The organism is Nitrospira sp. Nam80 (assembly GCF_965152575.1).
On record NZ_OZ224216.1, the window covers coordinates 459563 to 517233 of the forward strand.

Annotated in this window: 50 protein-coding genes (2 of these 50 running past the window's edge); 35 read left to right on the forward strand and 15 right to left on the reverse strand. The window is 54.2% G+C overall.

Going from position 1 to position 57671, the window contains the following annotated elements; translation table 11 throughout:
- The 7 genes from ACWGXE_RS02180 to ACWGXE_RS02210 all read left to right on the forward strand — a co-directional run.
- Positions 1 to 271: the end of a PhoH family protein gene (locus tag ACWGXE_RS02180; RefSeq protein ID WP_447600978.1), read on the forward strand. The gene continues 806 nt to the left of window position 1, outside the view; 271 of the gene's 1077 nt are visible here — the last part of the coding sequence; its start codon lies beyond the left edge, outside the window; the stop codon is at positions 269 to 271.
- Positions 271 to 732, forward strand: coding sequence for an rRNA maturation RNase YbeY (gene ybeY, locus ACWGXE_RS02185; protein WP_447600979.1), 462 nt, complete (start codon positions 271 to 273; stop codon positions 730 to 732). Before ACWGXE_RS02180 ends, ybeY begins: the two co-directional genes overlap by 1 nt.
- A gap of 56 nt (positions 733 to 788) precedes the next feature.
- Positions 789 to 1703, forward strand: coding sequence for a signal recognition particle-docking protein FtsY (gene ftsY / locus ACWGXE_RS02190; protein WP_447600980.1), 915 nt, complete (start codon positions 789 to 791; stop codon positions 1701 to 1703).
- Positions 1704 to 1857: 154 nt separating this feature from the next.
- Positions 1858 to 2637, forward strand: a complete 780-nt coding sequence (locus ACWGXE_RS02195) for a response regulator (RefSeq protein WP_447600981.1) — start codon at positions 1858 to 1860, stop codon at positions 2635 to 2637.
- A gap of 99 nt (positions 2638 to 2736) precedes the next feature.
- Positions 2737 to 4833, forward strand: a complete 2097-nt coding sequence (locus ACWGXE_RS02200) for a M1 family metallopeptidase (protein WP_447600982.1) — start codon at positions 2737 to 2739, stop codon at positions 4831 to 4833.
- Positions 4834 to 4930: 97 nt separating this feature from the next.
- The gene (locus tag ACWGXE_RS02205) at positions 4931 to 5959 is read left to right on the forward strand and encodes a TolB family protein (protein ID WP_447600983.1); all 1029 of its coding nucleotides are present in this window, start codon (positions 4931 to 4933) and stop codon (positions 5957 to 5959) included.
- Positions 5956 to 7035 carry a phosphatase PAP2 family protein gene (locus tag ACWGXE_RS02210; protein ID WP_447600985.1) on the forward strand — a complete coding sequence of 360 codons (1080 nt, stop codon included), beginning with the start codon at positions 5956 to 5958 and terminating at the stop codon, positions 7033 to 7035. Before ACWGXE_RS02205 ends, ACWGXE_RS02210 begins: the two co-directional genes overlap by 4 nt.
- 29 nt (positions 7036 to 7064) lie before the next feature.
- On the opposite strand, the gene ACWGXE_RS02215 is transcribed toward ACWGXE_RS02210, so the two are convergent.
- The 4 genes from ACWGXE_RS02215 to ACWGXE_RS02230 form a co-directional block, all read right to left on the reverse strand.
- Positions 7065 to 8882 carry an ArnT family glycosyltransferase gene (locus ACWGXE_RS02215; RefSeq protein ID WP_447600986.1) on the reverse strand — a complete coding sequence of 606 codons (1818 nt, stop codon included), beginning with the start codon at positions 8880 to 8882 and terminating at the stop codon, positions 7065 to 7067.
- The gene (locus ACWGXE_RS02220; RefSeq protein WP_447600988.1) at positions 8882 to 9190 is read right to left on the reverse strand and encodes a lipid-A-disaccharide synthase N-terminal domain-containing protein; all 309 of its coding nucleotides are present in this window, start codon (positions 9188 to 9190) and stop codon (positions 8882 to 8884) included. The genes ACWGXE_RS02215 and ACWGXE_RS02220 overlap by 1 nt, the downstream gene beginning before the upstream one ends.
- 24 nt (positions 9191 to 9214) lie before the next feature.
- Positions 9215 to 9961, reverse strand: a complete 747-nt coding sequence (locus tag ACWGXE_RS02225) for a glycosyltransferase family 2 protein (protein ID WP_447600990.1) — start codon at positions 9959 to 9961, stop codon at positions 9215 to 9217.
- A gap of 179 nt (positions 9962 to 10140) precedes the next feature.
- Positions 10141 to 10770: a hypothetical protein gene (locus ACWGXE_RS02230; RefSeq protein WP_447600991.1), complete on the reverse strand. Its 630-nt coding sequence runs from the start codon at positions 10768 to 10770 to the stop codon at positions 10141 to 10143.
- A 107-nt stretch (positions 10771 to 10877) separates the two neighbouring features.
- Here ACWGXE_RS02230 and ACWGXE_RS02235 point away from each other — a divergent pair, with 107 nt between their 5' ends.
- The 5 genes from ACWGXE_RS02235 (at position 10878) to ACWGXE_RS02255 (ending at position 15647) form a co-directional block, all read left to right on the forward strand.
- The gene (locus ACWGXE_RS02235) at positions 10878 to 12344 is read left to right on the forward strand and encodes an SAM-dependent methyltransferase (RefSeq protein ID WP_447600993.1); all 1467 of its coding nucleotides are present in this window, start codon (positions 10878 to 10880) and stop codon (positions 12342 to 12344) included.
- Positions 12345 to 12604: 260 nt separating this feature from the next.
- Complete coding sequence (gene tatA, locus ACWGXE_RS02240) at positions 12605 to 12895, forward strand: twin-arginine translocase TatA/TatE family subunit (RefSeq protein WP_447600995.1); 291 nt, start codon at positions 12605 to 12607, stop codon at positions 12893 to 12895.
- Positions 12896 to 12942: 47 nt separating this feature from the next.
- Positions 12943 to 13242, forward strand: coding sequence for a twin-arginine translocase TatA/TatE family subunit (tatA, locus tag ACWGXE_RS02245; protein ID WP_447600997.1), 300 nt, complete (start codon positions 12943 to 12945; stop codon positions 13240 to 13242).
- A 247-nt stretch (positions 13243 to 13489) separates the two neighbouring features.
- Entirely contained in the window at positions 13490 to 15163 is a 1674-nt protein-coding gene (locus ACWGXE_RS02250) for an alginate export family protein (protein ID WP_447600999.1), read from the forward strand.
- A 52-nt stretch (positions 15164 to 15215) separates the two neighbouring features.
- The gene (locus ACWGXE_RS02255) at positions 15216 to 15647 is read left to right on the forward strand and encodes a hypothetical protein (RefSeq protein WP_447601000.1); all 432 of its coding nucleotides are present in this window, start codon (positions 15216 to 15218) and stop codon (positions 15645 to 15647) included.
- 134 nt (positions 15648 to 15781) lie between these two features.
- Here ACWGXE_RS02255 and thrH read toward each other — a convergent pair whose 3' ends face one another.
- Together thrH and ACWGXE_RS02265 are read right to left on the reverse strand one after the other, a co-directional pair.
- Complete coding sequence (gene thrH, locus ACWGXE_RS02260) at positions 15782 to 16402, reverse strand: bifunctional phosphoserine phosphatase/homoserine phosphotransferase ThrH (RefSeq protein ID WP_447601002.1); 621 nt, start codon at positions 16400 to 16402, stop codon at positions 15782 to 15784.
- Positions 16403 to 16440: 38 nt separating this feature from the next.
- Entirely contained in the window at positions 16441 to 17295 is an 855-nt protein-coding gene (locus tag ACWGXE_RS02265) for a YkgJ family cysteine cluster protein (protein WP_447601003.1), read from the reverse strand.
- A 204-nt stretch (positions 17296 to 17499) separates the two neighbouring features.
- On the opposite strand from ACWGXE_RS02265, the gene ACWGXE_RS02270 reads away from it, so the two are divergent.
- On the forward strand, positions 17500 to 17826 hold the full coding sequence (locus ACWGXE_RS02270; protein WP_447601004.1) for a hypothetical protein: 327 nt from the start codon (positions 17500 to 17502) through the stop codon (positions 17824 to 17826).
- 43 nt (positions 17827 to 17869) lie between these two features.
- Here the strand turns inward: ACWGXE_RS02270 and ACWGXE_RS02275 are convergent, their stop codons facing one another.
- Positions 17870 to 18682 (reverse strand): YdcF family protein, encoded by an 813-nt coding sequence (locus ACWGXE_RS02275; protein ID WP_447601005.1) that lies wholly within the window; start codon positions 18680 to 18682, stop codon positions 17870 to 17872.
- An 81-nt stretch (positions 18683 to 18763) separates the two neighbouring features.
- On the opposite strand from ACWGXE_RS02275, the gene ACWGXE_RS02280 reads away from it, so the two are divergent.
- A complete protein-coding gene (locus ACWGXE_RS02280) occupies positions 18764 to 19258 on the forward strand; it encodes an EVE domain-containing protein (protein WP_447601006.1) in 495 nt (164 codons plus the stop codon).
- A 1-nt stretch (position 19259) separates the two neighbouring features.
- Here ACWGXE_RS02280 and ACWGXE_RS02285 read toward each other — a convergent pair whose 3' ends face one another.
- Entirely contained in the window at positions 19260 to 19508 is a 249-nt protein-coding gene (locus ACWGXE_RS02285; protein WP_447601007.1) for an ImmA/IrrE family metallo-endopeptidase, read from the reverse strand.
- Between the two features lie 279 nt (positions 19509 to 19787).
- Between ACWGXE_RS02285 and ricT the strand changes: the two genes are divergently transcribed.
- The 5 genes from ricT (at position 19788) to ACWGXE_RS02310 (ending at position 25103) form a co-directional block, all read left to right on the forward strand.
- Positions 19788 to 20519 carry a regulatory iron-sulfur-containing complex subunit RicT gene (gene ricT / locus ACWGXE_RS02290; protein ID WP_447601008.1) on the forward strand — a complete coding sequence of 244 codons (732 nt, stop codon included), beginning with the start codon at positions 19788 to 19790 and terminating at the stop codon, positions 20517 to 20519.
- Positions 20520 to 20654: 135 nt separating this feature from the next.
- A complete protein-coding gene (locus tag ACWGXE_RS02295) occupies positions 20655 to 21743 on the forward strand; it encodes a saccharopine dehydrogenase family protein (protein WP_447601009.1) in 1089 nt (362 codons plus the stop codon).
- Between the two features lie 10 nt (positions 21744 to 21753).
- On the forward strand, positions 21754 to 23313 hold the full coding sequence (amaB, locus tag ACWGXE_RS02300) for an L-piperidine-6-carboxylate dehydrogenase (RefSeq protein WP_447601010.1): 1560 nt from the start codon (positions 21754 to 21756) through the stop codon (positions 23311 to 23313).
- The gene (locus ACWGXE_RS02305; protein ID WP_447601011.1) at positions 23297 to 23896 is read left to right on the forward strand and encodes a VOC family protein; all 600 of its coding nucleotides are present in this window, start codon (positions 23297 to 23299) and stop codon (positions 23894 to 23896) included. Before amaB ends, ACWGXE_RS02305 begins: the two co-directional genes overlap by 17 nt.
- A 133-nt stretch (positions 23897 to 24029) precedes the next feature.
- Positions 24030 to 25103 (forward strand): cytochrome-c peroxidase, encoded by a 1074-nt coding sequence (locus ACWGXE_RS02310; protein ID WP_447601012.1) that lies wholly within the window; start codon positions 24030 to 24032, stop codon positions 25101 to 25103.
- 29 nt (positions 25104 to 25132) lie between these two features.
- On the opposite strand, the gene ACWGXE_RS02315 is transcribed toward ACWGXE_RS02310, so the two are convergent.
- Positions 25133 to 25510: a PilZ domain-containing protein gene (locus ACWGXE_RS02315; RefSeq protein ID WP_447601013.1), complete on the reverse strand. Its 378-nt coding sequence runs from the start codon at positions 25508 to 25510 to the stop codon at positions 25133 to 25135.
- Between the two features lie 2092 nt (positions 25511 to 27602).
- Here ACWGXE_RS02315 and ACWGXE_RS02320 point away from each other — a divergent pair.
- The 6 genes from ACWGXE_RS02320 (at position 27603) to ACWGXE_RS02345 (ending at position 38151) form a co-directional block, all read left to right on the forward strand.
- Positions 27603 to 29726, forward strand: coding sequence for a type I secretion system permease/ATPase (locus ACWGXE_RS02320; protein WP_447601014.1), 2124 nt, complete (start codon positions 27603 to 27605; stop codon positions 29724 to 29726).
- The gene (locus ACWGXE_RS02325; RefSeq protein WP_447601015.1) at positions 29723 to 31126 is read left to right on the forward strand and encodes an HlyD family type I secretion periplasmic adaptor subunit; all 1404 of its coding nucleotides are present in this window, start codon (positions 29723 to 29725) and stop codon (positions 31124 to 31126) included. Before ACWGXE_RS02320 ends, ACWGXE_RS02325 begins: the two co-directional genes overlap by 4 nt.
- Positions 31127 to 32599: 1473 nt before the next feature.
- The gene (locus ACWGXE_RS02330; protein ID WP_447601016.1) at positions 32600 to 33475 is read left to right on the forward strand and encodes a formate/nitrite transporter family protein; all 876 of its coding nucleotides are present in this window, start codon (positions 32600 to 32602) and stop codon (positions 33473 to 33475) included.
- Positions 33476 to 33495: 20 nt separating this feature from the next.
- Positions 33496 to 35094, forward strand: coding sequence for a DHA2 family efflux MFS transporter permease subunit (locus ACWGXE_RS02335; RefSeq protein ID WP_447601017.1), 1599 nt, complete (start codon positions 33496 to 33498; stop codon positions 35092 to 35094).
- Positions 35091 to 36599: an efflux transporter outer membrane subunit gene (locus ACWGXE_RS02340; RefSeq protein WP_447601018.1), complete on the forward strand. Its 1509-nt coding sequence runs from the start codon at positions 35091 to 35093 to the stop codon at positions 36597 to 36599. Before ACWGXE_RS02335 ends, ACWGXE_RS02340 begins: the two co-directional genes overlap by 4 nt.
- Before the next feature lie 4 nt (positions 36600 to 36603).
- Positions 36604 to 38151, forward strand: a complete 1548-nt coding sequence (locus ACWGXE_RS02345; protein ID WP_447601019.1) for an efflux RND transporter periplasmic adaptor subunit — start codon at positions 36604 to 36606, stop codon at positions 38149 to 38151.
- Between the two features lie 460 nt (positions 38152 to 38611).
- Here ACWGXE_RS02345 and ACWGXE_RS02350 read toward each other — a convergent pair whose 3' ends face one another.
- Together ACWGXE_RS02350 and ACWGXE_RS02355 are read right to left on the reverse strand one after the other, a co-directional pair.
- Complete coding sequence (locus ACWGXE_RS02350) at positions 38612 to 38941, reverse strand: PilZ domain-containing protein (RefSeq protein ID WP_447601020.1); 330 nt, start codon at positions 38939 to 38941, stop codon at positions 38612 to 38614.
- Between the two features lie 243 nt (positions 38942 to 39184).
- Positions 39185 to 39568, reverse strand: coding sequence for a response regulator (locus ACWGXE_RS02355; RefSeq protein ID WP_447601022.1), 384 nt, complete (start codon positions 39566 to 39568; stop codon positions 39185 to 39187).
- A gap of 358 nt (positions 39569 to 39926) precedes the next feature.
- Here ACWGXE_RS02355 and ACWGXE_RS02360 point away from each other — a divergent pair, with 358 nt between their 5' ends.
- The 5 genes from ACWGXE_RS02360 (at position 39927) to ACWGXE_RS02380 (ending at position 44193) form a co-directional block, all read left to right on the forward strand.
- A complete protein-coding gene (locus ACWGXE_RS02360) occupies positions 39927 to 40424 on the forward strand; it encodes a hypothetical protein (protein ID WP_447601024.1) in 498 nt (165 codons plus the stop codon).
- Between the two features lie 440 nt (positions 40425 to 40864).
- Positions 40865 to 41041, forward strand: coding sequence for a DUF6496 domain-containing protein (locus tag ACWGXE_RS02365; protein ID WP_447601025.1), 177 nt, complete (start codon positions 40865 to 40867; stop codon positions 41039 to 41041).
- Positions 41042 to 41346: 305 nt separating this feature from the next.
- Entirely contained in the window at positions 41347 to 42300 is a 954-nt protein-coding gene (gene ligD / locus ACWGXE_RS02370; protein ID WP_447601026.1) for a non-homologous end-joining DNA ligase, read from the forward strand.
- The gene (locus tag ACWGXE_RS02375; RefSeq protein WP_447601027.1) at positions 42236 to 43255 is read left to right on the forward strand and encodes an ATP-dependent DNA ligase; all 1020 of its coding nucleotides are present in this window, start codon (positions 42236 to 42238) and stop codon (positions 43253 to 43255) included. Before ligD ends, ACWGXE_RS02375 begins: the two co-directional genes overlap by 65 nt.
- Positions 43256 to 43842: 587 nt before the next feature.
- Positions 43843 to 44193, forward strand: coding sequence for a Fic family protein (locus tag ACWGXE_RS02380; protein WP_447603848.1), 351 nt, complete (start codon positions 43843 to 43845; stop codon positions 44191 to 44193).
- A gap of 135 nt (positions 44194 to 44328) precedes the next feature.
- Here ACWGXE_RS02380 and ACWGXE_RS02385 read toward each other — a convergent pair whose 3' ends face one another.
- From ACWGXE_RS02385 to ACWGXE_RS02395, 3 genes are read right to left on the reverse strand one after another with little or no spacing between them, the layout of a single operon-like run.
- On the reverse strand, positions 44329 to 46614 hold the full coding sequence (locus tag ACWGXE_RS02385; protein WP_447601029.1) for a response regulator: 2286 nt from the start codon (positions 46612 to 46614) through the stop codon (positions 44329 to 44331).
- 42 nt (positions 46615 to 46656) lie between these two features.
- Positions 46657 to 47322, reverse strand: coding sequence for an MEDS domain-containing protein (locus ACWGXE_RS02390; RefSeq protein ID WP_447601031.1), 666 nt, complete (start codon positions 47320 to 47322; stop codon positions 46657 to 46659).
- 28 nt (positions 47323 to 47350) lie between these two features.
- Positions 47351 to 48196, reverse strand: coding sequence for a GAF domain-containing protein (locus ACWGXE_RS02395; protein WP_447601032.1), 846 nt, complete (start codon positions 48194 to 48196; stop codon positions 47351 to 47353).
- 462 nt (positions 48197 to 48658) lie between these two features.
- Here ACWGXE_RS02395 and ACWGXE_RS02400 point away from each other — a divergent pair, with 462 nt between their 5' ends.
- Positions 48659 to 48841 (forward strand): ATP-binding protein, encoded by a 183-nt coding sequence (locus tag ACWGXE_RS02400; protein ID WP_447603850.1) that lies wholly within the window; start codon positions 48659 to 48661, stop codon positions 48839 to 48841.
- Between the two features lie 672 nt (positions 48842 to 49513).
- Positions 49514 to 50068 (forward strand): GIY-YIG nuclease family protein, encoded by a 555-nt coding sequence (locus ACWGXE_RS02405; protein WP_447603852.1) that lies wholly within the window; start codon positions 49514 to 49516, stop codon positions 50066 to 50068.
- 73 nt (positions 50069 to 50141) lie between these two features.
- On the opposite strand, the gene avs2 is transcribed toward ACWGXE_RS02405, so the two are convergent.
- Positions 50142 to 54671, reverse strand: a complete 4530-nt coding sequence (gene avs2, locus ACWGXE_RS02410; RefSeq protein WP_447601033.1) for an AVAST type 2 anti-phage system protein Avs2 — start codon at positions 54669 to 54671, stop codon at positions 50142 to 50144.
- Between the two features lie 1076 nt (positions 54672 to 55747).
- Between avs2 and ACWGXE_RS02415 the strand changes: the two genes are divergently transcribed.
- The 3 genes from ACWGXE_RS02415 to ACWGXE_RS02425 all read left to right on the forward strand — a co-directional run.
- A complete protein-coding gene (locus tag ACWGXE_RS02415; RefSeq protein WP_447601034.1) occupies positions 55748 to 55930 on the forward strand; it encodes a helix-turn-helix domain-containing protein in 183 nt (60 codons plus the stop codon).
- A gap of 500 nt (positions 55931 to 56430) precedes the next feature.
- Complete coding sequence (locus tag ACWGXE_RS02420) at positions 56431 to 56817, forward strand: helix-turn-helix domain-containing protein (RefSeq protein ID WP_447601036.1); 387 nt, start codon at positions 56431 to 56433, stop codon at positions 56815 to 56817.
- On the forward strand, positions 56804 to 57671 hold the 5' portion of the coding sequence (locus ACWGXE_RS02425) for a tyrosine-type recombinase/integrase (RefSeq protein WP_447601037.1). Its footprint extends 200 nt past the window's final position; 868 of the gene's 1068 nt are visible here — the first part of the coding sequence; it begins with the start codon at positions 56804 to 56806; the stop codon falls past the right edge of the window. Before ACWGXE_RS02420 ends, ACWGXE_RS02425 begins: the two co-directional genes overlap by 14 nt.

Sequence of the window (57671 nt, forward strand, 5' to 3'; positions counted from 1 at the left end):
TGTTTCCGGCCTGATCCAGATCCGGAATATATTACAGAACATCAGCGGGATCGAATTCGTATATTTCGACGATCGAGATGTGGTTCGCCATCGTCTCGTTCAGGAAATCATCAAGGCCTACGACCGCCACAGCGCCGCACAAGACTCAGGACATTCAGGTAAAATGGAATCACCGCCCCATTCTCCTTCATCATCCGGCATGCGATCACAGCATTCCACCCGTTCAGTCCGGCCATCCAAAGGCTCGTGGAATAAGGGCCAGTCCCATTAATGCCCATCGAGCTGCGTATTCGGCTTCGTAACAAGAAGCGGGTGCACCGGCGTGCCGTCACAAAGTTGGCCGAGACGCTTCTCGATGCGGTCGGAGAGTCCCGGTCTGAACTCGGCATTGAGTTGGTGAATGATCGCCGTATGCGGGGGTTGAATCGGCAATATCGTGCAAAGGATTCTTCCACAGATGTGTTGGCTTTCTCGATAAGAGAGGCTCCTGGCCCTGTCTCATTGCTTCTTGGGGACGTGGTCATCTCGATTCCAGCCGTGGCTCGACAAGCCAAGACCAGCCGACATTCAACAGATAAGGAATTCACGATTCTTTTGATTCACGGCATCCTTCATCTCTGCGGCTACGATCATGAGCGAGGACAACGAGAGGCCAAGCTAATGCATCGCAGGGAGCGCAGCTTGCTCAACCGAGTGCGTCCTTTACCGTGTCTCTTGAGCCGCCGGCAGTGAGAATATGGCGGCGGAGGAGGTGCTGTGGCCGGTAGACGGAAAGAGAGTTGTTAGCAATGGGATGGTTTCAACGGCTTAGTGACGGCCTGGCTAAAACGCGAACCACTGTCAAGGGACAGTTTGATCGTTGGCTGGGCCGCGCGCCGGATCAAGAATTATTGGATGATTTGGAAATGGCGTTGATCGGCGCTGATCTGGGAGTGGGGGTGGTGGACCGATTAATGACTCAGGTGAAGGCGGAGGCCCGGGGAGCAGAGGCAGCCACTTCGGAGGGAGTCCGTAATATATTGCGGCGGACGGTGTTGGATATCTTGAGGCCGGTCCAATCCCGCCCACTTGCCGAACTGGTTGACGGGGTCGCCAAGCCGTTCGTCATTCTGGCCGTAGGAGTCAACGGGGTAGGCAAGACCACCACAATCGCGAAGCTGGCCCAGCGTTTGTCCCTGGAAGGCAAGCTTCCTCTGCTTGTAGCCGCAGATACGTTCCGTGCCGCCGCCATCGATCAGCTTCAGATCTGGGCAGACCGCATAGGGGTCGGAATCATTCGGCATAGGCCGGGCGCCGACCCGGCCGCGGTGGCATTCGATGGTATTACTGCGGCGAAGGCGCGGGGCGCTGATGTGCTGTTGATTGATACGGCGGGCCGGCTCCATACCAAAGTCAACCTCATGGACGAACTACGGAAAGTGCAGCGTGTCCTGGCGCAAGAGATGCCGGGCGCGCCGCACGAAGTTTTACTGGTGCTGGATGCGACTCTGGGTCAGAACGCCCTTTCTCAAGCCAAGCAGTTCCATGAAGCTGTCGGAGTCACGGGGCTGGCGCTGACCAAACTAGACGGAACCGCGCGAGGCGGCATTGTCGTGGCCATTGCGGATGCCCTGAAGATTCCGGTGAGATTGGTAGGCGTGGGCGAGGCGGCCGAAGATTTACAGGACTTCAACGCACAGGCCTTTGTCGAGGCGTTGTTTTAGCCGATCCGTTCAAACGTCCTTCTGATCCTTATCCAGCGCTTTTTGTTGAATTCCTTCCTCTATTTCAAACCTCCGTGCTAGCCTGTTTCCATCGGCGGATGCTGCGCCCTCCACTGAGGCGTTGTTCCCATAATCATTCATATTACAAGGTCATATGAACACACTGTTGGTTATCGACGATGACCGCCTCAACTGCGACATGCTTGCGGCTGTCTTCTCGCGGCAAGGCTATCATGTTGTGGCCGCCACCAGCGGCCAAGAAGGATTGGTGCTCTTTCATCAGCGCCGTCCCCGTGTGACCCTGCTGGACCTGCGTATGCCGGGGATGGATGGGCTGACAGTTTTGAAGGAAATTCGCGCGCACGATCCGGCGGCCGGCGTGATTATTCTTGGCGGAGGCGCGACCGAGGATCAAGAGAGTCAGGCGCGGCAACTGCGGGTCACGGATTTCTTTCGCAAAGGCCTCTCGCTGGATATGTTGATCGCAGTTGTGGATCAAGTGGCGCGGCAAGGCACGCCTGAGAAAGTCGGATCGGAACTTCTCTCCACGGAGGGTCCGCCGCTGAACGAAACCATCTTGGTTGTGGACGATGAGCCACTCGTTCGAGACTTGCTGATGCGGTTTCTTAACTTACGCGGATACCACGTGTTGACCGCCAAAGAGGGAGCCGATGCATTGGCTCTTGCTGCGGAATGCAAACCGGATTTGATACTCCTCGATCTGGTTATGCCCGGGATGAGCGCGCTAGAGGTCCTCCGTTCATTAAGAGAAAAAGAGTATACCGGCGGCGTCATTCTTCTCACCAGTAATCAACGTGAAGGTCTTCTAGCGGATGCATGGGCGATGGGGCCGCAGGAAGTGCTCGTCAAGCCCGTTGATCTCGGACGCCTGCTTACCGCGGTTCAACTTGTGATGGTGTGTCGAGAATGTTAAGCTCCATCCCTTTCCGATCTAATGCGGTGACCGTTGAGCGCCTCTCGTTTGATAATCGCTGTCATATGTTTTGCCGCCGGATTTTGTACCGTTCCGGATATGGTCCGGTCTGCCGTTCAGGAACCAACATTTTCCCGCCATGAACTGTCTGTCGAACTCCGGCCTGATTCTCATGAACTGATTGCTACCGATCGGTTGATCGTCCAGAATCCGGATAGCCGCCAGGCTATAAGCTTCTCCCTCGCTTCTTCGCTTCAGATAGACGGAATTACAGCCACACCTCTCGCTGATCTCTCCGCCGGGGCCGGGCAGGCGATTCCATTTCGACGCGACGTGCCGAAGGGTGACCATGTGACGATCCAATTGCCGGAGTCTCGCGCCGAGTGGGTGCTCGAATGTCGTTATCGTGGCACGATCAACGATCCTCCTCGGGAGCCGCGCCATCTTCGTTTTGTCACGCCGAGCGAGACCGCCGGTCACATCGGCCCGGAAGGCGTCTATCTGAGCAGTGAGAGCAAATGGTATCCCGATCTGCCCGGTTCGCTGGCGTCGTATGAATTGGACGTTACCGCTCCGGCCGGCTGGGTGGCCATCAGTCAAGGCGCTGGGTCTGACGATGGCGGCCGCTGGAGTGTCACGGTTCAAAGTGAAGCGCTGACGCTGGTGGCCAATCGATTCACGGTGAGCACCCGTGATTGGCAGGCGTCCAATGGCCGGACGATCCGTCTTTCGACCTATTTGTTTCCGGAAGACGCGCACCTTGCCCAGGAATACTTGGACGCGAGCGAGCGATACTTGGAGGCCTATATCCCGCTGTTGGGACCCTACCCCTTTCCCAAATTCGCCGTCGTCGAGAACTTCTTCTCATCAGGTCTCGGAATGCCTTCTTTTACCTTGCTCGGCGCCGCCGTCATCAAGCGGCATTACACGCAGCCCTATGCTCTGGGGCATGAAATCGTACATTCATGGATAGGCAACGGCGTCTATAACCGTACAAATCAAGGGAACTGGGTGGAGGGGCTGACCACGTATTTAGCCAACTACTATTATCACGAACTCCTCGGCGATGAAGCCCGGGCACGAGAACAGCGTCGCCTGATGTTATTCGGGTATGCCGTGTACGTGCCGCCGGGTCGCGACTATCCCGTTGCCCGGTTCTCGCAAAAAACCGATGAAAGGGATAACGCGATTGGGTACCAGAAGACGGCCATGGTTTTTCACATGTTGCGTAGAGAACTGGGGGATGCCGCATTCTGGTCGAGCCTCAAGGCTCTGATTGCCGAGCACATGGGGGCCTACGCCGACTGGAACGATATTGAACGAGCGTTCGGCATAAGGAACGGCCGCGACTTGCGATGGTTCTTTGAACAGTGGGTGGAAAGGCCCGGCGCGCCAAGAGTCGTTATTGCGGAAGCTAAATTGCGGAAACAAGACGACTCGGTATCGCCGCCCGGAAGGTTCCTGCTCTCCGCCACGCTCGTGCAGCAAGGCGTGCCCTATCGGATTCCGGTTGATTTGCAAGTGAACATGGTCTCACAGGCTCCCGCGATGAAGAGGGTCGAGATATCGGATGCCTGGCAGACCTTCACGATTCCGGTCGCAATACCGGCGCACGATGTTATTCTCGATCCTGATTTTCATCTCTTTCGACGCCTTGAGCGCCATGAACTTCCGGCAATGCTTAACCTATTTGTGACCGATCCGGCGCGAACGATAAAAGCGGCGACAACGATGAATGGCGAGAACGCCACTCCATTTTCCGGCATCATCCAGCGTGTACGGAGTCAGGAAGGCACTAAACCGGAACCGGAACGGACCAGGATCGCAGATAGCTCCGGAAAGGAAACGAGGGACCATCCCGGATCCATCTTGCTGCTGGGATACGACGACGATGAAGCTAAACTGTTAGTCCGGGAGAGTTGCGGCGATCGATTTGAGGCGACTCCGGCAGGGTTCAAAGTTGCCGGAACGGCATATGAAGGGCTCAGCGCGGCTCTATTGATCTCGTGCCCGCGGCGTGGAGCGCCTGGGAGCGTCGTCTCGCTGCTCCATGGCATGACGCCCGAAGCCGTGTCAAAGGTGGCCCGACTTTTATTCTTTTACGGTTGGAACAGCTATGTGATCTTCAAGGATGGAATTGTTATGGCGAGAGGAGATTGGGACATGGATATGAAACGCGAGGTCGACATTGAATAGGAGGATCGCAGCATTCCTGAGGGGAATCATTTTGATGATCGCTCTTTCCTCGACATCATTCATTCTCGCGAGTCAGGATACGGAGAATAAGTCCGAGATGCCGACGGCTGGCGTCAAGTCGGAGCGGCATTTGCGCAACATCAGGCAGTTGACGTTCGGGCGGCAGAACGCCGAAGCCTACTTCTCGTTCGACGGCGGCAAGCTCATTTTTCAGTCAACGAATAATTGGGCGAAGGACACGTTTGCGGAAGCGCTGTCGCCGGCCGAGATGCCGCTGGGTTGCTATCAAATGTACGTCATGGACCTCGAAGGTGAGAAGGTCAGGATGGTCAGCACCGGCGTCGGGGCGACGACGTGTGGATATTTTTTTCCGGGGGACCGCCGGGTATTGTTTTCGTCCACGCATTTGAAAGGGCCGAACTGTCCGCCCAAGCCGAAGCGAGACGGGGTGTACCGATGGGCCCTTGATGATTACGATATTTTCTCGGTCAAGATCGACGGCCAAGGCATGCAAAGGTTGACCGCTACGCCCGGCTATGATGCCGAGGCCACGATTTCGCCGGATGGGAAGACGGTTGTCTGGACATCCGTCCGGGACGGCGATTTGGACATCTATGCCATGAATCTTGACGGGACGCACGTACGTCGCCTGACCGATGCGCTGGGGTATGACGGCGGGCCATTTTTTTCGCCGGACAGTAAACGGATCGTCTACCGGGCCCAGCATCCGAAGACTCCGGAAGAGATCGATCAATATAAAGCTCTCCTGGCGCAGGGCCTTGTTGAGCCGGGACAATTGGAAATTTTCGTCATGAATGCGGACGGTTCAAGCAAGCGCCAGATTACCAGTAATGGAGCGTCCAATTTCTCACCCTTTTTCCATCCCGACGGGACACGCATCATCTTCTCCTCCAATACTGAAACACGACATGAGCAAGGCCGGCCGGCGTTTCATCTCTACATGATCGGCGATGACGGCGCCGGGACTGAGCGGGTGACGTACGAAGGGCACTTTAACAGCTTCCCTATGTTTTCGCCCGACGGTAAACGACTCGTCTGGGTTTCTGATCGCGGCGCGCGCGCACCGGGAGAGTTCAACGTTTTCCTTGCCGACTGGGTGCCATGAGTGAACCGGGCGCCGGCCTCCCTCTGCACGATGCCGGTCCGCTGTCGTCCGCTCCTCCCGCCGGCACGTCCCGTCTTGCGGCTGCATTGTCCTTTCTGACGGTCGGCGCCTGTTGTGCGGCGTTGATGCAACTCGATGTCCCCCTCCTGCGGTTCTTTCGGTCTCTGGATCTTTCGTCGGTGCAACGCCTGGGAGACCTCGGGGAGAAAGTGGGAAACGGCGCCTCGTTGGTGGGGGTGAGCCTATGCCTGCTAGCGGTCGGATGGGTGGCCCGCAGGAAGCAATGGATGCTGGCCGGGATAGAAAGCCTTCTTGCGCATGGCTGTGTGGCGCTTGTGGTCAACGGCCTCAAGCATTTGATCGGTCGTCCGCGGCCGCGTCTGACGCATTCCGGCGGGTGGCAGTGGTGGCCGTCCTTTGAGTCGGGATTGGATTCATTCCCGTCCGGGCATACCTCTGCGACCTTTGCGGTGGCGACGGTGCTTGCGCGGCACTGGCCTGGGATTGGCTGGGTGGGGTACGGCCTCGCCGCATGGGTGGCGATGAGCCGGGTCTGGCGCGGATCACATTTCGCCACGGATGTCGTCGCCGGGATGGTCACCGGCGTCGTCGTCGGGACCGTCTTTGCCGCTCCGTTGCGCGAGTGGCGGAAGACATTATTGCAAGCGATGGTGCGTGTCACACCGATCGCGGTGATAATTACCTCAGCCCTATGGCTGGTTCTGCGCCGGGTGGATCACGTCTGGATGGACCTTCTCTTATCGGTCGGGGGGAGCTGTCTCATCGCGGCGGGTCTCTTGATTCGGTTCCGGATGGATCGCGCTCTAGAATCGGCCTGGAGTCCGGTGACGTATCGTGCGAGCACGGTATTGATTAGCTTGGGGCTGGCTTGCACGACCGGATCGCTTGTTCTTGTAAGCCTCGCAGGACTGGCCGCGTCGGCCTGGTGGTTGCAGGCCGTAACACTTCATGCCGCCGCTTCCCGGTTGCCACCTTGGAAAGCGCTCCATGTGTTGGGCATCACATTGGCCGCCCTGCTGATTCTGCAGCTCAAAGGCATCATTCCGATTCGGTAATTGTTCGACAGGCGGCCGGATCGCCGGCTTTAGTGCCCGGGAATGCGGACGGGCGGAGTATCGGGTTCGCTGGGAGGAGGAATATGAACCATGGATTGGCTCGCCAAGAGGATGTAGCCATAGCGCTGGAGGATGACGGGATAGTCGGCCGTTTCGACCGGGAGTTTCGACCTCAATGCCTGCGGGAGCAAAATCATGGTCCGTCCTGGTTGCGTGAGGTACTGGGCGATGTTGCGTTCCTCGTTAAGAGGAACCATGATGGCTTTGCGACGCGCATAGAATACGAGTGACGGCCGGGGTTGTCCATAGACAATGAGGCGATCTTGTGGCCCTAAATTCAGGCCCGCAACCTCCGCGAGCTTCTGCGGCGGTTCGATGAAATAATGATTGATGAGCGGCAAAGTGAATTGCGAGGCGACTAAAGTCATCATGGCGAGGGATGCGCCTGCGATCCAGAAGGCGGCTGGTCGCCGCGTCCGGCTGAGTCCGAAATAACTGACCAACGCCATGCCGAGCAGGAGAATCAACGAGATGATATAGGGGCCACTCCCGAGATGGATCTGCGCGGCGACAGGGAATTCATTGGTTATTTTTGCCGATAATCGGTCATACACACCCGGGAGGGCGGCAAACCCGAGTGCCAAGAGATAGCCGACACCGGTCATGGTGTGTATGGCTGCGCGAATGCCGGGCGTCTTTTGGTCGGTCAGGCTGCGTTGCCAGAAGGATGCGGTCAAGATCGCCGCGGCGGGAAACAGCGGAGCGATGTAGTGAGGAAGGCGGGTGGACGAAAAACTGAAAAAGAGGAATCCGGCAAAGAGCCAGATAGCCGCGAACCAGTCGAGCTGGTCGGCGCCCGCTTGATTGTGGTTCCAGGCCAAGCCGTTGGAACCGGTGTCAGGACTGGCCGCATCACGTCGCCGAGCGGCGCGCCAGCTGGTAAAGGCTTGGTACCAGGCAAACGGCAGCCATCCGCTCCACGGAAAGAATCCGAAGAGCAGAATCGGGATGTAGAAAAGAAGCGTGCCTCCATGACCCTCCATTGCGCCGAAAAACCGCCCCACCGTATCGGCACGCGCGGAGATGGTGTAGTGATCGCCATGAATCATCAGCATGGCGGCGTACCATGGCGCAGCCATGAGAAAGAACACCACCAGCCCAGTGAGCGGAAAGCCTCGCTGCCAAAAGCGGCCCCACCCGCGTACAAGCCAGAGGTACCCTGCCACGGTGATCAGCGGAATCAAGACCCCGACCGGTCCTTTTGTCAGGGTGGCGAGTGCCATGCCACCGTAGAACAGCCAGAGCCAGTGACGGGATGCGCCTTCGCCATGATAGCCGAGCCAGAATCCAAACAGCGCCAGCGTGACGAAAAGATTCAAGACGCTATCGGTCAAGGCCAGGCGCCCGAGGCCCAGAATCTCTATATTCAAGAGCAGCATCGCGGCTCCGAATAGGGCGACGACCGGCCCTCTACATCTGGCCAAGAACACGTACTGCAGCAGGATGAGGGCGGTCCCGGCGACAGCGGACGGAAGACGGGCCGCAAACTCGCTGACCCCGAACAGGTGATAGGACAGGCTCATCAGCCAGTAGAGGAACACCGGTTTTGCGAAGCGGGGTTCATAGTTGAAGGTGGGACTGATCCATTGCCCCTGTTCATACATCTCCCGACCCGCTTCCGCATTGCGGCCCTCATCGCGATCTGTCAGGCCGGTCGAGCCGAGGCCGAGAAAGAAAAGAGTTCCGGCAAGGAGCAGCAACAGCAGCAATTGTATCGGTTGCAGCGAACGAGCCTCCTTGGCGGGGGTAGCGGAAGAAGTTGCGGGGCCGATGCCGAGCGAGTTCATCAGGACTTTGAAAGGTGCGAGGGAGTCGTGGTGGGGCTGCTGGCCTGGCTGGGCTTGTAGATCAACATGAGGTTCCGAAGGTAGACCAATGCGCCGATGCTTTGGCCGGCGATGAAGACCGGATCCTTACGATAAATGGCATAGGCCAACGTAATGAGCCCGCCGATCAAACTCATGTACCAGAACGCGATCGGTACGCGACTTTGAGCGCTTCGCTCGGATGCGACCCACTGGATCACCCACCGCATGAAAAAGACGCCTTGGCCCAAGAATCCGATCGCCAACCAGATTGTTTCGGTCATGGTCATTGAGAAAGATCCGGAATCGCCGCGCTAGGTAGAACTCTTCGGCGTGCGGAGTCGGTATCGCAGACAGCGATGCTGCATCCAACGAACGGCGAGGAGATCGTAGAGTCCCTTGAAGAGCCGATTTCCCACGCCATATTTGGAGATGCCGTGCGTACGGGGATAATGCCGCACCGGCACTTCGGTCACGGTAAACCCATGCATGAGCGCGAGAGCCGGGAAAAAGCGATGCATGCCTTCAAACATCTGCAGTCTTGCCACGACGGCCTGCCGGAATATTTTCAATGAACAGCCCGTGTCGTGCACCCGGTCTCCGGTGATCGCGCTTCGAACCGCGTTCGCGATACGGGAAGAAATCTTTCGGACCGGGCTGTCGTGGCGGTTTGTTCGCCATCCGCACACCAGATCAAAATCCTTGACGTAGGCCAGCAAGGTTCCGATATCAGCCGGATCATTCTGCAGATCGCCGTCCATGGTGATCACCAGTTCGCCGGTCGATTGCTTGAAGCCGGCGTCGAATGCGGAGGACTGGCCGTAGTTCCGGTCAAAATGAATCACGCTCACCTCGGGATGCCGCGCAGCCAATTGATCAAGCGCCTCCCCGCTGCCGTCGGTGCTGCCATCGTCGATAAAGACAATTTCGAAGGGAGCCGATCGGGACTCATCCCGTGATGTAAGAGCCTTCAGTAGCTGCTCCGTCAGCGGAATCAGATTCTCTCGCTCATCCTTGATGGGGATGACGACAGAGGCCCATGGGCGGGAAACTCCAGTCATGGAGAAAGACGGCTTTCTCGACAATCTTGCGCGGACACGTCGCGCATTCTACAGAAGGCTCAAACAAGGGTCAAACTCCTGGGCGTGCGATCGAGATCTTCACTTGAGTCTCGAGCGGGCATCCATTGCCGAAGCTCGAAATAGCCGGATAAAGCGACGATATGAATCGGCACAGGAGATTAGGGCCCCGGCACCAGAGAAGAGGCGGAAGGTGTCGGCATCCCGGCTATCGTAAACCGCATCGTGCCCATCAGCGTCATCTCATTCACCTGTTCGCCGGCATGAATCAGAATCTTATAGCGACCCGGTTTCCATCCTTCCTGGGGAGCTAACAATTTCAAGTACCCTGTATCATCTTCCAACGCCACATACATCGCATCCTGACTCACAAGGGTGTCCCGATCCAATCCGGACACGTCCTCCGGATAGCAAAGCCCGAACAACTGAAAAGATTGGTAGTGCTGATGCAATTTGAACACGATAAAAACAGGAGCCGAATCGGAGTGGAACTGTTCCGTGGGTCTGACCGGGACGATTTCATGAGTCCGCTGGGAGCCCAGCTCCTCCTCAAAGGATTCCGACAGAACAATGGAGCGAAACATCCCTTCAGGGGGAGCGTCGAAGTCGTACTGGTGCATGTCTTGCGTGCGATTTTGATACTCAGGAATCGGCACGTTGCGGGTGAGCGGCAATTCCTCAGCCCACACGAGCGCGGCATTAAATGCGAACACGCAGGCCACGAATAGCGATGTGAGCGGCCGGCGCAGGACGTCCGGAAGGCAGATCATTCCCATAATGACGTGGTACACCGGCTTCCCCGACGCTGTCAAGAAAGCCGGCGCCCTTCCACCGGCTCAGGTTGCAGCTAAAAATCTCTTCCTGTTAAAATCCGCCTTTCTTTTACGGACGAATGAAAATGGAACAACAGATCGCCGGACAATTACAAGACCTGGACGCGCTGCCGCAACCGCTCGGAGATTATCGTGCGGTAGATCTTTGGCAAGCCCACATCAATTACCTGTTTTACCGTCTCAGAGGAAAACAGCTTCACGCCTATTCGCAGACCTTTGCATCCGGAGATTTTCGGCTCGGCCACGCGTTGGCCATCGATTACTACGAAAAGGCCTTGCAGCGGGACGGCGTTGCCGCAAAGGGAAGCCTGAAGCAGGCCAACTCTTCACAGCCTGCCGCCATCCCGTTGACTATCATGGAATGGGGGCCGGGTAATGGCAACCTGGCCGCCTGTTTTCTGACGCATCTGAGAACGCTGGATGAAGAGGGACGGCTCTATCCCCGCGTGCGATATCTTTTGATCGATTCTCATCCTGAGACGTTGGACGCTGCGCGGGCTCACCCGGATTTGTCGTCTCATCTGAACCAAATAGAGGTGCTCTGCGCAGATGTTCAGCAACTGCAATCCGTTCGAGACCACTCGGTCGACCGGATTTTCTGCAACGAGTTGTGGAACGATCTGCCGACCAAACTGCTCGTGAAAAAAGATGGCGAGGTTGAGGAAGAACATCTCAGGCCGAATTTGAGCGAGGAAAAGACAGCCGCCATATCGAATTGGTCGGAATTCATTCGCCTGTTTGCCGACAAAGACGTCCGGGCGCTGCAAGCATTTCCGCCGTTTTTCGATGACATTATCTGGGAAAAGGAGTATCACAAAATCGAATGGAAGGACGTCCTATTCCGGAAGACCATCAGCGAATTTCTCAAGCTCATTGATGAGCAGGTGCTGGTGCCGGTGAATCTGGGCGCTTCTGCCACAATCCGGGAAGCGAAGCGTCTCCTCGCTCCTGATGCCATAGGTTTCAGCAGCTTCGATGCGGGCACGTCCGACATGGCCGTGCTCAACGACCCGGAGAAGCCCTGCTACGGTCAATTCGGCGGTCAGTACAGTTTTATGGTCAACTTTGCACTCCTTGGAATGGTGGCCAAACATCTAAACGTATCTGCCGTCATGACAGAGCCCCAGCGGGAATTTGTAGGGAGCCGGCTATGCACGAACGTCATCACGTTGATGGATCTGCTCGCCTGCCACCCGCTTGCAGGAACCAAGGCCGAGCCATGGCAACTGGATCGCCTGACCATTCGCACGATTCATGCTCTGAATGCCGTCTACGAGAGCCCGTATGAACGGACTTTGGATTTTCCATTGCGCAGCGAAATGCCTTCCCAGGAACGGGACGCACTGCAAGCCACATTGGCTTCACTGAAACGACAGGGTGTTCCGGACACGGTCGCATACCTCACAGAAGAGGAACTCTTGCGCGCGCAGAGCGAGCTCCAAGACATCGGGTACGATCGAGAATCAATCCAAATGGTGCTTGGGGCGCCCCCCGCGCCGATTGATTACTGTCATTTCTTTTTTCGTCCCTGACATTGCTGAACTTTTCCTTGGACCGTTTGGTCGAAGCCTTGAAGTTTCCAAGAGAATCTGCTTGACTATTTGAGGGAAGTTCTATAGCCTCTCCCGCAATTTTGATGAGGACGCCTGCCGTGCGGGAGCAGGTCACTATTCGTAAAGGTCGAGTCCGCAGATCGCGCATCGCAAGATCGACCGGCTGGGCGTCCCAATGTTGCTCCCTTCCGGGACCCTGTTTATTGGGCGGGAGCCGCCATTAAGGAGCTTGTCACACCATGTTTGGCTCATTTGGATGGATGGAGTTGCTCTTGATCTTGATCATCGTCCTGATTATTTTTGGGGCGGGAAAGATTCCGCAGCTCGGAGAAGGTCTCGGAAAAGCGATCAAAGGATTCAAGAAATCCGTCAATGAAGCAGACGCCATCGATGTCACGGCATCGACGTCGGAACCGCAGCAGCCCGCTGCGCCACCTGCCCAAATCCAGCAACCAACGCAATCCGCTGCTCCGCCGCCCGCTCAACCGGCGGCGACGACGGCGCCACAGCAACGTGCGACGCAGGGATGATGACGGCCAGGAGAGCCCAGAACATTCGGCTTGTGAGCGGATGAATTATGTTTGGTCTCGGTGCCGGAGAAATCCTCATCATTCTCATCATCGCGTTTCTTCTGTTCGGCCCCAAGCAACTGCCCGAAATCGGTCGTCAAGTCGGGAAAGCTGTCAAAGGGTTCAAGGAAACCGCCGACGATCTCAAGAAGACCGTTGAACCTGAACTGAATATGATTCAGCAGGAAGTTAAAATGGTCGAGCAAGACTTCCAGGCGTCGATGAAAGAAGCCGAAGACGAGATCAATACAGCGACCAGCGGAGTCGAGCGGGCGGCAGAAGAGTCGGGTCTGCCGAAACAACTGTAACCCTACGCAGGGCGATTCTTAATGAAAGGGGGTGGCTGGCGTCATCGCAATTCGACATTGGTCTGTGCCAGTGTCCGGTCGCGGAGAGCGCATATGACAGGCCGGAGAAGGGGGCACTTCAGTCTCCGGAAAAATTTGAGTCGCACATAAGAAGTTGCTTCATAGTGCAACAGCGGTTGGATGTTCGAGTCGGCAGCCGGCGTGGGTGGGACATTAAGGCTGCCATCCAATTCACAGGAGGAACGCTATGAGAAGCATCCAAGGATGGAAAAGGTGGGCCCGTTGGGCCACCATGGTTGGAGCTGCGGCGGTGGCCGTTTTGCAGCTCATGACAGTACCTGCCTTTGCCGGGTTCGAATTACCGCCCGGAGAACGAATCACGAATCTGCCAGCAATTCCCCGCAACATGCCTCAAAAAGAGGCCTATGAATTGTACGATCCAGTCATTGGACGAAACTTCGATATCAAGAATCTTTGGATGAGAGCCGACCTGCGCGTCAGGCCGGAAATGCGAAACAACACCTGTTTCGGCGGGGCGATTCTCGCCGGAGGCGCCTGTAACACGTTCGGCGGCGCCAATGCCCGAGGCGCGGCGCCGAACTCGGGCGCGACCGCGGGGAATAAAGGCAACGACTTCTTTGTGCAACAGTGGATCAGGCTTGGTATCGGCTACGATTTGTCGCCGGATGTGAACTTCTACATGGAAATCATCGACTCGGCGACATGGGGCGGCAATGGCAACGCGCTGAATGCCGGAAACGGGGGCGACCCGCTGAACCACAACTGTTCGTCTACTGCGAACGGAGCCTGCCGGCTCGGCGTGCGTGCGGCCTACATGTTGGTCAGGAATCTGGCCGGCGTTCAAGGCCTGAGCATGAAGGTCGGTCGGCAGTATGTGATTTTCGGCAATCACTCGCTGTTCGGCCACTTTGACTGGGCGAATACCGGTTATTCGCATGACGGTGTCATGTTCGCCTATCAGACGAAGACATTCGACAGCTATTTCGGTTGGTTCCGCAATTCGGAGACAGACATTGCACAGGCAGCGCCGGTCGGAAGCGGCGGGCCGAATATCGCCGGCACGAGCGGAAGAGACGCGAATCGCGATGCGGATATGTTTATCTTTTATAATCAGTACAAGGCCATTCCCGGGTTCGTGATCGAACCGTACTATGTTTACTATAAGAACAATCTCGGCTCTGCGGACAATGCGGCTCAAGGACTTGGTACCGCGAAGCATTCGAACCAGACGCGGCACATGGTCGGCGGCCGGGTGGAAATGCGAAAAGGCGGGTGGGACTTCTCGAGCGAGACGGCCTGGCAATTCGGTCAAATGGGACAGGTCGGAGCTTGTAGCGGCGAGCAAAAATGCTTGCACATCAACGCCTGGGCCACCAGAAACTGGGTCGGCTACACGGCCTACGACTGGAAGTGGAAACCTCGCCTGGCATTTAACTTCGACTACGCCTCCGGCGATAGCCGGAACAATACCTGCGGCGCGACTCCCGGTTCTTGTTCGACCGCCAATACGTTTGAAAACTTTTTCCCGACCAACCATATCCATATGGGATACATGGACGTCCAAGCCTGGAAAAATATGTTGTCCCCATCGGTGAATTTCCAGGCTCGTCCGTCGGCGAGAGACCATATCGAAATCTGGTATACGAACCTGAATCTCGCCAACTCGAAAGATTGTTGGTATCGGGGCGCTCAAGGATGCTATGTGTTTTCGAATGCCACCAACACCAAGAAGCATGTCGGCGACGAAATCGACGTGACATGGACCAGAATGTTTGCCGATGGCAAAGTGGCCCTTCAGGCCACCTATGGCACATTGTTCGCGGGAGGCTATCTGACCAGCACCTTGAATCAACAAGTCAACCAACATTGGGCCTATGTCTCACTTTGGATGAACTTCTAGTTGAGGCCGGAGCAGCAAGCAGACGGCTGCTCAAGCGACACAAAGGAGATGTATGATGAAAAGACTCATATTTGTGGCAGTGGGAGTGGCGGTGCTGGTTTTGGCCGGCATGCCGATGGCTGCACAGGCCCAACTGGCCGATGCTATTCAATTGACGAATGATGCCATTGCTGAATTGAGCGATCCCCCGGGACTTGGGAAGCGCACCACCGTGGACCCGCTCAAGCGGTGGGGATCCGACGTTGGCGTCATCAAGAGTGCCACGGCAAAGTTGCAGGACGCATTAAGTAAGGCGCAGTCGGCGGGAGCCGGGAAACATTCTCTCCATCAACTGGAAATGGCGTCCGAATACGGCCGATCGGCTCAACATAAAGAGGCTCGGTTATCGGCGCAGGGAGCTTTGTTTCATCTTTGCCAGGCTAACAATGGGCAGGGGCCGGGGTGCGATACGGTTCCGAAATACGGGAGTTACGTCGCACCATAACCGGGCATTGAGGTTATTGTAGCCGGTCGTGTGTTTGATGCGGAGAGGCCCCGCCGAGACATATCGTCTCGGCGGGGCCTCTTTCTTGTTCGAGGGCAACCGGAAAAGCGGCGGGCGTGTCCTGATCGAACCCGTTAGAATTCCAGCGGGCCGGCTCGGCGAAGGTGCTCTTTTAATTCCGCATACGTGTATGTCACGGGAAACTGCGGAAACTGGCCGGCCACCTGCTCCGGCGGGCAAAAGAAAAATCCGGCGTGAGCTTCTCCGAGCATCGCTGTATCGTTATAGGCGTCTCCCGAAGCCAATATACGGAAATTGAGAGACTTGAGCGCCGCGACGGCATGTTTCTTCTGGTTGGGTTGTCGAAGGTGATAGTTGCGGATCCGGCCGTCTCGATCGATTTCAAGTTGATTGCAGAAGAGTGTAGGATTTTCCAGTTGTTGCATTAAGGGACGCGCGAACTCGTAAAAGGTATCGGAAAGGATAATGAGTTGACAGCGCTCTCGGATCCATCCCACAAAATCAGCGGCGCCGTTCAGTGGCCCCATGCCGGCGATGACGGCCTGAATGTCAGCCAGCTTCAATTTATGTTCATCCAGGATGGCCAGCCGTCGCTTCATCAGCGCGTCATAATCTGGGACTTCTCGGGTCGTGACTTTCAATTCTTCGATGCCCGTCTTGATTGCGACATTGATCCATATTTCCGGCACAAGCACCCCTTCAAGATCAAGACAGACTATGATCGGATGCTCCATTCAATCCTCTCTTTTCGGCATGTCTGAAGCCGCCGGTTTTAATCCTCTGCGGACCTGCGCGATTCGAATTCCTGGCTGAGATACCGCCAGAGTTTGTCGAGCGCTTTATCGAATAGGTCGGTTCCCGGCCAAGCGCGCTCTCGGTCCGCACGATGGCGTGTCGCCCAGTCAATCGCCACGGGAAGGGGTACAAGGCGGGGGGGCGTGCCGGTCAGTTCAGCCCACAAGAGGCCAAGGGCGGTGCTGATTCGCAATGCAAGGGGAATAGGCCGGATGCGCGTATCCGTCAAATCCTGGCAGAGTTCCGCCGGTGAGGTCACCAGCAGTTCCCGGCAGGCGGCCGGCCGGTCTTCATAAATGCCGCACTGTTCCTCCTCCAAGAACGGGCAAGGCATCCGTAGAGCGTAGTACTCTTGATTGAGCGGTTCAAGCGTTTCGTCGGTCGGCGACGTCACTGATTCCGAAACCGCCTGCAGCCGGTCCCATAGATCGCTGTTCTGTAGCCGGTCCTTGGCAACCTTAAGGCGCGCGTGGATATGAAGCCGCTGATCTTCGGGAAGTCGCTCAATCGAGGCCTCTAAGGCAAAGGCTTCCGGGACCGACAATGGCACGAGCATGCGACAACAAGCGGCACAGCCCTTCCGGCATGAAACCGATTCTCCCTTTTCCCTCGCGCGATCTTCTTCCAATTGCTGCGCTTGCGAGCCGAGTGATCGTAGCAATGGTACAATCGCTGTGACAGGAACGAACTGCGTCGGGACGGAGACTTCGGTCGTAATTTGCCCCGCCGGGGTCAGAAGCGAGACATGGAAGCGTTCGGCAGCAGAGGTGTTGGTCATGACGATGGGAAGCAGGTCACTGGTCGATAGTCCTGCTTCAAATGCGGACATCATAGTGAACCGCCGAGCGAGCGGTCAACTGGGTTGTGGCTGTGGCGCTTCCAGTAAACAGAAAGAGCGTGTGATCTGTCACTGAATCAATCAACAGATCAACGTTCGATCTGAAATCGGCGCCGCTTGCGCGGTGGAGAATGATGATCGATAATGCGCCATTCTATGCGATTTTCTGGACACATCATTGGCCTGTTGAAGGAGTATATGGGTGATTTAGTCGAGCAGGCCCATCAGGAAACCGTGGAAAAGGCGACCTTTGGCTTCTCGACCAGCGCCTATCATCCGGATCAGGCCATTTCCGATCTCCTCGCGATTCTAGATGATCGTATTGAATCGGAAGGCGTCCAGATGGGTTTGCCACAGGATTTTCTGCACGCCATGTGGACGGTATGTGACCAAGCCCGTGATTTTATAGAAGAAGAGGTTTGGCTCCAGCAAAACATTGACCCGTCCGCTTCCAAGGCACTGACGAGAGAACGAACCTATCGAGCGCTCCTTGGGTTCATTGAGAGAGACGGTTCCATGGAATAGCGATTTGAAAGGCGGCGAGACGACCGGAAATGAGACGTGTCTTTTACAGCGCGCCGGTCATCCAATACACCACGATCCCCGCCAGCTCGTCGACGGCATGGGTCGCGGTTTCCAACGCATGGTAGGAAGGTAAGAGGTCGGTGACATTGATTTGATCCAACCCCTCTCCCGGGCGATCCCTTGTCTCATACCCGCACGGGGCTGGTGTCACATGGAATCCCTGCTTGGCGAATATTGGGACAGCTCGCGGAAGGTGGTACGCCGATGTGACTAAGAGGATCGATCCATGGTTCACGAGCCGCCTGACATTGACGGCGTTCTCATATGTATTGCGTGACTGTTCTTCCGTGATAATGGCCGTGTCCATGACGCCGAGCCGGTTTGCAAACCGTTTCATTTCGCTGGCTTCCGATGGACCTCGCCCAAACACGGACGCATCACCTCCGACCAGAATCAATTTTGGAGCGACGCTCTGGTGGAATAAATCGGCTCCACAAGCGGTTCGATGACGGGACTGCTCGGATAGTTCGTGTTCCGGTCTCAATGTTCCTTGCGGGTAGATTCCTCCAGCCAATACGACGATAGCATCAAATTTTGTCGCGGCCGATGGCTGAAAAGGTGGATACCACGCTTCCAGTACAGCCAGGAGGGTCCTGCCTGGAATTGGTGTTGCCAGAAGGAACGTCAAGATCGTTGAGAAAAGAAGCAGCAACCGGATGAATCGGAACCGCTGCGGAGAGTAAGGAAGGAGCGCAATGCCGGTGGCCAATACCAGGGGGGCGACGATCCATGAAACCGGATACAGGAAATATTTTAGCATTTTGTATCCGGCGAACAGGATGGGGGGAAATTCCATATTCCACTCCGTCTATGCTAAGGGCTTGTCAGCCAGAATACACTGCTCTGAAGCGGGCACCAAGCAGTCAGGAGGATTTCGATGAGCGCAGAAAAGCATTACTGGCTGATGAAATCGGAGCCAGAAGCCTTCTCAATCGATGATCTACTCCGTTCCCCTAAGAAGACGACCTGTTGGGAGGGGGTGCGGAACTATCAGGCGCGTAATTTTATGCGCAGTATGAAAATCGGCGATGAGATCCTATTTTACCATAGCAATGCCGATCCTCCCGCGGTGGTGGGCACGGCCGAGGTTGTCCGTACTGCCTATCCGGATCCGACGCAATTCGACCCGAAGGACAGCCATTATGATCCGGACAGTGATCCCAGGCAGCCGAGATGGGACATGGTGGACATTCGCTTTGTGCGCCGCTTTATGAAAGCAATGTCTCTGCAGCGACTTCGAAGAGAACGAACATTAAAGCATATGGAGTTATTGAGGAAAGGGTCGCGTTTGTCGGTGCAGCCGGTCCGACCCGCGGAGTGGGACGCCGTCATGGCATTGGCGGAAGAGCTGAAGGCCGCCTCTAAGAAATAGGTCACGTTCGAGCCTTTCCATTGTCCAGGTGCCGGTGTTGCCAATCCAGCCAAGCATGACCGAGTTCGTGAGCCAGGATATACCGGCGTCGTGTGACTGGAAGGCGCTTTCTAATGTAAATCGTTTTGGTGTCGTTATCCCAAATACCATCGGCATTGGGATCCCGGCGGTCCATATCCGAATCCGTGACCTGCCGAACAGTAATGTGGTATCCGAAGGGAAAAACAACTCTATGGGGAATCCGCAACATGCTCGCCACCTGTTGAATAAAAATAATGAAGAAGAACAGCTTTTAGCCTAACATAACTTCCAGACCCATCTCCTTATGATAAGCTGCTTAAAAATCAACATGATAGGGTTGAGTGAGGCGTATGCGCTTGATGAAGGATGCCCACTGACTATACGAGTCTTCTCCATAATGGACCGAGCAAGTGTCCCACCCGTTCTGTAGCCCTCAATCGGCCAGCGCCGGCATGGCAGGCGACAATCTCTGTTTCCCCCAGAGGAGTGATTCCTGTATCATGGCCGCGTGCTGAGCTCTGCCATAGCCGATGAATTGAACCAGCCGTACCCTGCCAATATCCGGCTCGCCGGGGTAAAGGTTCGTGACCGCGGCGAACTTAAAAAGTTCGCGGTGGGCGACGCGGTCCTCCGACTTGGCGATCGGGTTATTCTCGAAGCAGGAGGCGAACTGACCTACGGGGTCGTCTATGTCGAACCGTACGTTATGCGGTTTATCCCGCCGATGCGTGTGCTGAGCACGGTGGTGCGGCGGGCCACGCAAGAGGATCTGACTGCAATCGAAGGTTACGAAAAGCTGGCGATCGAGTGCATGGCGACCTGTCGAGAGCAGGCCGCTATGCTGGGTCTTCGCATGAAATTGGTAGAGGTCTATTGCTCACTCACCCGTCGTCAGATGACCGTCGTTTACACGGCAGAGGAGCGGATCGATTTTAGGAGCCTCGTGCGGGGCCTCGCCCGGCGTTTCGGCGGACGGATCGAAATGCGTCAAATTGGCGTGAGGGATGAAGCCAGCAGGTTAGGCGGGGTTGATACCTGTGGCTTGACGCTTTGCTGCGCAAGTTTTCTGATCGACATCAAACCAGTCGGTGTGAAGCAGGCGCGTCGTCTGGGTCTGCCCGTAGACGATCCCAAACTGCTCGGCGTGTGCGGTCGTTTGAAGTGCTGCCTGTTATTTGAAGCCATGGACGCCGCTGGTCCTAGCGATCTGCCCTTGATTACTCCTTCGCGGTCGTCCTAGCCTCAGAAGTTCGCTCGACGGGCCGGGATGCTCTGCTTCGGCATGATTCATTGTCGCAGCACTCTCCTCTCGCGGCCTGTTGGTTTAAATCATGAAATAGTCCTTTGCTTCCCAGACGAGAGTATAATGCCTTGTATGCATTCCGTCCTGATCCTGGGATCCGGAAAGATCGGATCATTGATCGCATGCCTGTTAGGTGACAGTGGCGAGTATGATGTTCATCTTGCGGATGTCTCCTTGGATGCCCCCAAGCGACTGGTTGAGGAACTCCATCTTACAACGGTCACGCCTTGCGCACTCGATGTGCGCCATCCCGAGCTGGTTGCCGAATATTTGCGCGGCCATCGTTTCGATGGCGTGATCTCCAGTCTCCCCTACTTCTGCAACCCTGCAGTCGCGGAATTGGCGCGATGCCATGAGTTGCATTATTTCGACCTGACAGAGGACGTCGAAGTCACGCGGCAAGTAAATGAACTCAGTGCGGGAGCCGCACACGCCTTTATCCCGCAGTGCGGATTGGCTCCCGGTTATATCAGTATCGCGGCCCATCATCTGATGACCCTGTTTGACAGCGTCGATACCGTCAAGATGCGGGTCGGCGCCCTCCCCGTGCACCCAAGCAATGCCTTGAAGTATTCGCTGACCTGGTCGACGGACGGATTGATCAATGAGTATGGCAATATGTGTTATGGCATTGAACGAGGCCAGCGAGTCCGGCTTCTTCCCCTGGAAGGCTATGAGACGATTGAAATGGACGGCTTGCTGTACGAGGCGTTTAATACATCGGGCGGGCTCGGGACCCTGGCCGATACCTACGAGGGGGCGGTGCGTACGATGAATTATAAGACGCTTCGCTATCCGGGGCATTGCGAAAAGATGCATCTCCTCATGAACGATCTGAAGCTTAACGATGATCGTGACACCTTAAAGAGAATCCTGGAACGAGCGATCCCGCAAACTCTTCAAGACGTCGTATTGATCTATGCAGCGGTGACAGGCGTACGACACGGCGAGCTTTTTGAGGAGACATATGTGAAGAAAGTCTATCCGCAAACGATCCGAGGCCGGTTGTGGTCGGCAATTCAAGTGACGACGGCGTCTGCCCTTTGCAGCGTGGTCGACCTCGTGTGCACGAATCCGTCGCAATACGCCGGATTCGTGACTCAGGAAACGTTTTCTTTGCCGGATATCCTCGCCAATCGGTTTGGGACTTGCTATCGGTAAGAGGGATTGAATGGATATCGCCAAGGTGCTGCACGCGCTGGGTATTAAGGGATTGAATGCAGGCGGCTGTTCCTCGTCGACGTCTTGGAGTCCTGTAGACAGCGCTGAACGGATTCAATCGTACAATCCGGCGACAGGGAACCTGCTTGCCGAAGTCGCCGGGTGCACGGCGGCAGACTTGGCAAGCCTGCTTGAAGAGTCCCATCGGGCTTTCCAAAAATGGCGGCATGTTCCGGCTCCGAAACGGGGGGAGATCGTCCGGCTGATCGGCCAGGCATTGCGCGAAAAGAAAGATTTACTGGGAACGCTCGTCTCATTAGAAGTCGGCAAGATCAAAGTCGAAGGCGACGGTGAAGTTCAAGAAATGATCGATATGGCCGACTTCGCCGTCGGCCAATCTCGGATGATGTATGGGTACACGATGCATTCCGAGCGGCCTCAACACAGAATGTACGAACAATGGCATCCCCTCGGCGTTGTCGGCGTCATAACCGCGTTCAATTTTCCGGTCGCGGTTTGGGCTTGGAATGCCTTTCTCGCTGCGGTCGCCGGCGATACCGTGCTTTGGAAGCCGTCTCCGAAGGCGCCGCTCTGCGCCATTGCCGTCCAACACATTTGCAATCAAGTCATGGAGGCGCACGGATGTCCCGGAGTGTTCTGCCTTTTCATTACGGATCGTACGCCTCTAGTTGAATCCATGGTGCGGGACGAGAGGCTTCCGCTTATTTCCTTTACCGGTTCGGTGCGCGTGGGGCGGAAGGTTGCGCAAACAGTGGCCCATCGTTTGGGACGCAGCCTGCTGGAATTGAGCGGTAATAATGCTGTGATCATCGATGAGACGGCGGAGTTGCATCTGGCGTTGCCCGCGGTCATGTTCGGAGCGGTCGGGACGGCCGGACAGCGCTGCACGACGACGCGCCGACTCATTGTGCACGAATCGCGCTATGATCAGGTCGTGTCGCAATTAATTTCGGCCTATCAGCAGGTCGAGATCGGCGATCCACTGCGGCCTGACGTGCTTATGGGCCCCTTGATTGATCGGGCAGCCGTCGAGGGCTATAAAGAAGCGTTGGCTGCCATACAACGTGAAGGCGGCGAAATCTTATACGGCGGGCATGTCCTAGACCGGCCAGGTTGTTTTGTTGAACCGACTCTCGTCAGGGTGAGGAACCAAAGTTCGATCGTTCAGCGCGAAACCTTCGCTCCCATTCTATATGCCATGACATATAGGACTCTTGAAGAAGCCCTGGCACTTCACAATAGCGTTGAACAAGGTTTATCCTCCTCCATGTTCACAATGAATATACGGCACAGTGAACGATTTCTGTCAGTCGACGGGAGCGACTGCGGTATTGCGAATATCAATATCGGTACGTCGGGAGCGGAGATCGGCGGAGCCTTCGGTGGTGAAAAGACCACCGGTGGAGGGCGGGAAGCCGGGTCTGATTCATGGAAGGCCTATATGCGCCGACAGACGACGACCGTTAATTGGGGCACTGAATTGCCTCTGGCTCAGGGCATCAAATTCGGCCATGAATTCGAAAGGAGGCGGTATGATACGGGGGAGTGAATTGGACGCTCTCATTACCAGGATGACCCGTGATTATCTCGTGGGAAACCGCGCCGCCCGTACAGTCAGCGATTTGCTTGATGAGATTGGGATAGGATTCAGTCCTGTAGTTGATCACTTGACGATTCGCACCGCCGATATAGACGCCCGGGTGCAGGAATTTCTAATATTGGGGTATGCCCATTCCGAGACGCTGAATTTCGATGACTGGTATGCGAAAGTCTATCGCTGTGCCGGATACCCGGCATTATTTGTGGACCAAGCTTATTCTGACGAGCGCGGTAAGACCAGCATCATCCCGGGATGGGTTAGGCAGTTCGGCGATGGCGCGTTTCACCATCTTGCCATCCGGGTTCACAATATCGAACAGGCTATTGCCAAGTTAAAAGGCAGAGGCGTTGTCTTTGCCGGAGAGATTGTGGGCACACGGGGAGGCAAATTACGGCAAATCTTTACTGCTCCTGAAATAGTGAACGGCCAGCCCTTCTCGGTGCTTGAACTGGCTGAACGACATGAAGGTTATCAAGGGTTTTCCCCTCCTCAAGCTGATAGTCTCATGAAAGCGACCGTTCAGCCTTCCTAGAGTCAGCGTCCTGCTTTCCCATGATAGAGTTTGGCACCCCGCCATAGGTCGGACAGCAGTAAGTAGCCCTACCGTGATGATTGGCACTGTGATATCCTTTTGCCTGCCGGTCACCAGCGAAAGGAGTCTTCTCATGATGCGATGGGCTGTTATTATTGCTGCTGCTCTGTACGGCGCCGTTGGAAGTACGAAAATATCTAATGTGGAAGCGGAGGCGCAAACGTTGATGTCGGACGAGGTAGCAGTCGGAACCGTAATGATCGATGGGCGAACCGTTCCGGATATCAGCCCGCTGCCTGCATATGTTCCGACTCCACCTACGAATCTTAACTATGAGCAGAAAGTTGCACTCGGGAAACAGTTATATTTTGACGGGAGACTTTCCAAAAATGGGGCGATTTCCTGTGCCTTTTGTCATAATCCTGGTACCGGATTCGCCGACGCGCGGCAGTTTTCCATCGGCGCCTTCGGAACGGCCGGTGGGCGACAATCTCCGACCGTATATAATACCGGGTTCAATACCTTTCAATTTTGGGATGGTCGAGCCGGCTCCCTCGAAGAACAAGCTATCGGCCCGATACACAATCCTGTGGAGATGGCGGAAGCACATCACACCGTCGTGCCAAAAATTTCGAAGGTTCCCGGATATCAGAAGCAATTTCAACTCATTTTTGGAGGAGGCGCCAGTCTTCAGCATATCGCGGAGGCGATTGCGGCTTTTGAGCGTACGATCGTGTCCCAAAACTCCTCGTTCGATAAATACGTGATGGGGCAAAAGGATGCAATGACTGAGAGCGCTGTTCGGGGAATGGATCTATTCAGGGGCAAGGCCCGGTGCATTCTTTGCCATAACGGGCCGAATTTCACGGATAACGGCTTCCACAATCTTGGGGTTCCTCAAGAGGGTCTGTTGAAGGAAGATTTGGGGCGATTCGACGTGACGCGTTTGGAGCGGGATAAGGGCGCCTTTAAGACTCCGACACTGCGCAGCATCACCGAAACTGCGCCGTATATGCATGACGGCGTTTTTAAAACTCTTGAGGAGGTCATCGATTTTCTCGATAAGGGTGGAGGACCCAATGCTCATCTCAGTCAACTTGTTCGGCCGTTAAATCTTAGCGCCGAAGAAAAGCATGATCTCATCGAATTTCTAAAGGCGCTCACCGGAGAGCCAATTAAGATCGTTCTTCCCAAACTTCCTAAATAGCGTGATGCGGAAAACATGGCATCTGAATATCAACAGATGCGTGTGAGCGATGGGCCAGTGCTGGAGAGATCACGGCTTTCGGTGAGGATACGGTAGTTGCGTAAATAACGGTCGAGGCGCGAGCGGTCTTGGTCGGAGATGCGAAGGAATTCTAGGCCAAAGTAGGATTCGCAGACCCACCGCACTGCGGCAAGTTCTATGTGAAGTGAGGAATGTGAATCAGACAAGAAGATTCGCAATCTCATATGGCAGCCATTGAGAACGCTGCGCGCTGCCTCGACCGTGCAACCATACGGAGATAAATTCAATATCAGCCCTTCACCTATGGCAGGCATTCCGGAATACATGATCGGACATATGAGGCGAAGGCGATCGCTGGAACGATGGAAATGCAAAGTGGCTCTCATGCGATTTTCCTCTTCGATTGTTGTTGATTGTTCGCTAACAGGTATCGCACGCAAACTTGGTGATATTCTTTCTTTGAGTTACCGGTGTCGTTTCATAGCTCGCCTAGGATCGACATAATGCGTTTTTTATATTCGTTTTAACTGCCGGCAATGATAGCTGCACGCTTAGCGTATCCTTGAGGTGCTGCATGATGGGGTATGGCACAATATTGCTTGTCTTGCTTTTAAGCAATGTTTTCTGGGTATACAAAGTTGATGCTCAAACGAATTCGGCTCCTTCCAATGCCGGGTCCCAGAATTTAGCACCACAAAACACGCAGGGAGGGGCACAGATTCAATCTCCAGGATTCTCTGTTCCCGCGAATGTTACGACCACCCAGACCACCGTCGGTCTTAATTCCGGGATCGGTAGTCCCTCAGCCTCCCCTCCCAGGTCCACTTTCGTTTCGGCCGGCAGGGGCCTCCCAGGCATGACCGGCGGACCACCTTTAGGCGCTACCGGCGGTGCGTTCGACCGGTCCGGTGATTATATGACCCCTACCGTTATTGGTCCGTTGTTTTGTGACCCCGCGGTAAATATTTCCTGTTAGTTTCACCGGTTTCCGCCACACATAAACTGAAGCTACTGGTAGGCTACTTCTTACTTATCAGGCCGCCGGTACTTTTATTGGTTTGAAAGCCATACCCTCCTCAGTGTTAGTACTTTGGAATCTTCCCAATCTGCATCTCAGACGATAGGCTTGAGATGGATGGCGGAAACAATTAGGAGGTCGCTATGGCATGCGCACGTTGTCAAGGGCTTATGGTTACAGATAGCTTCATTGATTTGCATGAAACGGGACATCTTTGGATGAAGGCATGGCGCTGTATGAACTGCGGGTATGTTGTCGATGCGGTAGCAGCCCAAAATCGTCTACTGCAGGCGGCGGGTCGCATAGGCTCCATTAAGGCACCTTCTCATCAGCAACCAATTACCACTTCGACAAGTATCCCGAGTCAGCAGGCGGCATAATACCGTCCCGAGTTTGTGCACCCCTATGGTGACTTTAGATACATCGGAAAGGATTCGGAATGGAACGGTTTCATGATTGGTAGGGCGTACATAGAGAATAGCTCTTTAGCCGGGAGGTTACAGACAACTTCATACCGGTGAGGACTTATTAAGTCTAGGAGATCCATTCTAATCATGGAAGGCAGTGACGCAGGATTGTTCAATTGCACCCCAGCCGCTGATGAGTGTACGTAGACGGCCTGAATCTATTGAATGAATGACGCCGGTCTGGAGACCAAATTCCTGACCTCGAGACCATCGAGCCACAGCTCTCTTTAACAATAACGGTCTCGTTCGATTGGGGAAGTATCATGAATAAGGACAGTACTGTCACGATTGTTACGGTGCATGTGCCGTCGGTGCGCCAGCCGTTCAGGGAAATATTCCAGATCATGCCGGCTCCTGCATCGAATTGGTTCGAGAAATATAACGGACATTTCACGAGGAAGCGCCGATATCTTCGAGGCTTAAATCCCGTCGGCCTGGCGTCAGGAGATTCTCTCAGGTTGTGTGGTAGTGCGGCTCGTGGTTTCGCTACTAAGCGGTTGCATAAATACGCGCTCTAACCAGCGCTCACACCACAGTTCAATTCGGATGTTTGTCATGATTGTGATGCCGGCCAAGGCGAACAACCCAAACAGGAGTGTGAATTCAATATAGTCAAACATGACAGCCTCCGTATGGACCTCAGTGTACGGACGCAGTGCTCATCAAAAACATTCCCCATAGGTTTATCAAGATATCCTCGGTTGGTGGGGGAAGGAAATAATCATGAATCACATATACAGTTTCGTTAGCAGACAATAAGCATCGGGCTACGTGCTTATATCAAGGGGCAATAAACTTCATTCTTTTGTGTGATAGCTGAGAGGGAGTGCGCCTCTGTATGTTCGCCGCTCGTATTTCGACATTATCGAATCGATCTGCATATCGTTCTTCAATAATCTCATCCGCCTGGAATTGCGCAAAATGATGGCAGGCTCGAAGGTAAACGCTTAGATAAAGCCTCAGCCAAAACGGAAAGCTGCGAGCACGAGACGTATGCGTCACGATTCCGGATTGCTTTGTCTTCTCATAATGGCTCGCTTCCATGGAGTTCCGGCCGATGGAACCCAGTTGCAGCATCAGTTTGGTGAGGCAGACAATCCTCTCTCTGATCTCGCCCTTCTTCAAGCAGCTAAGCACCTTGGCTTCAAAGCAGCTCGCATGCACGTGAGTTGGAAAGAGTTGATGACTCTTCCTCTTCCCGCCATGGCCAAGCAAACCGATGGGCGGCATGTGGTCATGGCCAAGGTTGAAAATGATAAGATTCTCGTACAGGACCCGCTTGCTGACCGGCCTCTAATATTATCCAAACGTCAGATGGAGTCGGTTTGGGCCGGAGACGTTATTCTTGTTACCAAGCGGACGGGGCTTGGCGCTCTAGAACTTCCGTTCGGCCTCACCTGGTTCATTCCCGCAGTCGTCAAGTATCGTCGCTTGCTCGGTGAAGTTTTGCTAGCTTCATTTGTTCTGCAGGTATTTGCTCTCTTGACTCCACTGTTTACACAGGTCGTCATCGACAAAGTTCTGGTACATAAAGGGTTCACCACACTTCATGTGTTGGCGAGCGGCATGATCTCTTTGGCGCTGTTTGATGCCGTACTCGGAGGACTTCGCACGTATCTCTTCGCCCATACGACAAACCGCATTGATGTGGGACTGGGTGCCGAGCTTTTCCGGCATCTGCTCGCCTTGCCGTTGGCCTACTTTGAGAAACACCGAGTGGGCGATACTGTCGCCCGGGTCCGTGAACTCGAACACATTCGACAATTCCTCACCAGCAACTCCGTCACCGTTCTGCTCGACGTCCTGTTTACAATAGTGTTTATTGTGGTCATGTGGTTCTATAGCCCGACATTGACCATCATCGTCCTCGTATCTCTTCCCTTCTACGCTGGACTCTCCATCCTTCTCACACCGATTATTCGATCGCGGTTCAACGAGAAGTTTATCCGTGGAGCAGAAAATCAATCGTTCCTGGTTGAAGCTATGAACGGTATTCAGACAGTGAAAGCTATGGCGGTGGAGCCGTCCCTACAACGCCGATGGGATGCTCAATTGGCGGGCTATGTCCACGCCAGCTTCCGCTCCAGCAGTCTGATCGCAATCGCCGGTCAAGTCGGCGGCTTCATTCAAAAAAGCACGATCATTGCCATTCTTTGGTCCGGCGCCTATCTGGTGATCGGAGGTGAACTCACCATCGGACAATTGATCGCGTTCAATATGCTTTCTGGTCAGGTTACTGGTCCACTGCTGAGATTGGTGAACCTCTGGCAAGAATTCCAACAAGTCAGCATTTCGATCCAACGTCTTGGCGACATCCTGAATACACGCGCGGAGCAGTCGTACCATCCAAATCGCACCACCCTGCCGCAAATCTCCGGTCGAATAATTTTTGACGACGTGACTTTTCGATACCGTCCCGACGGTCCTGCAGTCTTGCAACGGATCTCCATTACCATGCAGCCGGAGCAGGTTCTCGGCATTGTCGGCCGCTCCGGGTCAGGCAAGAGTACTATCGCCAAACTCATGCAGCGGTTATATGTTCCGGAACGAGGACGAATCCTGATTGATGGTGTAGATCTGGCACAGGTGGATCCCGCGTGGTTGCGGCGGCAAGTGGGCGTTGTGCTTCAAGAAAACTTTCTCTTTAACCGCTCCGTTCGAGACAATATCGCACTGAGCGACCCAGGAATTCCCATGGAGCGCATCATGCAGGCCGCCATGCTAGCCGGTGCTCATGATCTTATTCTGGAACTACCGGAGGGCTACGACACGGTGGTCGGTGAACATGGCCAGGCTCTTTCGGGCGGCCAAAGGCAACGAATCGCGATTGCGCGGGCCTTGGTGGCCGACCCACGCATCCTCATCTTTGACGAAGCCACGAGCGCATTAGATTATGAATCCGAAGCTATAATTCAGGAGAACATGGCCCAGATTGCCAAAGGGCGAACGGTCGTCATCATTGCCCACCGATTAAGTACGCTTCGGTCGGCGAACCGCATATATGTGCTCGAGAAGGGACAGGTTTGTGAGGATGGGACACATGACGAACTGCTCAAGCGCAATGGCCTCTATGCCAGATTGCATAGGTATCAGGTGGGGAGGTCCGTCGCAGCATGATGAGATTCTTTGCGATGATCTTCCGACATATCGCGCTCTGGAGGACAGCTTGGCAACTCCAATCTGCTCAGTCCATCAGAAACACAACGAGAGGAAAGGCGGTAGAGTTCCTGCCGGCCGTTCTTCAAATTCAGGATTCGCCTCCTTCTCCAATCGGGCGCGCGATCCTTTGGACGATCATAGTGGCGTTCACGTCGGGCATTCTGTGGGCTTCACTGAGTCGTATTGATATCGTCGCGGTGGCGCCGGGAAAGATCATCCCCAGTGGTCATACCAAAACGGTCCAGCCTTTGGAATCCGGTGTGATTACCGCCATCCATGTGCAAGACGGCCAGGTTGTGAGACAGGGTGAAATCCTCATTGAGCTGGACCCAACACAAAATCGCGCCGACCGGGATCGGGCAGTCAATGAGTATAGAGCCGCGATCATCGAAGCAGCGCGCTTGCGCGCCGTGATTTCGGGGCAATCTTCATTCAGCGCGCCTCTCGACGCCGATCCACAGTTTGTCGCCTTGCAGCAACAGATATTGCGTGACCAACTATCCGAGTTTTCTGCGCGAGTGGATGCAGCGCGCCATCTCATTGAGCAGCGTGGGGCTGCAATCGAGGCGACCAAGGAGAATATTCGGCGGCTTGAAGCAACAGTGCCCATGGAAGCCGAACGGGCGACCGCCTATAAGAAACTCCTCGTTCAGCAGTTTGTGTCAAAGATGGACTTCCTTCAATTCGAGCAGCAACGGATCGATAAGGCACAGGAACTGGCCGGGCAGCGGAAGAAATTGCGGCAGGATCAGGCAGCCTGGTTCGAAGCGGAAAAGAGCCATCGGGCGCTCATTTCCGAGTTTCAACGGAGTAAACAGGCGGAACTGGCGGACACAGAAACAAAAGCCGCCTCATTATCGCAGGACGTGCGCAAAGCGGGACAGAAAACAGAGCTACAGAAGCTTACCGCGCCTGTACAGGGAATCGTGCAGCAACTTGCCGTTCATACCGTCGGTGGCGTGGTGACGCCAGCGCAACCACTCATGATTATTGTGCCCCTGGATCATCCGGTAGAAGTTGAGGCAAGAGTCGAGAATAAGGATATCGGATTTGTGAAAGAAGGCCAATCCGTTGAGGTCAAGATTCAGACCTTTCCATTTACTCTGTACGGCACTATCCCTGGAAAGGTGCTAAGCGTCTCCGATGATGCGGTACCGTTGGATAAAGATAAAGGCGATCTGGTGTATGTCGGCCGCGTGAACTTGGAACGATCTACTATTCAGATCGAAGATAAGACCATCCAACTTGCTCCCGGAATGGCGGTAACGGTGGAGATTATAACAGGCCGGCGCCGGGTGATTGAGTACCTCCTTAGCCCGTTATTGAAGTCTCTACAGGAGAGTATGCGTGAACGGTGACGTTGGCTCATGAATGACAAGGCCAAGTTCTATTCCTCCTCCTTTCGCGGCACCGGACACTCGGTTCTTCCTTCTACATCAAGTAATACCAAGCAATTTCATCTGTAGTTCTGCACGAGTCGTGATGGCTCGCATTTTTCGTGAAGTAAACGCGGCGAAGGCCCTTCGATCCGCCCACTACGTGTTTGCCATGCGGAGGAATAGTGGTAGCGTATGAACATATCTCTGACGATTCAGTAGGCGCCAAGAGGTCATTGGGAAGCGGATAAAAACCAAGACGATCGTGGCCAGAATAACGGAAATGTTAGGTGAGCAGTTCGGCATCACACAAAACACCGGGAATTGGGTAGTGAGGCGTCCATTCTCTCTCTCTTTGACAAGGTAGAGCCTCGTCAAGCCGAGCTACCCGAGACTGCGAGGCCATCTATATTAGAGTAAAAGTCGAGACGACCAGGTATGCCCTTGCCGATGGGCGTCGCCATATTCTGCTCCAGCAATGTGGCGCGATGGAGCACTCATTGAGTGGGAGAAGTCCCCGCTACAGTGGGCGGAACACGATTCTTTTGGACCTTGTGTATTATGGATATGGCGTGGGTCAATATCTGTGCAGTTTATCCGAAAGATCGCACGCGAGTAACCATTTGTACCGCCAAGGCATGCATGCAGACATTTAGGTCTAATGAAGCGGGCAGATATACTTTCGAAATAGTCGCAGGAATAGAACGTGGATTAAATAGCGCAATACGATTCGTGGTGGTTCATAACCGAAGTGTTCGGACCGTCCCCATATCAAATCAGTCGAGTCCTGCAAGAGGCCATTCGGAATAATTTACAAGTGCCTATGAAAAGCTAAGAGAAGCACTGCTTCACTAAGCCCGCCTTTTTCCCGCTCGTTCATATTTCATCATAGTGTGGCCCAGGAGTGATTCGAAGCATGTTGCTATTATGATGTGATCGATAGCTGGGTACTCACGCGAGCCCGATTGGTGAATGAAATCCCACAAAGAGCCGTGTCACCGTTCTGCGCCGTGCTCAATCACGTCGATGTCTGTTTTCGCTCGACGATATGGTGCGAAAGCGCACGGCCCTCGAAGTTATATTTTTCTTCTAGGTGCGTCTGTGCAATTTGCGATCAAATTGTCCTGAAGAATCAGACTATTCGACCCACCCCGCGATCGTTGCGTGTCATGGTCTTGATTTTGCAGGGCCAAGCCTACAGTTGTAGAGGAAGAAGAAGTTGACCTGTAGGGGATTAGGAGATGGGCTCTGTTTGAACTTTCAGTCGGCTCGTACCGCGTATGTCTTGTTCCGCCGCCTTGGGAGACAGTTCGATTTTTGTGACCGCCCCTCCTCCTCTCGTACTTCCTATCGAGTAGCCGACCTGCGTTGATACAGGAATATCGTGACGGCAGGGAATATATAGACCACGGCGAACCCGGCCACGCCCGGCCAATATTCGAAAGGAGCATAGAAATGGATTACGTAAAACCGAAAGGTGTAGTTGAAAGCATGCTGGCCGGTGGTGCATTGAAACTGAGCTTGCCGCCGCGTCAGCTGGTACTTCGTGGCATGCTGGCCGGCGCTTATTTGGGCATTGGGACAAGCATGGCCGTGACAGCAGCTGTCGAGACCGGGTATTGGATCGTCGGCAGCCTGCTCTTTCCCTTCGGCTTGGCTTTGGCCATTCTCCTGGGCGCGGAAATTATCACGGGTAGTTTCGCTCTCCTTCCTTGCGCGGCGGTTGACGGCCAGAAAAACGCGGGCTTGCGCCAAGTCTTTGCGAATTGGGGATGGGTCTTCTTCGGTAATCTTTTGGGCAGCGTCTTGTATGCCGGGTTGTTCGCAATTGCGTTGACCACCGCAGGAGATGCTCAAATCAATGCGGTTGGAACCAAGCTTATTGCGGTTGCTCAAGCGAAGACCAATTATTATGCGTCGCACGGATCGGCCGGACTCCTTGCGGTCTTTACCAAAGGGATGCTCTGTAACTGGATGGTTAGCCTGGCGGTGGTTGCGGCATATATGTCGACGTCCTTTTCCGGCAAGATACTCGCCATCTGGGGGCCGACACTGCTCTTCTTTTCTCAAGGGTTCGAGCACGCGGTCGTGAACATGTTCCTGATTCCCATCGGTATGATGCTGGGCGGCGAGATCAGTTTCTCCAGTTGGTGGCTGTGGAATCAGATTCCGGTGACGCTGGGGAATTTAGTCGGAGGGATGTTGTTTACCGGATTAGCAATGTACGCGGCGCACCATGCCGTTGCGCCGGCATCTGTCCAGGCTGGCCCTGCTGCGGTCACGCAACCGAATCCCGGTGCGGAGCAAAGGGGCTATTCTCCGTCATTTTGACGGTGAGGAGGTGAAAAGCGGTGGCGGTGGTGTTTCTGCGGCGATTGCGAGGGTGGCGGTTCGTGCTCTTCAATGCAGCCCTCGGTCTGGCGCATATTGTCGTTCTGTTCAATGCCGGCTCTTATATCGCGCTGTTGCCGCACGTGGCCGGAGATCTGGGCGGAGTGTTGCCAAGTTTTTTGACTTGGGCGCAAACCGATTTCATGGTGGGGTTAGCCCTTGGGTTTCCTCTGGCGCGGTACCTCTCCGGACGCATGGGAGAATACCGGCTTCTCATCGCCGCTTTTGTCGTCTACAGCGGGGCATCGTACTTGTGCGGGGCCAGTCAAACTCTCACGCAATTTGTTCCCGCCCGCATTGTGCAAGGGATCGCCGGAGGCATTACGCTCCCGATCGCGCAATCGATGCTTCTGAACGAGTATCCGAAGCGGTTGAAGGCCATGGCTCTTACAGTGTGGGGGCTTTTTACCATTACACCCTTCACCATCGGGATGCCGGTGGGAGGATATATAGCATACATCCTTGGCTGGCGGTTTCTGTTCTATTTGGACTTTGTGCTCACGATCGTCATAGTGGGGACGCTCGGTGCCCTGCTCTATGGCCGCGGATTTCGCCGACAATACGGACGGTTTGATCTCATCGGTTTTCTGTTGCTCGCGGTACTGTTACTGGGGCTTCAGACGTTGCTCAACATGGGGAATGATTTCGATTGGTTGGACTCGCCGTTTCTTCAAGTCGTGGCCATCATTCTCGTGGTGACCCTTCCCTGCTTCATCATTTGGGAACTCGGTGAGCGGCATCCTACGTTGGACTTGCGTCTTTTTCTCCACCGCAATTTCGTCATTGGGGTCGTCTGCTTGACGCTCGGCTTTTTCTCAATCCAGGGATTGCTTTCGCTTCTAATCGTGCAAATCCAATATCTGCTGGGCTATTCCTCGAAGTTGGCCGGGTTGGCGCTTTTGCCGATGGTGCTGGTGGGAGCGCCGACGATTGCGGTCATGCATATTCTGTGCAAATACGTGGATGCCCGATGGTTGATTAGTCTGAACAGCCTGGGATTCGCCGGCACGTTCTATTGGCTTGGACTGTACGACGATCCCCATTCGTTCGAAGAGCTGTTTTGGCCTATGGTCGTGGAAGGAATCTTTCTGGGCTCCTTCTTTACGCCTTTGACCGTGTTGACGCTGCATGGGCTGTCCGGTCCTTTGGTGACGCGCGCGGCTGAGATCGCCAATCTCTTGCGCGTCGCAGCCGGAGCATTCGGGATCACTTTTCAAGGGATCATACAGTTTCGTAGAGCCCATTTTCATCAATTACACCTGGCCGATCATTTTGGGGGCCGGCAATGGATTTCTTACGATCCGTTGGAACGGTTATCGGCCAAGCTCGCAGCGGCGGGGCTCAGTCCCCCGGAGATCCAATCGAAGCTGGGCCTGCTCATCAAGCAACAGGCATCGATCCTCAGCCTGAATGACGCATTTCTGGTTGCCGGCTATTTATCGATCGGATTAGGCATTCTGGTCTGGTTCGCCCATCCGACACATTTGCCCTTGTCGCAGACTCTAGCCGAGGAACTGCGTGAGATGCGCGCGGAAGAGTTAATCGAGGAGGTGCCATGACAGTCGAATTTTTGATGGCTCGCCGGCTCCGGGTCGGATTGGCCGTCGTCTGTATGCTGCTCTTCGGCAGCTGCGCCTGGATTCCGAAAGGCGATCCGCCCGCCGAATACATCGAGCCGCCGGAAATGAAAGAGACGCTAGAGGAGGTCACCAGCCGGCTTCAGCAGTGGCCGGAAGATCGATGGTGGGAGCAGTTCGATAATCCTGAGCTAAATGAACTGATGGAGACTGCTCTCAAGGACAACCCTGGGCTGAAACTCGCGTCTGCGCGGCTGCGTCAGGCGGAAGCGCTCGTGAAGGTCGAGGGGGCCCGGTTATTGCCGTTCCTCGAAGCCGACGCGTCGCTGACCTATGAGCGGCTGTCGCAACACGGGGTGTTTGCGGCGTTAAATCCGGAAGTGGCCGGGGCACGGTTCATGTTGGGCATTATCAATCCTCTGAGTTTTCGATATGAATTCGATTTTTGGGGAAAAAATCGAGCTCTACTTGAAGCGGCGTTAGGGCATGCGGCCGCGGAGGAAGCCGAAAAAGCGGAGGTTCGACTCCGATTAACCGCCGGCATTGCGCGGGCTTATTTCCGAGGGCAGGCCCTTCAGCAGCAGCTGAATATCGTCAAAACTATCGTGGATATCCGACGTGACTTACGCGATCTGGCTCAGACCCGGTTCCGCCTTGGTCTAGATAATGACCAGCCGGTCAAAATCGCCGTGGCCGATTATGAGGCCGCCTTCAAACGGCAGGCAGCGGTCCGTGATCAGTTGGACGTGCAGCGTCATTTGCTAGCCCGGTTAGCTGGGAAAGGCCCTGATGAGGCAAGCCATCTGTTTAGGAAACCAGTGGTAGTTATTCCGAAGCAAATACCGGCGCCCGACCATTTGTCCATAGGGCTGCTGGTCCATCGTCCCGATTTGGCCTCAGCCCTGTATCGCGCCTACGCTGCGGCACGGCTGGTCAAGGTGGCCAAGACGCGATTCTATCCCACGATCGATTTGACCGCCTTCGTGGGCTTCAACGCGCTGGCCTTGACAAAAGGCGCCGATCAACTCGCCAATATGCTTTTTAGCGGCCAGAGCTTCTCGTATGGCGTGGCTCCCGGTCTCCGCATCCCCTGGTTCGAGGGTGGCCGCCTGCGAGGAGAATTGAGCGCGCAGCGCGCCGAGTATGATGGGGCCGTGGAACTCTATAACGACACCCTCTTGGATGCGATGCGGGAAGTGGCGGACAGCCTCAGCGCCTGGCAAACGACCCGGGAGATGTTGGAGTCGCACGAGCGCTTGCTGGCCTCGCTGGGGGATGATTGGCGCTTGGCTAAGGTCCGGCTCGTCAGCGGTCTCGACGACGATCGTGAGGTTTTGCGTCATCGGTACCCGGTTCTCGAACAGGAATATGTGCTGAGGGCTTTAGAAAGCGATCAATTGGTAGCAGCAGTCGATCTGATTGAGTCGCTTGGCGGCGGCTATCATAATCCTGATATCGAAAAGCGACCCAAACACGAATCGAGCTAATCTTATGACTACGACGACGCAGGAAGATTCCTCCAATTCGCCGGAACCATCCGGTGCACCTCGGGTAAGCGCTTCATCTCGGCTCCGCCCAAAGGCCATCCGGGCGCGCCGGAATCGGCGACTGTTGATTGTAGCGGCGCTTGTGCTGATTGCCGCGCTGGGGTATCTCGCGTATTGGACGGCCTATGACCGGTTCTGGGTCAGCACCGATAATGCTTATGTCACAGGAAATCTGGTTCCGGTTGCAGCCCAGGCGTCCGGCATCATCACTCAAGTATTGTTCGAGGAAACGCAATTTGTGAATCGAGGGGATCTGATGATCCGATTAGATGAAAATCTGGCCTATGCCGCATTAGGCCGGGCACGCGGCCGGCTCGGCGAAGAAGTGCGGCGCATCGCCGCGTTGTTCATGACTAGAAAGCAGCTGGCGGAGAAGTTGACGTCGCGCACCGCCCGCTTGGATTTGGCTCGTCATGACATGGATCGCTATCGGGCTGCAGCGCCAAGCGGAGCCGTCTCGAAACAGATCGTGCAGAATACGGCGGATAGGATTCTGGCCTTGGAAGCCGAAGTACGAGAGACGCAGGCGGAACTCGACACGCTGGATGCGCAGATAGGCGGAACCACCGTTATGGCCCATCCCGCAGTCGATCTAGCCAAGCACCAGCTCATTGACGCCTATCTGGAATATACGCGCCAACAGATCAAGGCCCCGGTATCCGGCTACGTCGCGAAGCGGAAAGCTCAGGTCGGCGATCGTGTGCAGCCCGGCGCTCCGCTCATGACTATCGTTCCGTTGGATCATCTGTGGGTCGAGGCGAATCTGCGGGAAACGGAACTGGAGCATGTGCGTCCAGGTCAGCCTGCGTTGGTAAATGTCAGTCTCTACGGATCGAAGAAGACCTTTCACGGCACCGTCGAGGGCTTGGTGCCGGGAAGCGGGAGCCCGTTTGCCCTGCTCCCGCCGGATAATTCCACCGGGAATTTTATCCACATCGTTGAGCGAGTGCCGGTGCGCATAGCGCTACCGTCGGAAGAACTCCGGGAACATCCGATCAGGCCCGGCCTCTCAACCGTGACGAAGATCAATATCAAGGAAGCCGGTCAATCCGTTTGGTCGTCTCTCGCATCGGCGTCAACGGCCGAGTATGAAACGGATGTGTATGCCGATGAGATTCCCACAGCGGAATCGATGGCGAAGGAAGTAATGGCGATTAACTTGGTCATCGCTGACAGCGGACATACCGCCGAAGCCCTAATGGAAAATGAAATTCTAGGATCTGCTGCCGGTGTTCCCGGGACCGATCCGATGAGAGCCGACCGTGAAAGGCGCTCGCTGTCTACTCTTGGAAGCGGATTTGGGCGCCACGATCATTCTCCCAGTTCCTTTGTTCCGCCGCGGAGTCCTGATCTCGGTTCACCGAGGTTTCCCTTGAGTCCTTCCATCGGGCCTGGTTCGGGGTTGTTGGGGCCGGAAGGAGGACGGAGCCCATCACGGCTCAGATCAGAGGACGAAGGTGGAAGGCGTCGGTTTGGGATTGACAGGCACTAATTTCAAGATAGTTGGTGGGGCCGCACGGTGCGAGGCGTGCGGATTCGCTCAATGTCAGCGCTTGTTAACACATAAGATATTGAAAAAACGATTGTTATGTATGGTACGAGGTTTGCTAGTCGCTACAGTAGGACGGGTAAATCGTAGTGTTCTGATATTGATATGGAGGGGTGGCTATGAAGCAAGTCGTTAAGTCAATAGGTGATCGAGAAATCGCGTGGGTGATGCTGGCTCTTGCTGCAATGGCGGTTTGGACCACCTGGGGTATTATCTCTTGACGAAAACGTTAAGTTACTAGGCGCCGTGCGACTGCAACGGCGCCATTGTTATTCCCAATAACCTCTCTGTCAGTTACCCAGCTCGGCTAACTCATCATAGTTTCAACGCACCGCGGCGGCTCTGACCCAATAAAGCTTTCGCTCAGTCAGTTGATGGCCCCAAGAAGTGAGGGCTTCCTTTATTATTCCAGCAGCGCATTTTTTATGTGAAGGAGGTCAATCAGCCTCGCCAGTCTCTCCTGCTGGTCCGGTCGCAGACTGAGAAAGTGAATACCACATTCTTGACCGCGTACCCATCGGACCGCTGCCAAGTCGATTAAAATAGGCGTATCGGAATGGCTTGGCATGAGCCGGAGTTGCAAATAGCTTCGGACGGGAACAGGTGCATTTGCGGCTCTCATGCAGCATCCCTGCAGCGACAGGTCGAGAATGAAGCCTTCGCCGGAACCGATGGGGGCGGAAAAAGTTGCCAGGTATCGTACGGCCAGCCGAGTGTGTTGTCGTTGCTCCATTATTCGTTCTTAATGGATAACATAGTATTGGGCTCGGATGGGTAAGGAATACGGCTCCGACCGTTTTACGCGAGCCATCGAATCGTTTACGGGTATCTAAACTGGTAAGTTCGATGGGATGAGACGATCATCCATAAGGGGCGGCAACTCAGAAGCAGCGGCGATGCCAGGCACGTTCAATCGTCTCGGCTTATGCCATGCCTTTGTATAGGCGGAAGCGGAAACCCGGCGGTGAGAGTTTTATTAGACTTCCGTGTGAGATCGCTGCTCCACCGTCCTTCTAATCTTAGCGACCAATTCATCGGGGCTCACGTCCTTTGAAAAGAAGGCGCTCGCACCGGCGACCAGCATGGCGCGCTCGATTTGTCCGACGCTATGGACTGATAGTCCGATGATGACGGTATGTGGAAGCAGATCTTTGATACGGCGTGTAGCGTCCACTCCATTGAGCCGGGACAGTCCGACGTCCATGAGCACGACATCGGGACGCAAGGATAGCGCAAGATGAAATGCTGTAACGCCGTCGGCGGCCTCTCCGAGGATTTCGACATCCTCATATTCTTCCAGAATACCGCGCAAGGTTTGTCGGATCATGTCATTGTCGTCGACCAGCAGTAGGGTGATCATGCATGCCCTCCTGGTTGATCTGTCGTAATGATCGGATCTGGCCGAGGCCGATCTATTAGATAACATGAATTGAGGACAACGACGAGCATAAATCAAAAACCAGCCGTATTGGGCAGTCTCGGTTGGATGAAGGAAGCCTTCCGGATTACCAAGCATGGCCACGCCTCAGTTTCGGACCACGCAGTTTTACAATGCACTCACAGTTGCTCTGCGCGCCGCATTCATTCTCAATACCATAGAAGTACATCCTCAGCGGAATGGTATGAGACGACTTCGGTGGTACAGTGGTTCAAGTACTTGACGGCATCAGCCGTATGTCGGACCCGAACACTCTACCTTTGGCGCAAGGAGGAAGTTCATGTATCGAAAATTGTGGGAAATTGCCGCCGTATCAGTCCTATGCGTTTTCGGCATAACCGGCTGCGGGATGATAAAACCCAGAACATCGGTCACATTGCCCAGTAGTGCCTTCTTCGTGGCGGATCCTACCGACCTCAAGACGCTTCAATCAGTGGCAAAGGCGCAGGACGCGCGCTTGAAAGCCTGCACAAAGTCCACGGGCGGCTGCGAGGAGGCATACTATACGCGGGGATTAGTAGCTCTGTTCGAGAACCGGGCTGATGCCATTAATTTCTTCCAAGAACTGCATACGACGATACCGAACGGTCGATATGCAACTTCGAGCCAGCGGTGGCTGTCCCTTCTGCAGGATACCTCACCTGCTTCACGTCACAACAGAACGCTTCTGGCTCAATTAAGAGAGGAGATCCTGCACGATCTATTGGAACGCGAAGAAGCGGTGGTCGGCCGGCGGTCAAAAGAGCAAGAGCGAAAAATCGCGGAATTAAGCCGATAATCGATCGATTCTCTTCGGTTCATAAGCCAGACCATAGCCAGACTAATCCATCAACGGCCGATCGTCGATCCGCTGGTCGCCTGGGATGGCAGGTGTTCTAACAAGTCCAATTCCAGGCGGCCCCCTATGAATAAGTTTATACAGAGAAGCAGCAATTCGGCAAAGACGAGGTCAAGATGTTTGAGCGAGAGGCGGGTTGCATAACGACGGGCCGTATGCTGTTAATAGGACGTCGGCTGGAGGCAGCGTTCCGTAACTTTAACTCCGTATTCGTCGACTTGGACGGTAGCCGTTATACTGTGGATATACGCATACCGTGCTTCGTCCTTGCTCACGCGTCTCATTTCCCAGCCGAGCCGAACCAAAGAAGAGCCGAGTGTCCATTGACGCATCGCGAAGGCGGATGTGGTGACTCGCCTGATCTGAAGGAGGGGCACACGATGGCCAAATATGGTAAAGGGGCTAAAAAATCAGTGAGCCGAGCCATGCATAAGCGCAAAAAGGGGACGTTAAAAAGTGGAAGTGGAAAGAAGGTGAAGAGTCGAAAGCAAGCGATTGCGATCGGTCTAGCGGAAGCGAGGCGAAAGGGTAAGAAGGTCCCCAAGAAGAAAAAATGAAAGGCGAACGCACGCTGTGGTCAATCTCCCCCTATACCTTCCTAGGGCGTCTCCGAGCATAATTCAGCGCTTGAAGATGCAATAATACGACCTGGGAAGCCGGCCCTTGAATCCTCCATGCTATGGACAGTGTGGATGACATTTCTAGCGTCGCCCTGCAATAAACTATCTTAAACGAAGTGTGGTCCTTGGCGCGGAAGCGGGCATCCTGCCTGGTCGTGTTATCAGCTGCATGAGTGCGGAGCATTTCAAACGTTTTGTGTGCCCCGGCCAAAAGGCTAAGGACCAATGTGAAGAACAAGGGAATGGATCAAGACGATCTTATTCTACATGGTGTGAAAATCACGCATCCCGACCGTCTTGTTTTTGAAGAGGGGCAGATAACAAAAGGAGATGTGGCTCAATATTATGCAGCAGTCGCGCCGTTTCTGTTGCAAGAAATAAAACACCGTCCGATTAGTTTGCTGCGATGTCCAGGCGGCATGAAGGCTGAGTGTTTTTATCAGCGCAATATCGGATCCGGTTTCGGTGGGGATGTATATCCGTTCTTTTGGAACTATAAAGGCCGTAGTTACAAATATATCTATGTGAAGAAGATCAATGGGATCATGGAAATGATCCAGATGGGAGTCGTCGAGATACACCCGTGGGGTGCGACGATCGATAACATCCATACGCCGGACCGAATGATCTTCGATCTGGACCCCGATCCGATCGTTCCTTTCTCGGAGGTAAAGAACGCAGCGCTTCAAATCAGACAGCGGCTACAAGAGGCAGAGCTGGAAAGCTTTCTAAAATGTACGGGCGGCAAAGGCCTGCACATCGTTGTCCCATTGGCGCCCCAAAGCAGCTGGGATGAAGTCAAAGGTTGGGCCTCGGCTCTTGCCCACAAAATGGTAGAGGAGTCGCCAGACAAATACGTCGCTACTATCACAAAATCAAAGCGTAGAGGAAAAATACTCATCGATTTCTTCCGCAACGATTATACAGCCACCGGTATTGCCGGCTTTTCATTGCGCGCACGACCCGCAGCGCCTGTCGCCGTGCCGCTGGAGTGGCGGGAGTTGGCGAAGCTGAAAAGCGCGGATCAATTTGGCATGGACGCTGTTCTTAAGAGGATTCGACTCCAGCCATATCATATGACATTCCCAAAGCAGCGACTGCCGAAGTTGAAGATCGAAGGGATTGAAAAGTATGCCCGTAAAACAAGATCTGTCGCCAATGGAAGCATCGCTCGTCGGTCATCTACCGGAGGGTAAAGACTGGCGGTATGAACCGAAATGGGACGGATTTCGCTGCCTTGCCTATAAGCGAAATACAGCAGTGACGTTGCGATCCAAAGCCGCGAAGTCACTCGATAGATATTTCCCGGACATCGTCGGCATGCTTGAGAAGTTAGCGGCCAAGCAGTTTGTCCTCGACGGTGAATTATTGGTAGAGGGTGATCGCGGCTATTCATTCTCGGATCTGCAGATGCGTCTGCACCCGGCGGCCAGCCGGGTAAAAATGCTTGCGGAGGAGCAACCCGCGACGTTTGTGATATTCGACATACTCGAGACCGAACAGGGCAAAAACATAATGTCGGCGCCTCTTTCCGAACGACGCCTGGTTCTAGAGCGATTTTATAAAAAGCATTGTTCAAAAGAACAATCGGTGAAACTGTCCCCACAGACGGATTCCGCCACCGAAGCTGTGAAATGGCTCCATTCTTCCGGTTGGTATATTGATGGCATCGTTGCCAAGAATAGTACGGATGTCTATGTGCCGGGCGAGAGGGTGATGCAGAAATATAAGCCGGTCCGTACTGCCGATTGCGTCGTGGGTGGTTTTCGATACGGGAAGGATTCAAAAGAAGTCGGCTCCCTTCTTCTCGGCCTTTATGATGCAGATGGACATCTTAATCATGTCGGCTTTACTTCCGGCATTGCAAAGGCCGATAAGCCAGTCCTTACGAGGAAACTCGAAAAGCTTATTCATGAGCCGGGGTTTGATGGGAATGCGCCGGGAGCACCGAGCCGGTGGTCGACTGAGCGGTCGGCTCAGTGGAAGCCGCTATTGCCGAGAATAGTCGTTGAAGTCGGCTTTGACCACGTCACGAACGATCGCTTCCGGCATGGCGCAAAGTTGATACGATTCCGGCCGGACAAGTCACCTGAGCAATGTACGATGGAGCAGCTTCATGAGCCGGCGGCACGCATGAAGTCCGGTGTATAGCGAAGACGGAGACTTGAGAAGTTTTATCAGGCGATGCTGATAGTGCCCTCTCCAGGCGGGAAGTTCAGCCAAATACTGAGCTGAGTAGCCGAGGCCCAGGAGACTGGATAAGAATTCTGCGCGAACGTCTGCGATTGACGCAGGCGGAGCTTGCAAAGGGCGCAAACATAACACGACCGAACTTTGCTGCTATTGAAATTGGGAAAGTGGACACCCGCGTAAGCACGCTTCGCAGGAGTTATCAGGCTTTTCGCTGTAAACTTAATATCAAGCCTCGATTACGGAAGCCCGTCGAAGAAATGCTCCGTGATCGCGCGCGCAATTGCACTGAACCGCCTAAAGCACACAATGGGAACGATGGCTCTGGAGGAGCAGGCGCCTGAAAAGGAGCACTTCAAAAAGCTACTTGAAAAACACAGGCAGAGACGCGGCACGGGGGTGGCTTAATAATTCGTACAGTGCATAAGGACATGTTTTGATCAATATGGGGATGGGGCGGTTCGTATAGGGCCACGGGACTTAACATTGGTGTAGAACCACATCAGCTCTGTGGCGACTTCACGCAATGGGACTCAGGTACCATACCTATATTAGAGGTTGCGGCCCGGCTTCAGCACAGGCTTGCGCGGGTGCACCCTTTCAAAAACGGGAATGGACCACACGCACGACTAATCAGCGATATCTTCCTCTATTCGCGGGACAGTGCATTACCGGAGTGGCTACAAACTCAGCTCATGAGTCCAACGGCGGATCCATTTTGTAAAAACTGGCCGCCTCGTGAGATTCGACGTGAAGCGTATCGACACGTGGATAGACAGGAATACTGTAAAGCCGATTTCAAAATAGGGAGTTACGGGGGAAAATGTCCGCTGCAAGCAAATTCAAGTGGCAGCTTCCGGTTGATGATACCGTTGTTCTCCGCGAAACCTACTTCGTAGGTGAACTCAATATCTGTCCTTGTGTATTTCGGTATTTGCGACGAGGCAATTCGGGATTCCCGCCCGCACCGTTTCTATGATGTCAATAATTGTTCCAGCAATCGCATCGGCATCCTCTCGGCGGTTGAGATTCGGCTATTGCGGGGACGAGATAGTCGCACGCACAGGGCGCTTCTCAACCATCTGGCGAATGGCCCCGTACAGGTGTTCCACCGCAGCTTCCTTCGTCAACAGGATCGCCGCGCCGGCTTTCAGAATGGAGGCCTCGTTATCATTCCCCGCGTTCACCGATAAGCCAATCACGTGAACATCAGGATAATGCAGCTTGATCTCGGCGGTAGCCTCAATCCCGTTCTTCTTTGGCATGTTGAGATCCATCACCACCACTGCCGGTCGAAGGAGCCCCACAGCGGCGACGGCTTCTTCGCCGTTGCTCGCTTCGCCGACGAGTTCGATGTCGGCATACTGCTCCAACACGGAACGCAGTCCCTGCCGCACCATCATATGATCATCGACCAAGAGCACGCGCGTACGCCAGTTCGTGGCCTCTACAGCGCCGGGCATCCGCTCCGATACCACGCTGGAGGGGGGTCTCTTGGTTTTCGATTCGGCCTTCGCGCCCCGACTGGCATCGAGAGTGTCGCCGGCTACAGTTGGCACTGTCAGCGTGGCGCTGGTGCCTTTACCGACTTCGGATTGAATGTCGAAGCTCCCGCCGAGCGCGCGCATGCGTTCCTTGATACTGAACAGCCCGAATCCCGATGACAAGGCATTATCTCGAGCGCCCGCCACCGCGCTCGGGTCGAATCCCCTTCCTTCATCCTGGACGCAGATGCGAAGTTCCCGGTCCAGGTACTGGATAACAACGCGCGCCCGGCCGGCGCCGCCGTGTTTCCAGCTATTCATCAGGAGTTCGCGCACCGACTGAAACAGCAAGACGGCTTGGTCTTCGGGTACTATCATCCCTCCATTGTCCGGCACCGTGACGGTGACCACCAGGTTGTATTTCTGCATGTACTCTGCGAGCCATTTCAGACCGGCGTTCAGGCCGTGGTCCCGCAGCACGGGCGGACTCAGTTCAGCCACCAGCGTTCGAGTATAGTTCAGCGCCTCGGACAAAATGCCGTCCACTTTCTTGATCAAGCGATCACATTCAGGCAATCCTTTCGTATGGCGCTTTCCCTGGCCGATCTCGATTTTTCCAAGGACCAGCAGTTGTTGCAGATGATCGTGCAGCTCCGTAGCCAGGCGTTTCCGCTCGCGTTGCTCGGCAAGATTGAGTTCCGAGGCCAGCGCGCGGAGCTTGTCCTGAGATTGCGTCAGTTCAGCGGTTTTCAGCAGGACGGCTTGCTCCAATTCGGAATTCCACCGTTGGAGACGCTGTTGCGCCTGGCGCAGCGCATGCTCGGCGTCCCGCAACTCGGTAATATCGGTGTTCGTACCAAACCACCGCACAATGGTCCCTTGCGGGTCGCGAATGGGAATGGCCCGGGTGAGGAACCACCGATAGTGCCCGTTGGCTCCCCGTAAAGGGAATGTCTCCTCCCATGGTTCGCCCGACGCAAACGCCCGCCGCCAACTCGTCACGACGCGTTCTTTATGATCGGGGTGATGAACGAGGACCCATCCCTCGCCCTGCATTTGCATGGGCGTCGTCCCCGTGTATTCGTACCAACGCCGGTTAAACCAGACGGTCTCGCCGATTTCGTTGACCATCCAGGCAAATTGAGACATATGGTCCGCCAGGGTCCTAAAGCGCTCTTCGCTTTCGCGCAGAGCGTCCTTGGTCTGCACGGCGTCGGCCATCACATTAAGTGCGGCGCGGCGCGCGTCCCGGATTTCCTCGTTCGCCCGTTGCAACTCGGCAATCCGTTCGGCCAGGGTGGCGTTGCTCTCTCGAAGGCGTGCCTCGCTCGACCGCAATTCGCGCACGAGAAACGTGTGCTGAATGGCCGAAGACGCCTGGCAGGCCGCCACGGTCAATAAGATATGGTGCAGGGCGGTGGGCGCATCCCCGTCGGTAAAGCCGGCCGCCAGCACGCCGACCTGCCCCCGCAACTGGAGGAGTCTGGTGGCGACCCGAACAGGGCCCCCGTCCCGCGGGTTAGGCAGGACGAACACCTCATCGGGATCGTGCGTCCTCGCCCAGTCCAAGATCGGCGGTCCGATTCGCTCCGCCAAGGCCGGACTCGTCTCATAGCGATCGGTCTGGGCAACCGCGACGGACGGCGCCTCTTCGCCGTTCGTGATACAGATGTAGACGAAGTCAGGGACCAGGGTGGTGAACAACGACGCGGCCAGGCTTTCGCCAATCCGTATCAAATCCGCGCCAGACCAAATGGCCGGCAGCGTGGACAGCGCCACGAGGTCGCGCAGACACCGGTTAACCCACGCGTCCGGTTCGCCTAGCTGAGACAACATCGCCGCATGCTCCTCGCCGAGTAGGCCGTTGGCGTTGCGGCGTCATTGCCACTGACGAGGCTCGCCTTTCTTGCTCTTTCGTTCGGTCAATTCCCGGAGGAGCTCCTCCGGGCGGACATAAAGGGGATTCTCTTGCAGCGTGCCGCCGACGATGACCATCGGATGCGTGCGCAGGATGTCCATGACCACCGTACCGTTATGGCGATTGAGGTCGTAGACACAGACGACCGGATCCGGATATTTCGGCAGCACATAGTTCAATTTCGTTTCATATTCGACAATGTCGGTCACGCCGGGGGCAGTTTCCAACGCCCACTCCATATTGCCCATGAGCCGGGTCAGTCCACGGCCGCGATTGGAGTCGAACACCGTTTCCAACAAACGGATCATGCGTTCCGCGTCGAAATACCCGTTACGGAGATAGGCCTCTTCCCACGCGCGGATTTCCAGCTGACCGCTCTGTTGCGCCTCTTCCACGTCGATGCCGCTCTTGCGGCAGGCAGCCAAATGCTCGTTCCGTAAACGCGCATCGATGATATGGAAGAGTTTTTCTCCCCGCTCGTAGCCTTCCATGAAAAAAGGCATCAGCACATCGTTCTGCTCCTCACGAGAATTGAAAAACGCGCACACGTGCCGGGTCTGTTTCAACGTGCGGCCCGCGAGACGAACCGGCAATTCATTGTCCACCGTCGTTGTTGTCGTCGCCATGGATACCCTCCTGTGTTCGATGCTGTTCCTAACGTTCCCCCGCCCGATTTGCATCCGCTTGTCCACCCCATTCGACCGTATAGCGACACGGCTCCCCCAGCCGCTCGCAGAGCTCGTTGATTTCCCGCTTTAATTCAATCATGCGCAACTCGCGCCCAACCGCCACGCGATTGAATACCGTGAGCTCTTCCGTCGACGCACGAAGCTGTTCATGGCTCTGACGCAAGGCCTCCTTCGCCCGCATCGCATCCTCCATTAAATTCAGCATCGCACGCTGAGAATCCAATTCCTTCAATGACATCAGCGCTTGATAGGCCGCCGAGGCGAACCGGCTCAGGCTCTGGAGCAGGCGAAGATCCTCTCCATCGAACCTGCGGCGATCGTCGTGGGCCATGGCCCAGATGGTTCCCACGGCTTTGCCGTGCAGGTAAAACGGAACCAACAGGCACTCTTCGACTTGGGGCATCACGCCCGCCAGATAGGGATACCGTCGCTCGAAATGCGTGAAGAGCAGCGGCCGGTCCTGATCCAATACATCTCCACAAGGGCCGAACGTGCGTGGCGTGCCGCCCCCGATGTGCGGCTTCCAGACGCCCGCGATGGCGGGCCAGTAAAACCGTTTGCCGCCGTCTTCGGTCGTCAGCAAGCTCACCCCCGCTGAGCCGGCGTCGAACAGTTCAAGAATAAGATCGGAAAGCGTCTGGAGGATAGTTCGAGGCGAGTCGCTCAACGCGTGCATAAGCGCCGCGAGCGCGCGATTTTCCTTCTCGTAGTCGATCGGACGCGAAGGACGCCGTTGCAATTCCTCCGTCCGTAGCACCGCGTCCAATGGCACAATCCCGTCGGAGGACATTGTGGTCGTAGCCAGGTCCATACATCCCTCCCAATGTGATCGGGGCGCCCGTCCATGGCTGCTTGAATTCAAGGACGTCGCGTCGCCCCAAAATTCAACGCACGAAGAGTATATATGGGACAGGTCGCTTGACGGACTAGGGGCTTCCCTAGTGTTGGCGAGTTCTAGGGGGGAACCCAAATGCCAACCCAAGAAGACCTTCTTGTCAGCGATAAAGGATGGCAGCGATGAAGAAGGGTCTCAGGCCTCGGAGCATCCTCTGCTTGCACTCAGAACACCACCAAATGGTTTCCTGAGCGGCGGTGGCGAGATCAGCGAGCGCAATCGCGCGTATGATCAGTCGTGCACGGCGCTGGGTCCGTTGGAGACGTGGCCGCAGAGTCTCGAGGACAGCGTTGAAGAGTGCCGTCCCCTCGCGCTATACGTTTGGATGGGGTTAGGGCCGGCGAACTAGTCAGTCCGTATAGCACGCCGTCCATCCCCGTGTTCGGGAAGAGAGACGAACGAGCCGGTCAGTTCAAATGGCGTGCTCTCATCCCTGATGCGGCGCTTGCCGATGCGATTCTAGACCGCGCGGTGCATCATGCGCACAAGATTCCAAAGGCGAGGTCTACACGGCGTCTACACCGATCGGCGTGGACAAGGAGAGGAGTTGTAAGTGCTTGATTAGAGTGGTGGGCCGTGTAGGGGTCGAACCTACGGCCCGCTGATTAAGAGGCCGTTCAGGGCCATTTATGTAAGGGTTTGATCGGTCTACGGTTTCCCCGTTTCTTTCATAAAATCCGCCACTTTTGAAGGCTGCATTGCCTGTATTGGCTCGATTGAATATACCTTTTTTATCCCTTCTATCACAAAAATATCACACCGATAGTGATATAGTCTGCCCGCGGGATGTATCGCGATGGGCAGAGCCTTAGGCACCTGCCCGAGCGCGGAACGTAACTTACACTCAATGCCTGTAAGGCTGTGATTCCTTCGTGCATCAAGAAAGAACACGTGCTAGCCGCGATGGCTCAGATAGATAAAGAAGGTGTACATCCTGGCCGCCATGGCACGAAGTTCCAGGTCAAATACGAGGCTCGCTCGTATCCCCCGAAACTGTTAATTTCCGTTGCGCACAAAGAAGCCACTGGTACTCCTCTAGCGCCTATGTTGTTTTCCGGCGGTAAGGAAAGTAACGGATTTCTTCGCCGGTTGGGGTTTGTAGTTGAGAGGTCTGACGGCAGTCCAATAGCGACTGAAAAACTATCAAGCGCTAAGTCGCTAGAACCACGGACAAAATTATGCCCTCTTAAGGGTTTGACGTCCGAAGAGTTGGAACTTCTAGAACACCAGCTCATGCATGTTGCTAAGCTTTATTCCTGGACCGAGTTATGGAAAGGGCGCGATCTTCCGCCGTCTGCGAGTGGCGTGTATGCTTGGTTCTTTAAAAATCCGCCTTCCTCAGTGCCCATAGACCGTTGCATTCATCGAGAAGGAAGGGCACTACTCTACGTCGGGATCTCTCCTGAGTCGAAGAATAGCGGTCAAAATCTTAGGCAACGGATCCGATACCACTTCTCTGGAAACGCTGAGGGGTCGACACTTAGACGAACATTAGGCTGTCTTTTAGAGGAAGAACTCGGGACAATCTTGCGTCGAGTTGGGTCGGGAAAGCGCATGACATTTGGCCCGAACGAGAGCAAACTTGCCAAATGGATGACAGTAAACGCCGCAGTATCCTGGATAGAAGCTGAATGTCCTTGGGAGATCGAAGACTATCTTCTCACCAAACTAACTCTGCCACTCAACATTGAGGCTAACAGTCACGGTACTTTTTATGAAGCGCTACGAACAATTCGCAAGCAATGTTGTGAGAGAGCTAGGCTACTCCCTGTCTTAGAATCCTCGTAAGTATGTTTAGTTTCATGAGCCTATCTCGTGGCTTGCGTGTCGAAGAAGCAACGGCGGACTATGGCCGCTAAGGTTAGCCCCGCGATATAAAACTCGTGTTGAGCTCTCCTTCTACTTCACCTGCATTGGTACGGAAGGCTCCATTTAGTTCAAGTCTCCCTTTCCAATCCTCTGCCCTGTGGCTTCCTCCAATAAGATTTTTTTCGGCAAGCACGGTCCACAATATTTCATATTCACGTTCTTTCAAATAAGAAAAAAACAACTCTTCGCTTACTAATAAGGCGCTAGGCCCTTTTGCGATGATCGATGGATCCCTGGAAACAATCCTGCCAGTATCATCGGCAAAATGTCCTGGAAAGCCTGTCCAATGTAAGTTCATGTCATCTACAACGGCTTTTCCTGGCATCTTAACTCTGACTGTTTGTTCAATCGAACAGTCATAGCCGCGTTCCCATAAGTACTCCTCGCTGGTCACCAGGATGGGTCTCGGGATCTTGGCGCTGCCCATGCGTGCCCCGCGTGTCCATCCACTATGGCTAAAGTATGGAATATTCTTGTATTGAAACGAAGGCCCCCATGGATACTCACCCAAGAAGATCTGCGTCAGTTCAGGTGGTTGGGGCATCCAGAGTCCCAGGAAATTCTGTTTGGTAGCCCATTGAAATACTGCCTTAGCATCGCGCCGTCTTACCAAGTAAGATATGAGGATGATATGCCAATTCCGTCTCTCCTTTTCATATGTTCCTTCATCTAGTGGAGCTGGCTGTATCCTTGTGAAGAAGCCATTCAGGTTTAACCATCTGGTACCATCGGCAGGATTGCTAACACGTATCAAGTCGTGAATATCTGGCATTTCATTCCAAGACTTTAACCATGTGATATCGTCAAGATCCGTCTGCCAGTCGAAAGTATCTGGAGCCCACCAGCATGTATCTAGTCGTGTCTCTTCTTTCGCTACAGGTGGCACGAGAAGAGATGGATCAATGTCGCGCCAATAATGTTGCCATGGGCCTTGATATGTTCGTGTTTTCTCCCTCCATGTATCACTTAGGTATTCAAAGTTATCGGCAATTCTCGCGAGAAATTCGTGATAGGCAATCCACTGATATTTCTTTCCGATACGTTCAGCCTTATCAGGATTCCGAGAAAAGTGACTCATTGCCGCATCAAAATCTCCAAACAATTCTGGCGTCCATCCCAGCTGAACCACCTTTTCGAAAATCCACCGCTGCGCGAGCGATAAGTCAAAGGCATGCTCATCCCTATATGGATTGCTCAAGTACGGAAGCACTACGTCGTGAAACTTGTTGATCTGTGCTCTGGTTAAATGACTCTTAAGATTTGTTTCTGCCGCGGAAACATGTGCTTCCAATTCCGATTCCGAATACTGCCGTAACTCTGAGGCTGTATCCTTGGTGTGTCTGTATATGTCCAGGGCACTACGTGCACTGATATATGAGGCTAGCGCTTTCTCGGCATTCCCGCGCAAAGAATTTTCGAATCTGTTGTAAAGCTCCTTGCGCGAAGGGCGTTTTCTTTCGCCCAATTTACGGCTAGTCCATTCAAAATGGTTTGAGTTCGTTCCAATTATGTATCGTGCAAAATCGCCGAAGCCCATTACCGAAGACCAAATATCACCAAATCCTCGATTCTCTTTCCAATCCTTCGGGTAATATTTCGCTTCAAGTTGTTCCCTTGTACTAGAAGGTGGGATCCACTCGCTCTTATAAGGAGGTCGGATAATGTTACTTTGAATGCTGAGTGGAAGACCCGCGGAGAGCGCTACCTCGATTATTCCCCTTGCGTAGTCTCTAAGAAGTATATGAGGAGGTGGGCTTCCACTAGAGAAAATACGATCAAAGGTCAGTTGCGCCAATTCTCGAATTGCTTGGCGATCATTACTTCTTAGAGAACACCCATAGGCGACTGCAAATGATCTTTCGATCACGTATGGATCATTAACGTCAGCGAACTCCTGAATAATTGAAATTAACACCTTGAAGCGGTCTTGCAGCAGATTTACTAAGGCCTTTGTGGCGCGGTCACGTAGGAAGCGGTTCGAACTTGAAAGAAACCATGTCAGTGCAATAGCAAACAGATGTAGTGCTTCCTCTGTAACATAGGTTTTTGCCGAGGAAGAAGAAGCCCACTCAAGTAGGCGATCAACTGCGCTATTTGAATTGTAACGGCGATGTAAGAAGATCGACCATTCGGCGTCTCTCTCGGCCAACTTCTTATCCTTAAGGTTCCTGTGAAGGAACTTTGCATTAAACGGATGATCCGGCTTTGGCGCTACAGTCAACAAAGTCTCTATAAAACGATCGGAGAATCTTTGCGTATGGATGATAGTATCGTTCACATACTGTAGTGCTCCGCTGCCAATATCTTTGGGTTTTCTCCATAATAAGCTTTCCAGGAAAGCATCCTGTACGGGTTCGAATGTCTTTATTCTCTTTACAAACTCTATGAGTTCTTTTCCCGTCTTCTCGGGAATCTGAATAGATAGAGCTTCGATAAGTCCACGATATTGCCACGTAGCGTTTTCATCTTTCACAAACTCATATAGAGAGCCTCCGGATGAAAAACAAGATGAAGGATTGATGACATCAAGACTTTTCTGTAAGAGGAATGATGTGATCAAATGGTCGCTAAACCGTTCATACGAGAAGCGTACAACTTCCTCGGCATTTAACGGTGCGCCGTCAGTGAGGTACATGACATCTTCGGATAGCAGACCCTCTGAAATTAGGTCATGGAATAGACTCTTTGAATGGTCTGGGCGGGGCAGTATTGCATTAATCATGTCGCGCGCATCGTCGCGAGTGATCCAATTGCGCCTTTTCTGAGCCATTTCTTCTGAAAGTTTAAACACTGCTTTCTGAACGTATTTGCCGCCGGGATCACAATTCAGATAGTCAGGCCCAGCGAGCTTAAAATTAATAGAATCAATGAAAAAGTCAAAGACAGCTGATATGCCATCCAGGCCTTCAGGGATGGAATGCAATGCTCGATTGGACAGACCCTTACAGAAAATCTTGAGGAATAGTGGATTCCGAAACTCGGGTGTTAGCACAGGGATCGATGGTCGCTGGATATGGAAATGGTCAAAGAATTTACCAGTGGCATCATACTCTCGATCTGCAAATCCTGTATGAACTTCTCTAATAAATCTTCTGTTCAAATCATGTGGGATTACCAGCTTCTCATAAGAGGATCGCACACTAACTGCGATCCCAACATGTGGAAATCGTGCTAGGGTAGTTAGAATGCCGCCCAGGTATTGCGGCCAAAGCCACGCCCCATCGCCTTCGTTAAGCGCGTCAATGAAGAGTAAGGTTCGTGAACCCGTAGCCTGGCCTGCTGCGTCTAGCGCACCCAGTAGTTCCTCATCATTACTGCAGGTCAATCCGAGTTCTTTAATTATTTGGTTCCAAGGTTCTCCTTTTTGGAAATGTCCACCTAACAACACAATGCTAGGGAGCCCCTCGTTCATTCGCCGTTTTGCCACGTCACAGAATAAATGTGTCTTTCCCGTGCCGGCTTCTCCCACTATTAGTAAATTAGGTCTATTCGCCAATAATGCTTCATTAGCAATAGTGAATTCGTTGCACTGGTACAATGCTTCCGAAAGATTACTGAGGACATGTCGTCGATAGCTGCGCCGCTCTCGTAGCTCACGATTTACGGGGTCTGACTTGCCCTTCGTCGACGTATCATACTCTTTGTCGAGCTGCGTCAATTGTCTTGAACAAGCATTAACGATATGGCTTGCCTCTTTGCATAAGGATAAAACTTTCTCTAGCTCCAAACTGCGACTATCCGGATAAGAGAGTCGCAGCCGAATTGTGGTTAGTTGTTCTATAATGGCTTGCAGCTGACCAAAACACTCCAACTCCGATTCGGAATGTGAGGCAGCTGTTTTATGCTGTTTTTCAATCTCGGCTATCAGGCTAATGAACCGATCGTAAAACGACTTAGTCCTTCCTAGTCCATCGAAAATCTGGCTAATCGGTAGATTAATGTGAAGCTCGGGCGTGTAACGAGCTCCTGCATTCGCTAAGGCCTTTTCCAGGGCAGCTTGAAACCATTCCGACCCGAGGTGTTCTTTGTTGAACCAAAAGTATTTTCTGCCCGAGTGTTCAACCTTGGAGAGCTTGAGAAAGAGCTCAGTATCACCCCAGTACCGGAACTCGACGGACATGTTTCTATCAGAGGCCCATTCAGTCCACTTCCGGACTCGTTCATCCCATTTGTCCTTGAACCATGACTGTTTTTCTATTCTGGGGTCTTCGCGATTCAATGGCAGGCAGATGGTGTACTGAACCAAAGAAGGGTGTTTCTGAAGGGCTGTGGACACCGATTCGTCAAGTTGTTTCCATTGCGAGCTCGTGGGAACTGTTGTGAAAAATTTGGCCTGCCATGCTAATTCTTCGCCCGATGGAAACTTCCAGTAACACTCCACTCCGGCATCAGGAGCAGCCTTTCTAACAAATTCGGACCCGTCTGAGTACTTCTCGCTAGCCGCAAGCTGGCAGCACAGTTCTTCAAACGCGTTATCCTGAGAGCCATTCCACGACCGAAGTTTGTGCCATTCACTGTTCATTGCCGTGTAACTTAACAGTTGATTGATGATCGTAAGACATGCCGATTGATGAAGTTTTGTAGAGCCGATTAATAGGCTGTGCCCAGGGGTTTAGATTTGATGAACTATCAAAAGGCGGCAGCCCTTTGTTGCTTCATGAGAATTGGAAGCGATTCTTGGCCAATCCATGCAAAATACCACCGAGGCACGGCCACTATCATTGCCCATTCGATAACATTCTCTTGTATGCCTTTTAAAATATCGAACGATAGCTTGGCTTCGCTCACTGAGAAATTAATTCCTTTGAAATCGTACGCGGAGAGTCGACGCCTCCCGATGATTTCCACTATAGGATCCAGGTGATTGAACCTCCCATCTCTTATCAAGGGAAACAGAGTCAGGCGACTGGAGACCGACCTAAGTATCCGAGCCTTCATGATAGAAGGCATATCCTTTTCACGCTCTACAAAAAGGAGTGCTTCCCGATAATCTTCTCTCACCTTTTGCATTGTTAGACGGCTCACGTAAGCGTTAGTGATGTTGCTTGCTCTTTGCTGTACTTCTTTCCTTCTACGACGTAATCGATGGCTTACCTCCTTGCTAGTCAAAAGTGTGTCCAGAAGCATTTCCAAGTACTCATGTGCGGCCTCAGATGGGATGCCAATTCTTTGTTTCAAAATATATGTGGCATATTCCGCGGCCCGCGCAGTGGGTGGCCTGCACCTTCCAGGCGAGCCAACACGTGTCTTTGTAATGATCGCCTCTGGAGGAAAAGGATCAACGACATCGAGTATGTCCGAACTCTTTATGTATTGACACGCAATACGGCACTTCTCTGCTATATCGAGGCCGAATGATGTGACAGTACTTCCCAGTAGAGCTTCATACCTCTCCCGCCATGGTGCTAGCCGACCTCTAGTCATAAGCGTTTGATGTAGTAGGGGGTATTTAGTCGCTCAATTTTGATCGACTTTCTCCCTCCCCCCGTTTCCGGAATATCCGGCATTCTACCGCCAATGACGCTGACAAGCTCGCGACTGCCCGGTATTGCAGCATACGTATTCAGCATGAGCGAATCAATAGGGAGGAGAAGCCTCATGGACAAGCGCCTACTGTCTGCTAGGGAAGCAGGGCGGTATTTGGGAATTTCGCATCGCACAGTATGGACATGGGCCCAAATCGGTTGGCTGCCAGCCATTCATATGGGCCGGCGTGTGCTCTTTGATCGATTGCAATTGGATGCGGTGATTGAGAGACAAAAAGAACAGCAGCGTTCTTAGTTCGATCCTTAGTTCCTTCGTGCCGATAGTTTCGGAGCCGTGGGTGTGGGCGCTTGGGGATAACCGTCTTCGGTTATCCCCAGCGTCCACAGCTCTGCGACTTCCTAGATAGAAAGAAGAGTAAGAGAAGAGAAGATAAATCTAAGAGCCGACAGGCCTAGTGAGGGGTATCTCACCATGAGAGACCATGACAAGCCAATACACAGGAGACCTGTGAAAAAGCGGAGCAATGTTCGATATCCGGAGCACTACATTGGCGGATTCAAAGAGTTAACGGCATCTCAAGCATGGATGGTTCAGCACCCCGTGTCCGCATATAGACGGGGGGACCCGTTCTGGCCAAGGTCGGCGGAATTCGCACGAATGTCCCACTGCTCCTTGGCAACCTTTTATCGGAACTTAAAAAAATTAAGAGGGCGGTACCTTGCGATCGAAAGCAGGCCTGGAAGACCAAACATCTATCGTCCGTCTGACTATGCGTTGTATTTGTTTGGAATGACATGAGGCACGAATTGCCGTGCGGCATTCACAATCCGATACTAAATCATTCGTTAAGCCTTCCGACGAGCGGATATTGGGATATTAGAACGCTGTCACAATACCTGTCTGTGAAGTCCTGTACGTTGTATGCCTGGGCCGCACACGGAAAGATTCCCTGCATCAAGATTCATGGGTTGGTCCGATTTCGACGCGATGAGATTGATCGATGGTTAGAAAGCTTCCGGGAACGTCCGAAGCCGGCCACATCCCAAGCGGTGCGCGCACGGCCCGTAGACATCGCAGCGGTGATTGCGCGTGCCAAGCGCAGCGCCTATAATCCAGCCCACGGGGAAACCAGACGCGGATCAAGCCCTATCGGAAAGGAGGCAGAGGATGGGGCTGTATAGACGCGGAATCGTCTGGTGGATGTCTTTTACATACGGAGGTAAACAGGTCCGCGCTTCGACCGGGCAGACTGATCGGCGCGCGGCCGAAATGGTGCTGGGGGAGACCCGCCGGCAACTGCATGATGGCGCGTATCGGATCACGTTGGAGCAGCAGCAGCGGACTTTTGGAGAGCTAATGGACCGGTATCTGGCCGAACACGCGAGTAAAAAAGCGAGCGCACGCTCGTATGTGGGCTATGCGCGGCGGCTGCGGGGCTTCTTTGGCGACCACACGCCGCTGGCGGAGATCACGCCGCGGCTGATTGTGGCCTATAAAAATCAGCTCTTTGCGGCGGAGCTGGCGCCGGCGTCGGTGAACCGGCATCTGGCGACACTCAAGAAGGCCTTCAATCTGGCCGTGCGTGAGTGGGAATGGTGCCAGAAGAACCCGGTGCTCAGCGTGTCCATGGAGCGCGAACCCATCGGCCGGGATCGCTGGTTGACGCTCGAGGAAGAGGAGCGCTTGCTGAGCGCCTGTCCGCCCTGGCTGAGGCAGATCGTGCTGTTCGCGCTCGGGACCGGCCTGCGGATGGGAGAAATCCTCGCCATAACCTGGCGGGCGGTGGACCTGTCCCGGCGAACGGTGACGGTGGTGCGGTCGAAGAACGGGGAGCGGCGGACCCTGCCGATTAATCAGACCGTGCTGGGGGTGCTGAAGGACCGGGCGAAGGTGCGGGCCCTCCAGACCGATTTGGTGTTTCCCAGCCAGGCCCAGACGCCACTGGAAGGCAGCCACTTGCGGCGGGCCTTCCGGAGCGCGCTCAAACGGGCCAGGATCGACGATTGCCGGTTCCATGATCTTCGGCATACCTTTG

Coding starts and splice junctions, on each gene's coding strand:
- tatA (WP_447600997.1), top strand. CDS start 12,943: ATGTTTGGTCTCGGTGCCGGAGAAATCCTCATCATTCTCATCATCGCG.
- ACWGXE_RS02220 (WP_447600988.1), bottom strand. CDS start 9,190: ATGACCATGACCGAAACAATCTGGTTGGCGATCGGATTCTTGGGCCAA.
- ybeY (WP_447600979.1), top strand. CDS start 271: ATGCCCATCGAGCTGCGTATTCGGCTTCGTAACAAGAAGCGGGTGCAC.
- ACWGXE_RS02350 (WP_447601020.1), bottom strand. CDS start 38,941: ATGGAGCAACGACAACACACTCGGCTGGCCGTACGATACCTGGCAACT.
- ACWGXE_RS02320 (WP_447601014.1), top strand. CDS start 27,603: ATGCGTCACGATTCCGGATTGCTTTGTCTTCTCATAATGGCTCGCTTC.
- ACWGXE_RS02330 (WP_447601016.1), top strand. CDS start 32,600: ATGGATTACGTAAAACCGAAAGGTGTAGTTGAAAGCATGCTGGCCGGT.
- ACWGXE_RS02315 (WP_447601013.1), bottom strand. CDS start 25,510: ATGAGAGCCACTTTGCATTTCCATCGTTCCAGCGATCGCCTTCGCCTC.
- ACWGXE_RS02395 (WP_447601032.1), bottom strand. CDS start 48,196: ATGGACCTGGCTACGACCACAATGTCCTCCGACGGGATTGTGCCATTG.
- ACWGXE_RS02325 (WP_447601015.1), top strand. CDS start 29,723: ATGATGAGATTCTTTGCGATGATCTTCCGACATATCGCGCTCTGGAGG.
- ftsY (WP_447600980.1), top strand. CDS start 789: ATGGGATGGTTTCAACGGCTTAGTGACGGCCTGGCTAAAACGCGAACC.
- ACWGXE_RS02195 (WP_447600981.1), top strand. CDS start 1,858: ATGAACACACTGTTGGTTATCGACGATGACCGCCTCAACTGCGACATG.
- ACWGXE_RS02200 (WP_447600982.1), top strand. CDS start 2,737: ATGGTCCGGTCTGCCGTTCAGGAACCAACATTTTCCCGCCATGAACTG.
- ACWGXE_RS02270 (WP_447601004.1), top strand. CDS start 17,500: ATGGGTGATTTAGTCGAGCAGGCCCATCAGGAAACCGTGGAAAAGGCG.
- amaB (WP_447601010.1), top strand. CDS start 21,754: ATGGATATCGCCAAGGTGCTGCACGCGCTGGGTATTAAGGGATTGAAT.
- ACWGXE_RS02385 (WP_447601029.1), bottom strand. CDS start 46,614: ATGTTGTCTCAGCTAGGCGAACCGGACGCGTGGGTTAACCGGTGTCTG.
- ACWGXE_RS02365 (WP_447601025.1), top strand. CDS start 40,865: ATGGCCAAATATGGTAAAGGGGCTAAAAAATCAGTGAGCCGAGCCATG.
- ACWGXE_RS02235 (WP_447600993.1), top strand. CDS start 10,878: ATGGAACAACAGATCGCCGGACAATTACAAGACCTGGACGCGCTGCCG.
- ACWGXE_RS02310 (WP_447601012.1), top strand. CDS start 24,030: ATGATGCGATGGGCTGTTATTATTGCTGCTGCTCTGTACGGCGCCGTT.
- ACWGXE_RS02255 (WP_447601000.1), top strand. CDS start 15,216: ATGATGAAAAGACTCATATTTGTGGCAGTGGGAGTGGCGGTGCTGGTT.
- ACWGXE_RS02420 (WP_447601036.1), top strand. CDS start 56,431: ATGAGGCACGAATTGCCGTGCGGCATTCACAATCCGATACTAAATCAT.
- ACWGXE_RS02265 (WP_447601003.1), bottom strand. CDS start 17,295: ATGATGTCCGCATTTGAAGCAGGACTATCGACCAGTGACCTGCTTCCC.
- ACWGXE_RS02280 (WP_447601006.1), top strand. CDS start 18,764: ATGAGCGCAGAAAAGCATTACTGGCTGATGAAATCGGAGCCAGAAGCC.
- ACWGXE_RS02215 (WP_447600986.1), bottom strand. CDS start 8,882: ATGAACTCGCTCGGCATCGGCCCCGCAACTTCTTCCGCTACCCCCGCC.
- ACWGXE_RS02390 (WP_447601031.1), bottom strand. CDS start 47,322: ATGGCGACGACAACAACGACGGTGGACAATGAATTGCCGGTTCGTCTC.
- ACWGXE_RS02210 (WP_447600985.1), top strand. CDS start 5,956: ATGAGTGAACCGGGCGCCGGCCTCCCTCTGCACGATGCCGGTCCGCTG.
- ACWGXE_RS02405 (WP_447603852.1), top strand. CDS start 49,514: ATGCATGTTGCTAAGCTTTATTCCTGGACCGAGTTATGGAAAGGGCGC.
- ACWGXE_RS02205 (WP_447600983.1), top strand. CDS start 4,931: ATGCCGACGGCTGGCGTCAAGTCGGAGCGGCATTTGCGCAACATCAGG.
- ACWGXE_RS02295 (WP_447601009.1), top strand. CDS start 20,655: ATGCATTCCGTCCTGATCCTGGGATCCGGAAAGATCGGATCATTGATC.
- ACWGXE_RS02375 (WP_447601027.1), top strand. CDS start 42,236: ATGCCCGTAAAACAAGATCTGTCGCCAATGGAAGCATCGCTCGTCGGT.
- ACWGXE_RS02275 (WP_447601005.1), bottom strand. CDS start 18,682: ATGGAATTTCCCCCCATCCTGTTCGCCGGATACAAAATGCTAAAATAT.
- thrH (WP_447601002.1), bottom strand. CDS start 16,402: ATGGAGCATCCGATCATAGTCTGTCTTGATCTTGAAGGGGTGCTTGTG.
- ACWGXE_RS02305 (WP_447601011.1), top strand. CDS start 23,297: ATGATACGGGGGAGTGAATTGGACGCTCTCATTACCAGGATGACCCGT.
- tatA (WP_447600995.1), top strand. CDS start 12,605: ATGTTTGGCTCATTTGGATGGATGGAGTTGCTCTTGATCTTGATCATC.
- ACWGXE_RS02250 (WP_447600999.1), top strand. CDS start 13,490: ATGAGAAGCATCCAAGGATGGAAAAGGTGGGCCCGTTGGGCCACCATG.
- ACWGXE_RS02285 (WP_447601007.1), bottom strand. CDS start 19,508: ATGTTGCGGATTCCCCATAGAGTTGTTTTTCCCTTCGGATACCACATT.
- ACWGXE_RS02225 (WP_447600990.1), bottom strand. CDS start 9,961: ATGACTGGAGTTTCCCGCCCATGGGCCTCTGTCGTCATCCCCATCAAG.
- ligD (WP_447601026.1), top strand. CDS start 41,347: ATGGATCAAGACGATCTTATTCTACATGGTGTGAAAATCACGCATCCC.
- ACWGXE_RS02355 (WP_447601022.1), bottom strand. CDS start 39,568: ATGATCACCCTACTGCTGGTCGACGACAATGACATGATCCGACAAACC.
- ACWGXE_RS02415 (WP_447601034.1), top strand. CDS start 55,748: ATGGACAAGCGCCTACTGTCTGCTAGGGAAGCAGGGCGGTATTTGGGA.
- ACWGXE_RS02360 (WP_447601024.1), top strand. CDS start 39,927: ATGTATCGAAAATTGTGGGAAATTGCCGCCGTATCAGTCCTATGCGTT.
- ACWGXE_RS02340 (WP_447601018.1), top strand. CDS start 35,091: ATGACAGTCGAATTTTTGATGGCTCGCCGGCTCCGGGTCGGATTGGCC.
- ACWGXE_RS02345 (WP_447601019.1), top strand. CDS start 36,604: ATGACTACGACGACGCAGGAAGATTCCTCCAATTCGCCGGAACCATCC.
- avs2 (WP_447601033.1), bottom strand. CDS start 54,671: ATGAACAGTGAATGGCACAAACTTCGGTCGTGGAATGGCTCTCAGGAT.